The following is a 48,502-nucleotide window of genomic DNA, read 5'->3' as shown; positions in this document are numbered from 1 at the left end:
ACGGCGGCCCGGGAGGTTGAGGAGGAGACCGGGTATCGGCCCAAGGAGATCGAGCCGCTGATCACCTATCAGCCGATGGCGGGCATGGTGGATTCCGAGCACCTGCTGTTTCTCGCGCGCGGGGCCGAGTATGTCGGGGAGCCGACCGGGGAGATCGAGGCGGATCTGATCCGGTGGGTGCCGATGGCCGAGATCCCGGAGATGATCGCCCGGGGGGATATCTGGACGTCGGGGACGTTGATCGGGGTGTACGCCGCTCGGGAGCGGCTCAGTTCAGGGCGCGCTTGACCAGGCGGGCCACCTCGTCGATGCGGCGGCGCTGTCGGCGGGAGCCGGTCATGGTCGCGAGCTGTTGGGCGCGGTGGATGTGGGGCTGGGCGGCTTCGGGTTCGCCTGCGGCCAGGAGTGCGTAGGCCAGATCGCAGCGGGTTCCGGCTTCGGCGCGGTTGTAGGTGCCGTCCATGCCGGCGAGTGCGGAACGCAGCTCGTCGGCGGTGTGCGGGTCGCCGAAGTGGAGCAGGCAGCTGCCGCGCCAGCGGGCCAGGTGGTGCGGGTTGAGTGAGATGTAGGGCATGTCGGGGTCGTGGCCGGTGTCGCCGAGGAGGGTGGCGGCCTGGTCGAGGGCGGTGCGGCAGGTGTGTTCGTCGCCGAGGATGGCGGCGAGTTCGGCTTCCGCGGCTGATAGCCAGGTTCGGGTGAGTGCGGGGATGCGGCTGCGGTAGGTGGCGTGGACGTGCTGGAGGAGTTCGGTGGCTTCGGCGGGGCGGCCGAGGTCGGCCAGGACGAATGCCTGTTCGCCGGACACGTACGCGATGAGGGCGGGGTCGTTGGCCTCGTAGGCGGCGGCTTTGGCGTGTTCGTAGTGCTGCCAGGCATCCGATAGGGCGCACATGTCGATGGCCTGCCATCCGGCCAGGGAGGCGGTTTCGGCGAGTACGTGGGCGAGTTTGGTGCGGATTCCGGGGCGTACGGCGTGGTGGAGCGCGCGCTGCACTTGGTTGCTTTGGGCGCGCATTTTGTCCGCGATTGCGGCGGCTCCGAGTTTCCGGTCCATTAGGCGCAGATTGTTGGTGTCCACGGTGAGGATGGCGACCATGGTGGAGTCGATGGAGGCTGCCGCGTCTAGGCGTGCGGTCAATTCGTCGTGCTGCTGGCGTTGCTGGAGATCGTCGATGGGGTCGGAGGCGTCGGTGTGGCTCACGCCCAGCCCGAACAGGACGCGGGCGTGGTCGGGCATGCCGAGGCCGGTGGCGATGCGTTCGTAGACGTCCAGGTCGGTGGCCTGGAGCAGGCCGCGCATGTAGCGGCTGATGCGGCTTTGGGCGATGCCGGTCGCGGCCCCGATGCGGACTTGGCTGGCGCCCGCGTACTGGGTGGCGAGTTTCAGCAATGCGGGAACGTCTCGGCGTTTGAGAAGTTCGCGTGTTTCCTCCCGCTCCCATATCTGGGCGGGAATCTTGATCGGGTCGAATGCCTGCTCACGCAAGGCGTGCCTCCGGTGGCCTCGACTGTGAGGTGGGTGGCGCTTTGGACGGCAGCTTATATGCGCTGGGGGAATATCTTCGAGGAATAGTGGCGTACGTGTCTGACCACTGATGCTTTTCGGCATGACAGAAGCGGTTAGGTGCGATGCGTGCGGCGGGCGCGGGTGGAAGGTCGTCACCCGGCGGGGCCACGTCGGCGCGTCGATGCTGGGCGCTGCGCACTCCTCCCGGGAGGACTGCCTGCACTGCGAGGGTCCATCGCCGATGCCGGAGATGTTCGAGTGGGAGGTCCTCCTCCCTGCCGAGGGCGGCGGTGAGCGGCTCGGGCCCTGCGGGAGCAACTCCGGTCAGGCGACCGCGATGGATGAGCTGCGCAAGGCGCTGCGCAGGACCGAACCCGGTCAGAACGCGCGGGGGCGCATCGTCCGGCGGCTCTTCGACTTCGGGGTGGCGCTCGATGACTGGCGCCGTGAGGTGATTTTCGAGGCGGTTGTGGATCTGGCTGGCTCGGTGCGTTTCACGCGGGTCGAGTCGTGACCGGCGTGGCGGTGCCCCAGGTTCCGGCGCTTGTCGCTGCGTTGTGGCTGCGCCATCATCTGGAGGCGCACGGGATCGCCGCCGATGTCAACGGCGGGTACGGACTGGCGGTGGTGTCGGTCTGTGCCGATCTTCTGGTGTGGACCGATGGCGATCGGTTCTGGTGGCGTACCAGATGGAACCCCCGCCGTCGGCGCTACAGTCTCGCCTGGCACCCGGCGGCCGACTCCGAGAGGGCCGCCCGGCGTATCGCGTTCCGCCTGGCGCAGTTGCGTCGCTCGCCTTCGGCATGCGCTTCGATGAGCAGGGGCGCGGGGCAGGCCGGTCGCGATGCCGGTTGAGGTGTCTGGCCGGGTGCCGGCCGGTGACCTGGTGCGCATCGTGTCGCTCGATCAGTGCCGGTACAGGGCGCGGCAGTCTCCATGGCTGGTCGGCCATCTTGCCCGGGTGCTGTTCGCCCCGGCTCAGGGCGTGTGGGCCGAGGTCGAGTTGCTCGCCGAGGATCTGCCGTACGGACGGCGCCGGGAGTGGCAATTGCACGTCGGTGGCCTTCGGGTGCTCCACGCTGAGGATGTCGAGCAGTGCCGACCCGCGCGGCCTCCTCGGGCGGGTGACCGCGCGACAATCGTCGGCGTTCTTCACAGTCACGCGCGTGCTCGCGCGTATGAGCACGGGCTTGTGTCGCAGCGTGGGGTGGTCGTGCGGCTGTTGCGTGAGGGTTCGTACGCCCTCGTGGAGCTCGACGACCCGCCGTCGACGCTGCTGGGCGTACGGCGCTGGCATCTCCACGTCGATGACCTGCGCATCGAACTGGTTGAGCCGCGCGGCCAAGCTAGCGGGCCGGTGCCAGGTGTCGGGCTGGCGGCCGGTACGCGGCACGCGATCATTCCGGCTGATCCGACGATCGCCCGGTGCGGGGCTTCGGTGCGGCCGGTGCTGGTCGATGGCTGGTCGCCGCCGTTCAGCCCGGCGCTTGAGCGTGCCTGCCCTGACTGCTCGGAAAGGTACTGCTCACCTGACACCTTCGCCGGTTCCCGCTAGTCTGCTTATGCGGACAAGCACAAGAGCGATTGGGCGGATGATATGGGCATGGATTACACGCCCCCCAAGTACATCCAGGTCATGTCGGCGATTCAGCAGCGTATCGAGGCCGGCGAGTACCGTCCGGGCGACATGCTGCCTTCGGAGACCCAGCTTGTCCGCGAACTGGGCGTGGGGCGTACCACCGTGGTGCGGGCGTTGCAGACACTCGCGATGCAGGGGTGGATCACCCGCGAGCACGGGCGCGGCTCGTTCGTGAAGGGCCGTCCCGACAGCCCGGCCGAACGCGTCCGCCCTGGCCTGGCCGTGACCGAGCAGGCCGAGACCGGCGACGGGGCGATGCGAGCAGAGCGTGTCGCGGCCCCTCGACATGTCGCCCGGCTGATGGGCGTGGCCGAGCGGACGCCGGTTTTGATGCGGCAACGGGTGACACGGCAGGGCGGGCGGCCTGCGGCGGTGGAGACCCTGTGGTTTCCGCTGGAGATCGCCCTTGGGACGGATCTGGAGAAGCCCGATCCGCTGCCGCGCGGGGTGCGCCACCACCTTGAGGCGGTCAAGCATGTGCGGTTCGACCACATCACCGAGCGGCTGACCGCGCGCAAGCCGACCAAGCAGGAAGCCGAGTCGCTCGGCTCCGCCGATCCCGTGCTCGGCGTGCTGGCGACGGTGCACGATCCGGCGGGCGCGGTGCTGATGGTCATGAGCGTGGCCCTGCCCGGGGACCTGCACGAACTTGAGGACGTCTATCCGGTGAGGTAGATCTTTCCCGCGCCACATGCTTAACCACTTGTGCGGACAAGTCGCTCGACGTACTCTCAACTCAATCGGACAAGTGGACGACCGGACGACGGTCGTCTGTTGGAAGGAAACAGCATGGCTCTGCAAGGTCCTATCGCGGTCACGTTCGAGCAGGTGTTCCCGCACGGCTGCTACGTGGTCGGCGAGGTCGAGAAGGTCAAGGACTTCGACGCCTCGACCAACAACCGCTTCGTCCAGGCGCGCGACAAGTCCACCGGGCTGCCGGTGTGGCAGGTCGCCGTCATGGACGCCGACCCCACCCTCAAGCCCGCGCAGAAGACGGTGGCGGTCAAGCTCCTGGCCGAAGACCAGCCCATCGCCCCGCCCATGATGGCCGGGCTGCCGTTCACCCCGGTGGAGTTCGACGACATCACCGTCACCCCCTACGTCAACGCCACCGGACGGCTCGCCTACTCGGTCCGCGCCCGCGTCATGCGCGCCCCCGGCACCGGGGCCGGCAAGGCCAAGCCCGCCGTCCGGGAGCAGGCGTGAGGCGACGGATCGCCTTCCGGCGCAGCAGCGTGATCAGCCTCAGCACCGGGCGCACCGCCCGCGTCGAACGGCACCGCAACGGGAGGTGGACTCCGGCCCTGGCGCTGGACTTCGGCGCCACCTGGGTCGTGATCCGCACCTCGGCCAGCGACCACGTCACCTCGGGCGACGTGGCGTTCGCCCGCCAGCTCGCCCGCGCGGCCGGTGCCTTCGCCGAGGAGATCACCCGGCAGTACTCCGCCACCCACCCCAAGACCGGAACCAGCAGCACCCGCGACGACGGCAAGGAGATCGCGAGATGAGCGGCTACAGCTACACCACCATCAGCATCGACCCTGGGCAGCAGCCGAAGATCGGGGTCTCGATCCACCCCGACGAGCACGCCGAGGTGACCTACTACTCCGCGCGGAACGACGGCTCGCGGGACTTCATCCGGCTCGCTCATGCGGGCGCCAACGTGCACATCTGCATCCCCGACCAGACCCAGGTGACCGGCACCCACGTGGCGTTCGCCCGGGAGTTGTTTCACGCGGCGGCGGCGTTCCTGGCCGACTGCGAGCGCCTCACCACCACCGGCACCGGAACCGCCGGGGCCACCGGCAAGGCCGACCAGGCGGGCGAGCCGCTCGACCAGGGCGCGGCCTGACCTCAAAGACGGGGCCGCTGGAACTGGTCCTTCCAGCGGCCCCTGGATCTCTCCCGACGCTCATCGAAAGAGGAATCAAGCTTATGCTCCGCAAGCTCCCTGGGGACGAGGTCAAGGGCCTGGTCTCCACCACTCCCGACACGGCCGTGGTGTTCCGCCCGGCCGTCGTCTCCACTCCCGTCATCGTCACCATCGTCCTTTTGCTGGCCCGGCTGCTCGTGAGCCTGGTCCGGCTGGTCTGGCGGCACCCGATCGCCCTGGTCGTGGCGGCGGCTCCGGTCGCGGTGTGCTGGCTGTACGGCTGGCGCATCACGGTCGCCGCCGTCTGCATGACCGGCTCGGCACTGGCCGCCTGGGCGTCCCTGGACCGGCCGTCGTTCGCCCGGCTGGTCGGCTGGCGGCTGCTGGCCTGGTGGCGCTGGGTCTGGGTCTACCGGTGGCACTGGCAACCGGTAATGATCGTCTCCGGCCTTGGGCGGCACCTGCGCGGACGCGACTACCTGCCCACACTCATCAAGGTGCGCTGCGACGGCTGGGCCGACCACGTCACGGTCAAGATGCTGCACGGACAAGCGGTCAAAGACTGGGCCGACCGCATCGAACACCTCGCGCACGGCTTCGGCGCGGCAGGCTGCCGGGTATCGGTCACCCGGGCCGGTCGGCTTTGCCTGACCTTCCCGCGACATGATCCGCTGTCGGCTCCGTTCCCTGCCGTACCAATGCCGGGGGCCGCGACGGTGGGGCCGGTGGAGATCGGCACCTGTGAGGACGGCACCCCCTACCGGTTGAAAGTGCACGGGACGCACGTCCTAATCGCGGGCGCGACCGGTTCGGGCAAGGGCTCTTACCTGTGGTCGGTCATCCGTGGCTTGCTCCCCGCCGTACGCGCGGGCCTGGTCCAGATCTGGGCGCTGGATCCCAAGCGCATGGAACTGTCCTACGGGCGGGAGTTGTTCGGCGGCCGGTACGCCGCTGACCCTGCCGACTGCGCCGACCTGCTGGAGGCCGCGGTGGCGGTGATGCAGGAACGCGCCGACCGGTACGCCGGGGTCCAGCGCGCGCACGTGCCGACCGTGGATGACCCGTTCATCCTGGTGATCGTCGATGAGGTCGCGTTCCTGACCGCCTACCAGTCCGACAAGCATCTCCGAGTCCGGATCGTCGCTGCCCTGGCCACGCTCACCACCCAGGGCCGCGCGGTCGGCGTCGGCGTGATGGCGGCGTTGCAGGACCCGCGCAAAGAGGTCATGAGCATCCGCAACCTGTTCCCCGACAAGATCGCCCTCCGGCTGGATGAGTCCGAGCAGGTGGACATGGTCCTCGGCGACGGCGCCCGGGACCGTGGCGCGCTGGCCGACCACATCTCACCCATCCCCGAACGGGGGGCTGGCGTCGGGTACGTGCGGCTGGAAACCTGCCCCGACCCGGTTCGCGTCCGCGCCGCCTACGTCTCCGATTCCGACATCCGGACCATGGTCGCGGCGTTTCCCAGCGGTGGCGGGGGTGAGGGCCGATGAGGCTGGCTCACCTGCTCGACGGGCTGCGCTGCGCCGACTGCCTGACCATCGATGTGCTCTGGTACGACCCGGTCCGCGGACTGGTCGAGTGCCGCGAGTGCGGACACCGCGCCAACGTCGCCTTCGAGAACATCGGGACCGCCGGGAACGCCGAGGACGTCTGGGAGGTCGTGTGAGCAACCCGCACGACCAGACGACGCCGACGACGCGGGCGATGCCCCGGGCGGTACGGCAGGCGATGCCGCTCGCCCGGGACGTCGTCGAACACATCGCCGTCCAGCACGGAGTGTGCATCCGGCCGGTGGCGCTGCGGCGCATCGACACCCGCACGGGAAAGTCCGAGATCGTCGATGTCCCCTGCGGGGCCACCCAGGAGGCCGTGTGCCCGCCGTGTGCCAAGCGCAACCGGCAACTCCGCATGACGCAGTGCAGTGAGGGCTGGTACCTTGAGACCGAACCCGCCATGACCCCAGATGAGCCGAACGAGCATCAGCGGCACCTGGTGGAGTTACGAGCCGACATGCAGACCTGGCGGGACGCGGCCGAAGCGGCGGGCGGGCCCACCGAGGACCTCGACGGCGCGATCGCCGATCTCGACCACGAGATCAATGCTGCGGGCATGCGCGGTAACGTCCTGGGCCGGTCCGCATCGAAGCGCAACCGCTCGACCCGGCGTCGGCAGGACGCCCCAGACCTGCCCAAGCGCAAGATGGCCGCGACCACGCTCGGGCGCACCTTCACCGCGCCGGACGGCAAGGTCTACCGGCCGTCGATGTTCATCACGCTCACGCTCCCGTCGTATGGACGCGTCACCAACGGCGTCCCGGTCGACCCGGACGGCTACGACTATGCGCGGGCCGCTCGGGACGCGCTGCACTTCTCCAAGCTGGTGGACCGGTTCGTGCAGAACCTTCGCCGCGTGGCGGGCTACGACGTGCAGTACTTCGCCACCGTCGAACCACAACGGCGGCTGGCCCCGCACCTGCACATGGCGATCCGGGGCACCCTGCCCCGGGCCGAGATCAAGCAGATCGCGGCGGCCACCTACCACCAGGTCTGGTGGCCCGCGATCGCTCGGGTCGTCTTCGACGGGGACCACCTGCCCATCTGGGATGAGCAGGCCGGCTACCTCGACCCCGACACCGGCGAGGTCCTGCCCACCTGGGACCAGGCACTCGACCAGCTCGACGCCGACGACCAGGCCGAGCCGCTACACGTCATCCGCTTCGGCACCCAGATCGACATACAGGGCGTGCTCGCCGGGTCCAAGGACGCCGACCAGTGCATCCGCTACCTGTCCAAGTACCTCACCAAGTCCATCGGCGACACCCTCGACCCGGCCAACCCGGCCCAGGCCGAGCATGCCGCGCGGCTGGCGGAGGCGCTGCGGTACGAACCATGCTCTCCGGCCTGCCCGAACTGGCTGCGCTACGGCATCCAGCCCAAGAACGCCCACGCCGGGATGCGCCCCGGCGGCTGCAAGGGCAAGGCCCACAAACCCGAACACCTCGGCTACCCGGGACGCCGCGTGCTCGTCTCGCGCAAGTGGTCCAACAAGACCCTGACCGAACACAAGCAGGACCGGCGCACCTGGGTTCTGGAAGCCCTCGGCCTCGACCAGGACCAGGCCACCGACCCACACCGCTACACCTGGCAGCCGGTCAGCAGCGCCGACCCTGGCTTGGCACCTCTGGCGCTGCGGCTGCTGCGCAGCGTGGCCGAACGCCAGCGATGGCGCAACGCCATGGAACGGCTCAAAGCCCAAGCAGAGGGACGCCCCGTCCAAGATCCCTCGGATCCAGGCGGGATCGGAAAGGCGGCCTGACATGGAGAAGTTGCTCCACCGCCCGAAGGAAGCGGCGGCTGTGCTCGGAATGAGCCGTACAGCTGTCTTCCGATTGATCAGGACGGGTGAACTTCGCTCGGTCAAGTACGAGGGGTATCGGCTCATCCCGGCCGCCGCCCTAGAAGCGTTCGCGAGAAGCCTCGAAGAGGTGGCCTGATGGCGTCTAGGAAGCCGAACGGGCGCTCATCGATCTACCTCGGAAGCGACGGCCTTTGGCACGGCTGGGTGACGGTCGGAATCAAACCGGACGGCTCCCCCGACCGACGGCACCGCAAGGGCAAAACCGAAGCAGAGGTGACCCGCAAGGTTCGGGAACTGGAGGGCCAGCGGGAAACGGGCCACGTCAGCAAGCCTGGCCGTGCCCCGACCGTCGCCGAATGGATGACGGAATACCTCGATGTGGTCTGCGAGCGGCTCGTCACCTCGGGAAAGATGGCGCCCCGGACTCTCGACGACTACCGGTCGAAGACGCGTCACTGGATCATTCCGCTGCTCGGCCTTCACCGTCTCGACAAGCTCGCGCCGGAACACCTCGACCAGGCGTACGCCACGATGATGAACAGCGGCCGTTCGACGAGCACGGTGCTGAAGGTGCATCGCATCCTGTCCCGGGCGCTGAAGATCGCTGTACGCCGCGGAAGATAACCCGCAACGTCGCGACGCTCGTTGACGCTCCCGTCGCCGCCGACCCGGACATCGCGCCGCTCTCTCTTGAGGAGGCTCGAAAGATTCTGGAGGCGGCCAAGACCAGACGCAACGGCGCTCGCTGGTCGGTGGCTCTCGCGCTGGGTCTCCGTCAGGGTGAAGCGCTCGGACTTCGCTGGTCCTTCGTGGATCTCGATACCGGAGTGATCAAGGCGTGGTACCAGGTGCAGCGGAAGCCCTGGGAGCACGGCTGTGACGACCCTCATGCATGCGGTGAGGCGTGGCACCGCATGCCCTGTAAGAAGCGCTGCACTATCCACAGGCACTCGGCGGACTGCGCCGCGACATGCAAGAAGCCCAACCACGTCTGCCCAACCCGGACGTGCCCGAAAGGGTGCACGGGTCACGCGGACCGCTGTCCGAAGCGGACAGGTGGCGGGCTGGTCTTTCGGCAACGCAAGGGGAAGAGCCGGCTGACCCTCCAGTGTCCGCCGGAGCTGCTCCCGATCCTTCGCGCTCACCGGGTCGCCCAGCAGGCCGAACGGGAGAAGGCCGGTGATCTGTGGGAAGACCATGACGTCGTCTTCGCCACGAGGCGCGGCAGGCCTATGGAGCGCAGCGAGGACTACAAGGCGTGGAAGGCGCTTCTCAAACGTGCCGGTGTCCGAGGGCTCGGCTTCACGACGCACGGCACACGGCCGGTTCGCTCCTTGTAGAGCAGGGTGTGCACATCCGAGTGGTTCAGGAGATCCTCGGCCATGCCCGCGTGACCACCACCCAGCGGTACACCCACGTCGCCAGCGCTCAGGTACAGGACGCGAGCGAGCGGATGGGCTCCGCTCTCTGGGGCGATGGGTGAGAACTGCAACCCAAACTGCAACCCTGACGCGTACGAAGATCGAAAAACCCCTCTCCGGGATGGCCGGGAGAGGGGTCGTAAGCGGCGGAGGCTCGGGGATTTGAACCCCGGATGGGCGGTGAGCCCAAACCGCATTAGCAGTGCGGCGCCATAGACCTGACTAGGCGAAGCCTCCTTGTAGCCGGGTGGCTCAGGCCAGAGTACCGGGCCGTGGGCTAGGCGGCAAAGTGAATTGGGGGTTCGTGTCGGTGGAGGTGAGGTTGCCCACACCCGTTATACACAGCCTGTGGATAACGGGTGTGGGCAACCTGTGGATGAACTGTGGATGAGGTGTGGACAGGTGTGGATAACGCCCTGTCAGGCCTGGCGGGTGGCCTCGCCCTCGATCTCGATCTTGACCTTCTTGCCGACCATGAAGCCGCCCGTCTCGAGGGCCTGGTTCCAGGTGAGGCCGAAGTCCTCGCGGTCGATCTCGGCGGTGATGGAGAAGCCGAACAGTTCCACGCCCCAGGGGTTGGCGCCGGCGCCGCCGTACTCGACGGTGAGCTCGACTTCCTTGGTGACGTCACGGATGGTGAGGTCGCCGAGGACCTTCAGCTCGTCGCCCTTGTGGCCGGCGACGCGGGTGCTGCGGAAGGTGATGTTCTCGTACTTGTCGACGGCGAAAAAGTCGTCGCTGCGGAGGTGGTTGTCACGGTCGGAGGCGTTGGTGTCGATGCTCGCGGCCTTGATGGTGATCTCAGCGCTGGACTCCAGCGGGTTCTCCGCGATGGTGACGCTGCCGCTGAACTCGCCGAAGTGGCCGCGCACCTTGGCGACCATCATGTGCTTGACCGAGAAGCCGATGCGGGTGTGGGCGGCGTCCAAGACGAAGGTGCCGGGCGTCGGGATGGTGAGGCCTTCCCACTCACGGGTGCTCATGTCGTCTCCTCAATAGGCGGTGGTCGTCCAGATAGTTGCGACAACAGATGTCTACCGGACAAATCTTCCTCGTGTCAAATATCGTCGGATATAGTGTGAATGTGAAAGCGCTAGATGATCCCCGGCTCACCGCCGCAGGCCTGCTCGCCGAGGTCTTCACCGGCATGATGACGCGGCTCACCCCCACCCTGAGCGGCGCCGGACTGTCCGCGATCGACTTCGAGACCCTGCTGCGTCTGGCCCGCTCGCCCTACCAACGGTTGAGGATGAGCGATCTCGCCGCGCAGACCAGCCTGTCGACCAGCGGTGTCACCCGGGTGATCGACCGGCTGGAACGTGAGGGGCTGGTCACCCGCAGGGCGTGCGACGTCGACCGGCGGGCGTCCTATGCGGTGATCACCGATGCCGGCATGGCGCGGCTCGACCAGGTTCTGCCGCAGCATCTTGAGGACATCGAGAAGTGGTTCACCGGGCTGCTCGACCCCGACCAACTCGACGCGATGCTGGACGCCTTACGGATCATCCGCGACACCGTACGGCCCTGCGCCACCGCGGGCGTCGAACCGATCGAGGCGACGGGCGCCAGAGGCGCACGGTCCCGATGACGCCCGCCTCGCCGGGCTTTAGGCGGGAACCTTCAGGTCTGCGGGTGCACCGCGGGAGAAACGGCCGAGGACGCCGAGGACGCCGAGGACACCGCCAGGTCGCCACGGAGTTTGGCCATCGCGCGGGAGACCGTGCTCTTCACCGTGCCGATGCTGACGCCGAGGGTCTTGGCGATCTCCGGCTCGCTCATGTCCTCGTAGTAGCGAAGCACGATCGCCGTGCGCTGGCGGACCGGGAGCCGGTCGAGGGCCTGTTCCAGCAGTTCGTACGCCCTGCCCTGGACGGCCGCGTCCGGCACGGGCACCTCGGGGATCTCCGCCGAGGGATACTCCTCGAGTTTGCGGCGGCGCCACCAGGAGATGTTGATGTTGACCATGGCGCGGCGTACGTAACCGTCGATCGCCCGGCGGTCGTCGATGCGGTCCCAGGCGAGGTAGGTCTTGATCAGGGCCGTCTGCAGCAGGTCCTCCGCGTCGGCGGGATTGCCCGCGAGATGGTGGGCCATGCGCAGAAGGACGGGGCCGCGAGCGGCCACGTAGTCGTGGAACGCCTCGTGAGCCCCGTCGCCACTCCACTGCGGACGGTCATGGTTCGTACCCATATTGTGGCCAGAATGACATCCCTTGCCCCTAGTCCGGCCGAACGGGGATTCAGGGTTCCCTCCGCCGAATGCAAAGATCGCCCAAGGGGGTGATGGAACCGCCGACGCCGTCCCCATTGCGGCTTACAGGTTCACAAGTGCCGCATATCAGAGTGAATCCACTGCAACTGGGAGTACATATTTTGTCCCCCTTCCCGCCCAGTCATACGGGATTCAACGGATCCGCAGAGCCGTACGCGCGGGACATGTGAGGCTGGTTTCCGGGGGGGGAGAGGAGAGATCATGAGCGTCGACCGCCGTCGCGCCCGCGCGGCCGCCGTGCTCGGGCGTGAGCCGGCGCCGCTCGGGCCGGTGCCCGGTGGCGATCCCGCGCCCGGAGTCGTGACCGGCGAGATTCGCGATGTCAGCCCCCACCTGCTCGTGGTGGAGAACGCCGAGGGAGACGAGATCCGCCTTGTCGTCGCGCCGTGGGCGACCGCCTGGTGCGGAAGCGACATGGCCCCGGCCGACGTGCCGCGCGGGGCCCGCGCGATCATCAGGACGGCCGGCGGGCACGGCAGGGTGGCCGATCGCATCTGGGTGGATATCAGCAGGTTCACCGGGAAGATCTTGAAGGTGCGCGGCACGCGGGATCTCACCGTCGATCTCGACTGCGGCCCGCATCGGGGGCGGCGGACGATCAGGATTCCGTACCGGGCCTCGGGGCGTATCCAGGTGCGTCACCCGCGGCTGGAGCCGGGCTACCTGTTCGACGCGATCGGCACGCTCGGCCGGGGGGAGCCGACCGCGCTGCTCCCCGCCGCGTCCCAACCGGCCTACCGCGCCGAGGCGACGCCCGTCCCGCCGCTCACCGACGACGGCCCCGCCTCAACCCACTCCTCCGGCCCCGTTTCGGACCCTGTCTCCGCCCCCATGTACGGCGCCGCCCCCAAGATTTCGGGGTCCGCCGTCTGGTCGGACGTCTTCGACGACGATGAACGCGGCGCGGCGTACCCGATGCTGGAGCGTGCGGACGCCGAGTGCGAGCGGGCCGGCACCACGTGCGCCCCGCTGCCGTACCTGGCGATGGGGTCGGCGCTGGCGGTGGACAATGTGTGCACGAACCGGTCGGCCGTGGTGCCGATCGTGGCGTGCGGGTGCGTGGCGGGGCGGTTCTGCGACCGGTGCGTGGAGTGCGGCACCTCGCCGCGGGGGCGGATCGTGGAGCTGTCCCCGGCGTCGTTCGTCGAGCTCGGCGGGGAGCTGACCAGGGGCTGTTTCAATGCCAGGATCGTGTTGGGGTGAAGTGAGTTGACGACGACGATTGCCCTGGCCGCGCTGCCCATCGTCGTGCTGACGCTGGTGCTCGGCGCGGTGGCGAAGTTCGTGGCGGTGGCCCGCGGGATCGAGCCGGAGGGGCTGGGCCGACTGGGCCCGGCCACGCTGATTCCGGAGCGGTGGCGGGCCTCGGCGCTGGTCTGCTGCGCGCTGATCGAGCTGGCGGGCGCGATCGCCCTGCTCTTCTGGGACCACCCGGTGCCTCGCTGGTGGATGGCGATCTTCTTCGCGCTCGCCACCTACGTGCTGGTCGATCTTCGGCGGCGGCGGCCGGAGGCGGGGTGCGGCTGTTTCGGCGAGGTGAGCAGCACGCCGGTGGGGCTGCGCTCGATCGGGCGCGCGATGGCGCTGGGGGCGATGGCGGTGGCGATCGTCCTCTGGCCGGTGACCGGGGCCGACCTGGTCGCCGGGCTGTCCTGGACGATGCTGGGCTGGACGGCGGCCGGGGTGGCGCTGGTGCTGGCGCTGTCGCCCGAGGTCGGCGAGGCGATCGCCCGCATGCGGTATAAGGCCCCCTGCGAGCGGCGCGAGCTGCCGGTGGAGGACGCGTTGTCGCGGTTGACGACGAGCGCGGCCTGGCGGGCGCGCCGTCCGGTGCTGACGTCCACCACGCCGGAGGACACGTGGCGGGAGCTGTGCTGGCGTTTCTTCGTGTTTCCCGGCCGCACGGCGGACGGGGACGATGTCGACGTGGTCTTCGCCGTCTACTTGAGCGGCGGTCGGCATGCCCCCGTCCGCAGCGTGCTGATCGCCGCCGACGGGACCTCTCTGGAGTCTCTGCCGGAATCTATGGCCGTATCGGCATGAGGCTAGAGAGGTCGATATTCTCCAATCGTCGTCGTGCGGAATTCAGCTCTCTACGGCTCTCTAGCTTCCCCTCTAGAAAGCCGTAGAGAGGTCTATGGGGTTCTACCTGGTCAAACAGGCTGGGAGCGTAAAAACTTCCCGAAGTGCGGCACCGTGAAGCCGATGAGGCCGCGCTCGGCGCTGTAGATCAACCCTTTCTTGATCAGGCTGTCTCTGGCCGGCGAGAGACTGGACGGCTTGCGCCCCAGCACCTCGGCCACCTCGGCCGTGGGCACCGGGTCGTCGCCGGTGGCGGCGCCGATGGTGGCCATCGCGTGCATGTAGTCGCGCTCGGCCGGGGTCGCCCGCTCGTACCGGCTGCCGAAGAAGCCGACGGCGAGCTCCTGCTCGGCCTCGGGGGCGGCCACCTTGACGTCGTCCGCCGTGATCGGGCTGCGGGGCGCGGCGTCCCAGGCGACCTTGCCGTACGCCTGCACGAAATACGGGTAGCCGTCGGCCGCCTGGTAAAGCGCGTCGAGCGCCTCCGGGGTGAACTCCACCTCTTCGCGCTCGGCAGGCGCGATCAGCGCCTGGTCGGCCGCCTCACGGTCGAGCCGGTCGATCCGGGCATAGCGGAACAGCCGCTCGGAGTAGCTCTTGCTCGCCGACAGCACGCTCGGCAGGTGCGGCAGCCCGGCGCCGACGACGATCAGCGGCCCGCCGGACTGCGACAGCTCATGACAGGCCGCGCACAGCGCCGAGACGTCGGCGGGCCGTACGTCCTGCATCTCGTCGATGAACAGGGCGATGCCGACGCCGAGGTCGGTCGCCACGGACGCGGCGTCGACGAACAGCTCGGTGAGGTCGATCTCCAGGTCGCCGGAGTCGGCGCGACCGCGGGCGGCGGGCACGTCGATGCCGGGCGACCAGTGCGAGGTGCCCTTCGCGGCGGCCGGGTCGCGCATCGCGAACGCCTTCAGCACACTGAGGAAGGACTCGATGCGCTCGGGCGCGCGGTGCCGGGGGGCGAGCTCCCGGGTCGCCATGTGCAGCGCGGCCGCGACCGGACGGCGGATCGACTGGTCGGGCCGCGCCTCGATCTTGCCGGTGCCCCACAGCCGCTGGATCGCCATCGACTTGAAGGTGTTGAGCAGCACCGTCTTGCCGACGCCGCGCAGGCCGGTGAGCACCATGCTGCGCTCGGGGCGGCCCCGGGCCACCCGCTCCAGCACGACCTCGAACTGCCGCAGCTCGCGATCGCGACCGGCGAGCTCGGGCGGACGCTGGCCGGCGCCGGGGGCGTAGGGGTTGCGCACGGGATCCACGCTCTCGGACTTTATGACGGGATCTAGCGGACGCCGTAGATTTCCGTAGAAAGTGCTACGGCGTGTCGCCCGTCGCGGGCGGCGCGACGGCTCGGCCGGACGCCCGACCGGCGGCGCCCCGAGCGGCGCCGAAGCCGCCGTCGGCATGGCCGGCACCGCCGCCGATGCCACCAGCACGGCCATCGCGCTCACCCCTTCCACCTGCGACTATGGCTCCCTGCACAAGCGTACGAATCGTCACGCCCGACACCGAACCTGCGTTCGATTCGATGGGAAGACTCTAGCGCCAGATCGAACAGGTGCGCGAGGCCTTCCGCCAAGAAATGTCGGTCGAGCCGCCTAGGATCTCCAGCAGGCCCCCCTTTTGCCCCGATACGCCACACTTGCCCAGGTCCCACGCCCGCATCCCACGCCCGGTTCCCGCATCCAGGTCCTGCGGCCACGGCATCGCCAGGCACGCCCGAGCCGGACCCAGACGGTCCTTCTGGCGACCACCCGGATCCGCCACCCACCTCTGTGGCCGTACAGGGCGAGGCGACAGCACCGCTCCGGCGCAGGCTCGGTCGCACGAAGAGCGGGGCCGATCACCGGAGAAACCGCCGGGCCGTACGCCACCGCGTCAACGGTGGACCCACGCCGACCCCGACTCCAGCCGGTGCTTTCCGAGCCGTCCCCCGATGCGGCATCGAAAGGGCAAGCCACGCCTCGGCCACGCCCGGTTCGACGATTCCCCCTGATAACGCAATCTCTTCACACCGTGGCCGGGAGCCTCGGAAACCGTCTTAGGCTGATGTATGGCTCGCATACGGATGCTCCCCTACCTGGGGTTTCTCGCACTGGCTGGGATCTGTGCCTGCGGCGGCGGCACCTCGGCGGGAGCCCACGACGCGGTAGCCGCACCCGCGACGCCGAGCCAGACCCGCACGGCGACCGACCAAGCCGAACCGTCCGCACCCGCCGAAACGGTCACCCCGCGCCCCACGCCCACCGGCCCGCCACCGTTCTCCGCCAAGATCCAAAAGGTGGACCGCGCCGACCTCAGCAAGTCCTGGCGCCCGGGCTGCCCGGTCTCCCCCGCGCAACTCCGCATGATCGTCATGACCTACTGGGGCTTCGACGGCAAGCAGCACACCGGCCGCCTCGTCGTCCACGAGTCCGTAGCCGAAGAGGTCGCCTCGATCTTCAAGAAGCTGTACGACCAGCGCTACCCCATCCGCCGCATGGAACCGGTCGACAAGTACGACGGCGACGACTACCGCTCCATCGACGCCGACAACACCTCGGCCTTCAACTGCCGCCCCGCCACCGGCTCGACCAGTTGGTCGAAGCACTCGTACGGCAAGGCCATCGACCTCAACCCGCGCGAGAACCCGTACATCTACGCCGACGGCACCAACTCCCACCGCAACGCCGACGCCTTCGTCAAACGCCCGCTCAAAAAGCCCGGCGTGATCAACCCCGGCGACCGCGTGATCAAAACCTTCGCCGCCGAGGGCTGGGAGTGGGGCGGCTACTGGTCGGGAGCCAAGGACTACCAGCACTTCAGCAAGGGCGGCGGCTAGGGTCAGCAAGGGCGGCGGCTGGCATCGAGCGCACCCCGGCCCGCCTGCCGGGGCCCGCCGCGCGAGCGGGGGCGGCCAGGACGTCTCGGTTCGGGTCGGTTTCCGGACTTGACGCACCATCGGCAGTGCGTGTCCCCTGTGGGGCGGCCGAGCCGGGACGTCCTCAGTGGTACGCGTCACATGCGCCTTATGGTCGTGCCATGCCGAATGTTACCTTGCGGCCGTCCGCGCGCATCCTGCTCCTTGACGACCGGGAGCAGATTCTGCTCTACCGCGGCCTGGGACTGGCGAAAGACTCGTCCCACGCCTGGTTCACCCCTGGCGGCGGCGTCCGCGAGAACGAGTCCGTGGTGCGGGCGGCCGCCCGGGAACTGCACGAGGAGACCGGGTACCGGGTCTCCCCCGAGCGTCTCGGCGCGATCGTGGCCACCAGCGAGGGCCACTGGCGGCACACGGACGGCCGGCTGTTCTACTCCATCGACTCCTTCTTTTTCCTCCGGGTCGGCAGGCTGGAGATCGACACCTCCGGCATGGAGGAACTCGAACGGTCGCTGATCGTGAGCCACCGATGGTGGACGCTGCCCGAACTGCGTACCACGGAGGAATGGGTCATTCCCCTCGGCCTGGCCGAGGTGCTGGAACGCCTGATCGCCGGGGATCGCCCTGATAAGCCCTTCGTCTTCCCCTGGCACCATCCCGACATACCCGACTAGGAACGCGAAGCCGCGTGGCGTACAGACTATGCGCGAACGACCGGAAAGGCCGTGATCACGCTTCCGGAGGTCAGGCGCGGGCGGGCCGCTCGCGGGGGTGGCGAGCAGGCAGGATGGAGACATGGCGGTCAGCGATGGCGATGGGTGGGCACTGTGCGGGCGGGGGCATCGGCACTGGGGGGTGCATGGGGCCTCGGGGCTGCTGGCCGTTCATCACGACGAGGCCGGGACGGCGCGTGTGCTGATGCAGAAGCGGGCGGTGTGGAGCCATCACGGGGGCACGTGGGGGTTGCCGGGCGGGGCGACCGACAGTCACGAGGACGCGATCAGCGGGGCCCTGCGGGAGGCGCGTGAGGAGGCGGCGCTGAACGGGGACGGGCTGCGGGTGTCCGGCGTCTACGTGGACGATCACGGTGGGTGGGCGTTTCAGACGGTGATCGCGGAGGCGGCGCGGCTGCTGGAGGCGACGCCGAACGCCGAGAGCGTCGAGATTCGCTGGGTGCCGGTCGAGGAGGTCGCGCAGCGGCCGCTGCATCCGGGGTTCGCCGAGACGTGGCCGGTGGTACGGCAGGCGCTGACGCCGGCGGTCGTGGTGCTTGACGCGGCGAACATCGTGGGCGCGCGGGCCGAGCACGGGTGGTGGCGGGATCGGGCCGGGGCGACGCGGCGGCTGCTGGACGAGGTGGGGCGGCTGGCGCGGGAGGGGCTGCGGCGGCCGGTGGACGGTGGGCCGGAGCTGGCGCGGTGGTTTCCGCGGATGACGATGGTGGTCGAGGGGGCGGCGCGGGGCGTCGAGTCGGTGGGTGAGGTGAGCGTGGTGGCCGCGCCGGGGAGCGGGGACGACGCGATCGTGGCGGCGGTGCGCGAGGCGCGGCCGTACGAGCGGGTCGTGGTGGTCACGGCGGATCGGGGGCTGCGCGAGCGGGTGACCGCGCTGGGGGCGTCGGTCACCGGGCCGAAGTGGTTGTTGTCCCAAATTTGACGCGAACCGATCGGCGTGGCTTCCCGCATACACACAAGAACATGACCGATGGTCTGTAAAGATGTGGGCCATGTCCGACAGGGCCATGCTCGACTGGTCGGCCGATGCCAACAGTCCCGTTCCGCCCTCGTCGTGGGGGCGCAAGGCACCTACGGCTCCGGTGTTGCCGTGGGTTTTCGCCGCCTTGGTGGGGGTGCTCATCGTGGGGCGCTTTCTGCTGGCGCCCTATCTGACCTCGCCCGCGCTGCAGACCTGGGCGACGATCTTCGTGGCGATCTGCGTGCAGGCGCTGCCGTTCCTGGTGTTCGGCGTGCTGCTGTCGGCGGCGATCACCGCGTTCGTGCCGGCGTCGTTCTGGACGCGGGCGCTGCCCCGCCGGCCGTACGCGGCCGTGCCCGTCGCCGGGGCGGCCGGGGCGGTGCTGCCCGGATGCGAGTGCGCGTCGGTGCCGGTGGCGTCGGGGCTGATGGCGCGGGGGGTGACACCCGCGGCGGCGCTGGCGTTCCTGCTCGCCTCTCCGGCGATCAATCCGGTCGTGCTGGTGTCGACGGCGGTGGCCTTTCCCGGGCGGCCGGAGATGGTGCTGGCGCGGTTCGCCGCCTCGCTGGTGGTGGCCGTGCTCGCCGGGTGGCTGTGGCTGCGGTTCGGCCGGGCCGAGTGGCTGCGCGTTCCGCGCCGGGAGACCGGGCGCGGGTGGGCGGCCTTCCAGGAGGCGATGCGGCACGATCTGCTGCACGCCGGCGGGTTCCTCGTCGTGGGCGGACTCGCCGCGGCGACGCTGAACGTGGTGGTGCCGCGTACGTGGCTGACCGCCGTGGCCGGGGTTTCGTGGCTGTCGGTGCTGGCGCTGGCGCTGCTCGCGGTGGTGCTGTCGATCTGCTCGGAGGCGGACGCGTTCGTGGCGGCGTCGCTGACGGCCTTCTCATCGACGGCCAAGCTCGCGTTCCTCGTCGTCGGGCCGATGGTCGATCTGAAGTTGATCGCGTTGCAGGCGGGCACGTTCGGGCGGTCGTTCGCGGCCCGGTTCGTGCCGTTGACCTTCACGCTGGCGGTGCTCGTCAGCGTCGTCACCGGGTGGGTGCTGCTGTGAACCGCATGTCGCAAGGGCTGGTGCTGCTGCTGCTCGGTGGCGCGGTGTTGCGGATCTCGGCCTTCTCGACGGCGTACCTGAACTATGTGAAGCCGGGGTTCCGGCCGTTTCTGATCGCGGCCGGGGCGGTGGTGTTCGTCCTGGGCGTGGTCAGCCTGGTGCAGGAGTGGCGTAAGCCGCATGTCCCGGAGGTGGAGCGGGCGCGTGCGGAGGGGGACGGGCGGGCCGACGGGCACGGGCATGATCACTCGCGGGGGCCTCGGGTGGCGTGGCTGATGTGCCTGCCGGTGTTCGCCATCTTCCTCATCGCGCCGCCCGCGCTGGGCTCCTTCGCCGCGGCGCGCGACGATGTCGCGCCTCCCCCGCCGCCGCCCGAGGTGGTCGATGGGTACGCCCCGCTGAAGGGGGACGCGCCGGTCGCGATGCCGATCGGGGAGTTCGTCGGGCGGGCCTGGGGGGATCGCAAGCACAGTCTCACCGGCAAGCAGGTACGGCTCACCGGGTTCGTGGTGCAGTCGAAGAAAAAGGACGCCTGGTATGTGACGCGGATGCAACTGGCCTGCTGCGCGGCCGACGCGATCGCGCTGAAGGTGTCCGTGAAGGGTGCGCCCGCGCCGCCGGAGAACACCTGGGTGGAGGTCACCGGCACCTGGATACCGCCCAAGTCCGGCAAACTTCCGAACGGGACGGTTCCGCCGGAGATCGCCTCGATCAACGTGACCAAGGTTCCGCAGCCGACCGAGCCGTACGAGTAGGTGCGTCCGTGTACGCGACACCCGCCCGTACGGCGGGCCGTACGAGCGGGCGGTGGTCCAGATATCCGGATATGACCGACTCCGGATGACCAACTCCGGATGACGAACGTCGTGACGGGCCGGTCGGGCGACGCGGGGGAGTGCGCCTGACCGGCCCGCGTCCGTGGGGGAAGGATGGGGGAAGGCCGCGCCGGGCTCAGTCCGAGTCGTCGCGGCGGATCGGGGCGAGCGACGGGATCCACTTGGTCAGCCGCTCCCGCACCGCGGGCTTCTTGGCCAGCGCGGCGATGAGGACCGCGGGCAGCAGCACGCCGCTCAGCGCCAGCGGCGCGAAGATGTCGCTCGATCCGTGCTCGATGGCGGTGCCGGTCGAGGCGCCCGTCGAGGTCGTGGTCTCGGTGGACGCGGCGGTGCCGGCCTCGGCCGCCTTTGTGGCCGCCTTCTCGGTCGTCGCGCCGTTCTTCTTGTTCGCGAGGACGACCTTCCGCTGGTTCATCTTGCGCACGGCGTCGGGGTAGCCGTAGCCGACGATCTTGTCCGAGGTGCGGGTCTTGGAGACGACCGCGTTGGAGATGTTGCCCTCGATCGTCTTGATCGTGTGGTCGTTGACAACGCTCTTCACCAGACCGACGTGGTCGATGGCGTCGATGTCCTTGGAGCCGCCCCAGTCGAAGAACACGACCGCGCCGGGCATGGGCTTGTCACCCCACGCGTTATGGCGCTGGAACCATTTGGCGTGGTCAACGGTCCACGCGTTCTGGCCGACGTCCTCCTGCTGGCCGGCCTGCATCGCGGCCCAGGAGACGAACATGTCACACCAGGCGGCGTTGCTGTAGCCGGGCTCCTTGGCGTGGGTGGCCTCGTACCACTGGCCGAACTTCGTCAGCCCGCCGGGGCCCTCGGAGTAACCGAGCTGGGACTCGGCGACCTTGAGCAGTGCGTCGCTGTAGTTGTACGTGTCAGTGTTAGCCATAAGTAAAAGAAGTGCGCTACTCGTGGCCGTGCGAGAGATGTCGTGCCGCCATACGACAAGGCCGAGCCGAGCCGCTTCAGTAGGTGACGGGGCTTGCCCACGCGCAATGTCCGGCGAGTGTCGCCTGGCGCGGACGGGGCGGCGTTGATGTGCGGTTTAACCGCTGCACGTACAGATAACAACATGGCCCAAGCCCAGGTCAAGCGGGGTGGGACGCGCTTGAGGCCGGACACGGAGGGGCGACGGGTAGATCCAGGAAAGCGAAACTGTAGATTAGTTTTCGCTAACTCCTACACCGTCGGAGGAACGCGCCGGAAAATAGATCTACCGATTACCGGGATTAAGATCAATGGGGCCGAAAAAGTGAGCCGCGCCACGTTGACGGTTTTTGGGTTTGCCCGGACGCGGGCGATGGTCACGTCAAGTCCGGGGTAGCGGCGCCTCTCACCACTCCTCAAAGGCGACCTCGACGCCGGCCGCCAGGTCGAACAGCACCGCGTTGTCGGCCAGCCGTACCACCTGGACGCCGAGGGCGAGCCCCTCCCGCTGGAGCCGTACCGCCGCCTCCCGCGCGTGTTCCGCGAAGTGGTAGCAGCAGACGGTGACGAAGTCGGGTGCGGGAAGCTCGCATCGCACCTTGTAGCGGTCGACCGGCCACGCCGGGGGAAGCGGGGCGGAACTCATCCAGTGAGGCAGGGCCAATACGCCTCTCCTGTCCCTTGTGGGCAACATCCGTGTCGGTTCGACGCACCAGCAGCGCGACCGGATTCATGAGCACAGCTCCGTGAGCCGGTCGCCCTCCAGAGGTATACACCACTTCCAGCTCTCACCGATAGATCATCCGTTAGTAAACCTCTCCGGTTCTGTCCGCAGGCGCCCCGGCGTGCCGTACCAGGCGAGTCCTCCGTGAAGCATGCGATCGCAGCGGATCCGGCGCGGAGGACCGCCGTTGCGGCACCGGGGAAACCCGTGGCATGCCCACCGTCTGCTGATTCACCCGAAACGATCGGGGCATCACCAACAGGGAAGTTCGATGCCGTTCGCCCCCGGTTACCGGGATCGGATGGCTTGTCGTTCGCTGCCCCGTTCACCCCCGAGGGGTTCATCGCGTCGCGGTGGCCGCCAGAGCGAAAGGGCTCCTACCATGACGACCATGACGACGTCGCGCTTCGACGACATTTCGATCGACGCACTCCGCGAGGCCGGCAGCGTCAAATGGTCGAACTTCCCCGGCAAGATCGGCGCGTTCATCGCGGAGATGGACTTCGGCACCGCCGCGCCCATCACCGAGGCGCTGCACGCCGCCGTGGACGTGGGCGCCTTCGGATACCTGCCGCCGGCATTGATCGACCGCATGGCGCGGTCCTGCGCGCAATGGTCCCGCTCCCGCTACGGGTGGGACGTTCCCCCCGCCGCCATCCGCCCGGTGCCGGACGTGGTCGCCGCGTTCAGCGCCGCCATCCAGTACTTCACCCGCCCGGGTTCGCCCGTCATCCTGCCGACCCCGGCGTACATGCCGTTCCTGACGGTCCCCGGAGAGCTGGGCAGGGACATCATCCAGGTGCCGATGCTCAAAACGGACGGCCGTTGGCGCTACGACCTGGACGCGCTGGACGCCGCCTTCGCCGCCGGCGGCCATCTGCTCGTCGTGTGCAACCCGCACAACCCCATCGGCCGCGTGCTCACCCCCGACGAGATGACCGCGATCTCCGAGATCGTGCACCGTCACGACGGCCGCGTCTTCGCCGACGAGATCCACGGCCCGTTGACCTACCCGGGTCACCGGCACGTCCCGTACGCGTCGATCTCGGAGACCGCCGCCGCCCACACGATCACCGCCACCTCGGCCTCGAAGGCCTGGAACCTCCCCGGCATGAAGAGCGCCCAGGTGATCTTCACCAACGAGGCGGACCTGGAGAAATGGTCACAGGTCGGCGGGTACGTCGAGTACGCCGCGGCCAACCTGGGCCTGGCCGCGACCATCGCCGCGTACTCGTGCGGCGAACCCTGGCTCGACGAGGTGCTCGCGTACCTCGACGGCAATCGCGCGTACTTGTCCCGGCTCCTGGCCGAACACCTTCCCCAGGTGCGATACGACCCACCGGAGGGCACCTACCTGGCCTGGCTCGACTGCCGCGACCTCGCCCTGGACGAGCCCCCCGCGCAGTTCTTCGCCGACAAGGCCGACGTGGTCATGACCGAGGGCCTGCTCTGCGGCGACGCGGGCACCGGCTTCGCCCGTTTCAACTTCGCCACCCCGCGCCCGATCATGCGCCTGGCCGTCGAGCAGATGGCCAAGGCCCTCGCCGAGCGGTAGCGGACACGGGACATCGCGCAACCCTCCGCCGAAGCCCGGGTCCGATACACCGATCTCGGACTCGCGGCCCGCCGCCCCAACGGCCCTGCCGGGGCCGACGCACACCACCTAAAAACGGCAAACCCATCTGCCATTCCAGCACGACCGGCGAGACGATCGGACTATGGACGACGATCTGGTCAAGGCCTTGGCGGTGGTGGCCCCCCGTCTCCGCGCCCTACGCCGACAACGCGACATCACCCTGACCGACCTGTCCGCCACCACCGGCATCTCCATCAGCACCCTGTCCCGCCTGGAGTCCGGCGAGCGCCGCCCCACCCTCGAACTGCTCCTCCCCCTCGCCAAGGTCTACGCCGTGACCCTGGACGAACTCGTCGGCGCCCCCCTCACCGGCGACCCACGCGTCCACATGCGCCCGGTCAGCAGAAACGGCATGACCTTGATCCCCCTGACCCGGCGAGCCGGCGGCATCCAGGCCGTCAAGATGATCATCCCGCCGAACGTCAGATGCGAACCCGACCTGCGTACCCACGAGGGCTACGACTGGATGTACGTCCTCAGCGGCCGCCTCCGCCTCATCCTCGGCGAACACGACCTCATCCTCACCCCCGGCGAAGCCGCCGAGTTCGACACCCGCGTCCCCCACTGGTTCGACAGCGTCTCCCCCGACTCCACCGAGGTCCTCGCCCTCTTCGGCCCCCAGGGCGAACGCGCCCATTTGCGCGCCCGCCCCGCCCCCAGGTGATAGGCGAGCCACCGCCACCTCGGAGCACGCGCGTGACGCGCCGCCGATCAGCCCATGGTCTTGGCGCCGTCCAAGGACTCCCGGATGATGTCGGCGTGACCGGCGTGCTGAGCGGTCTCGGCGATGATGTGCAGCACCACCCGACGGGCCGACCACGACGTGTCCTCGTACCACGGGCCCTTCGGCAGCGGCTGGGCGGCGTCCAGGTCCGGCAGGCCGGCGACCACCTCGTCCGTACGGCGAGCCACCTGCTCGTATCCGGCCAGCACCCCGGCGAGCGTCTCACCGGGCAGCATGCGGAACTCGTCGGCCCGCCGCTCAAAGTCCGCCTCGGTCATGGAGCCGAAGTCGCCCATCGCCGACGGCCCTTCCAAAATGAAGTCCACCCAGGTCCGCTCGGTCGCGGCCACATGCTTGATCAGCCCACCCAGGCACAGCTCGCTGACGGTCGTCCGCTGCCCGGCCTGCTCGTCGGTCAGGTCACGTGTGGTGTAGCGCAGGAAGTTCCGGTGCTTGGCCAGTGTCTCCAGCAAGTCGGCGCGCTCGCCCCTGACGGCCTCGGTGTTGACGCTCATGCTCTTCCGCCTCCGGTTGTCTCGGTTCTTCGGTCGGTGATGAAGCTAGGCGGCATAGCGGTCATGTTCTGACCTGTACTCCGAAAGATCGGCGAACGCCGCACGCGAACCTCAAGGAGGGCGTCGGCATGCCCTGTCGCCAGCCGGAAATCCCCACGCGGATGTGCGAACATCACCCCATGACGATGATCAGAAAGGGCCATGCCGCGTAGGCGCCCCTCGATGATTCGCGCAAGCGGATCGATATGCCGGACTCACAGACCTTCGATCCATCAGGTTGCCGGCCTCGCACGCCGCCCCATGACGGCGGTGATCGCGCTGGAGCATACCCGGATGAGACCGGGCACGGTGGCCGAGGCACTGTTGGCCTGGACCCAGGCGGTCCTTCCCGGCACCGTCGACCGGATCGGCCCCGCATGCATATGTCCAGAGTGCAGCGGAGACGCGCCACGCCAACGACTCGAACACGCGCTCATCACCTTGCCGCCCTGGGCTCGGCCGTACCTTCTCAGCCTGGTCTCCCCCATCGACCGGGCTTTTCTCGCCCGGACCGCGCACGACCCCCATGCATCGCCCGACCTGCCGTGGTGGCGGCAACGGCGTCGTCCGCCCCTCGAAGACGGCGAGAGCTGACCGCACTCCGCATGTGGCCGGTCGGCTGGGATGCCGGCGAGTTGCGTGACGAGGAGGTCGAGGCGCTCATCCTGCCCGTTCGCAGGGATACGACCGCCGTCCGACAGAGTGACCATGCCGTGCAACGCGCTCCAGAGGACTTCGGCGACCAGTTCGCGTCGCATGTTGTCCGGACGAAGCCCAAGGTGGCCGCCTACAACATCCACGGCGGCACGCAGCGGTAATGCTGACGGACCAGTGTGCTCCTCCTCATCGCGTAACCGCACCACACGCCGTTCCATCGGGCCGTCACCCCCCACAACGGATGGGCAATGAAGCGCGCGCAAACCGGCGATGTGTGGTGCTGGACGCGGCGGCGGGTCCTCCCCCACTGATCCCCCTCCCCGGGAGCCTCACGCCGCCGCGTCCAGGGCTATTGGCCGCTCGACTCGTCGTCCAACTCGCCGAGCATCTCGCCGGACGCCCCCTGGTCGTACTCGACGGCGGCCGGATCGTTCTCCGCGAGGCGTTTGGGCGAGGCGATGTAGGCCATGTGCGACAGGAACTGCGGTCCGCCGATCACACCCACCTCCCGCTGATGGACGGACCTAGAAAGGACGGATACCGCGCTTCCAGCCACGACAGCAGCGCCTCGAGCGCAGCCTGCCCCTCATCGGCTTCCTGGCCGTCTACCGGCCTGCCCTGCTCGCTCATGTCCACCTCCCGTCCAGGTCACCGGCCGTCTCGGCCGCCCACGTCTTTGCCCCCAACGCCGCCGGCCTGGCGGCACCGCCCCCTGAGGCGCGCGGCATCGGCCGCGCGCAAGTGACCGGCCAGGCGATGGACCACGCCACCGCGGCCATGTCGAGCATCAACGGCCGCTCGAGGCGGTCGGCGACGGCATCGCCCTCGATGACCGCAGTGAACACGCGCGGATGCACCGAAACCGCACAGACCAGGGCGGCGAGCCCGACGGTCAGTCCGCCGATATAGGCCGCCAGAGCGGCAGGCTCACCCGCCACCCGAATGAGAGATTTACTCGTAAGGGAAGCCATGGGATGAGAGTGACGGCCACACCATCCCCCAAAGTTTCACAAGTTCGTGAACACCTCGCCCCGCAGCACGCCGACCCGCCCCGCGACCGACTCAGCCCTCCCGCCGCGCCACCACTCCAGGTCCATCGACATCCGGGTCGCCCCGTGCCATCGCATGGTCGCGCGTCGTCCGGAGAGTCACCCGCCACACCGAATATGGCATCGTCCCAAGAAGCCGTACGGCCTCCCGGGCCCAATTCTCGTGCGTGAGCGTCTTCTGCCGATTAATGGGCAACGCGGCATACGCAGGCAAGCCGTGCCGTGGACACTTCTTAAATCGGTGGCCACGCCCATAGCGCCACCGCGCCGGACGACCGGCAGACTCAATCGAACCACTGAGGTCAAAGCGAACATCGGCCCTCACAGCATCACCCACCAGTGGAGGCCAACCCGCTTCACAGTACGATCGCCGATGATAATCCGGGGCCAACTCTCGCAGGCTACGAAACCGTCATGGAAATGAGCTTGTCGTCCTTTAGAAACCATATCCAACTGCGCCAGTGCGACTTGGTCGAGCACACTACACACATCTCCAATCCGTCAGGCTCAGCGGTTGACTTCCCAAGTTGGCTGATACCTCCTGCCAAAGGGGCGTAGCTGACCATGACGAGCACGGGATGCTTCAGCCGCTTAAGCACCGCGGTCATCTGACGGGCGTTGCAGCTATGGGAGCCCAGGCCATCCTTGTCCGCAGTGCCCGGTGCGCCGGAGAGCCAGTCAGCGTTACATGCGGCAGAAAGCCGGGTGAACCCGGCCAGCGCGTCGTAGCGAGTTTCATTGGGCGACCGTTTTCTGGGTGAAGGCCGCAAGTCGTTTGGTGAGACCGACTATGCCGCCTTGCCGGACGCCGCCCATCAGCGACTCGGCGGCGCGATCGTGGTCTGCCGGGACAACCTGAACACCCACATCAGCGCCAGGATGCGCGCGTTGATCGACGCCCGCCCGTGGCTGACGATCATCCGGCTGCCCGCCTACGCCCCCGAACTCAACCCGGTCGAGGCGGTCAAGGCTCATCTGAAGTGCCCACTGACCAACCTGGCCAAAAAAGACGCTCGACGAGCTCGCCCGGCTGGTCAAGATACGGCTGAAAAAGGTGGTGTACCGCCCCCAGCTCATCAGCGGCTTCCTCGCCAAGCCCTGCGTCGACTTCAGCCGCCGTGACCACAGCCTTCGAAGACCTCTAGTAGGACTGTGCTGCTCTGCGTTGGTGCTGCACAGCAGTGGCGTGAACCGTAATACTCGGTGGCGAAGGAGATAGCTACCAATTGCATCAACAATGCTGTGCTGGATCGATCCAGAGTGTATGTAGGGTCTCATGATCTGGTTACGACGACACTCCCACACCGCCGTCGCGCTTGCACTGGTCGGTTTCCTCACTGCCTGCGGCGGGACCACGACCGACAAGGACGCCGCCGCCATCATCGGCGACCTCGCCGCGAACGGCGTACCCGCCAAACTCGGCACCGTCTACGACGAGAACACCGACCCGAACAAGTTGCTTGGCCGCCCCAACGGTTACCTCAGCAAGGCTGAGTTCACCGATAGTAGGGTCAAGGCCGATAAGGCAGGCAGTGTTGAGGTGTTCGAGGACGCCAGTGGTGCCGAGGCCCGCGCCGAGTACATTCAGGCGCTCGGTAAGAATCCGATGCTCGCTGAGTACACGTACGTCAAGGGAAACGTTGTAGTGCGCGTGGACAAGGACATGGCCCCCTCCGACGCCAAGACGTACGAGGACGCACTTAACAAAATCGTCGAATAGCTTTCGACCTCGGCCGTAGCCCGGAGGCGTCGGCGGAAGGGGCCTGGCTCAAGGATGCATGCCCGGCCGCCGAGCGGGCGCAGGGCCGCGAGGCGGCGCGGAGCGCCACCCTTGATCTTATAGGCGTAATTCGGCAACGGCCGCAGGTCTCGGCCGGAAGCCGTATACGGCGGGGGTGTGGGGCGGTAGCTTCGCGGTGTGGTGAGGGACGGCGAGCGGACGCGTTGGGTCGTGCGTGGTGAGCGGCTGATCTATGACAACGAGTGGGTCCGGTTGGGGCTGGTCGATGTCGAGATCCCGGGTGGTGAGCGGTTCGAGCATCACGCGGTGCGTCTGGGGCGGGCGGCTATGACGGTCGTGGTCGACGATCAGGACCGCGTGTTGATGATGTGGCGGCATCGGTTCCTCTTCGACCGGTGGGGTTGGGAGCTGCCTGGCGGCTTGGTCGAAGTTGGGGAGGACCCCAGGGACACGGCCATCCGTGAGGTGGAAGAGGAGACCGGTCATCGGGTTCGGGAAATCGAGCATCTGATCACGTTTCAGCCGATGGTCGGCATGGTCGACTCCGAGCACATTGTGTTCCTGGCTCGCGGGGCTGAGCTGGTCGGGGAGCCTACGGGGGAGGTCGAGGCGGACCTGATCGAGTGGATCCCGGCCAGAGAGATCCCGGAGATGATCGCCCGCGGTGATCTGTGGAACTCAGGGGTGTTGGTCGGGCTGCTGTACGCGCGGGAACGGCTCAGGGGCAGGCCATGCACGACGCCTACCAGACCGATCCGGTGATCGGCTGGGATCGCGATGACAAGGGGTGGCTGCTTCGCGAACGGCGCACCGGCATCGTCTATCGTTCCGGCAGCCAGTTGCAACCGGAACAGCCGACCGACTCGGCCTATCTGGGGCGGCTGATGCGGCCGGACGGCAAGGGGACGTTCCTGGCGATCGCGGGTATCTGCCCCAACGGGTCGCTGGGAGTGGTTCAGCTGCTGGCCAACTCGATCGCGGCGCTGTGGGGCAAGTGGGCGATCAGCCGTTCTCGACAGTGGTTGCGGTCGAATATGACCCCGCAGACCGGGGAACCGGTCAAGGTTGAGCTCGCCAGTCCGCTGTACCGGCACGAGGAGTAGTGCATGCGCGTTACCTTCGCCAGCGAACCCGCCCACCCCGGCCGGGCCAATGAGGACTTCATCGCGGCCACCCCGCAGGCGGTGGTTCTCCTGGATGGTGCGGGTACCCCGGCGGGAGTCGACTCCGGCTGTTCGCACGGCGTGGCCTGGTACTCCCACACCCTCGGCTCCACCCTGCTGGCGTCGGTGACGCAAAGCGCCGGCGCCTTGCCCGAACTCCTCGCCGAGGGCATCAAGACCGTGGCGTCTCTCCATGATTCCACCTGCGATCTGGCTCATCCCGGCTCCCCCTCGGCAACGGTCGTCGTGCTGCGTCAGACCGCCGGGGAGCTGGAGTGGCTGGTTCTGGCCGACTCGGTCCTGGTCCTGGATGCCAGAGAGACAGAGCCGCTCGTGGTCTGCGATGAACGCGAGGGCCAGATCGGGGCACGCTACCGGGCGGCGATGAACGCCCTGCCTGGCGGCACTCCCGAGCACACTCAGGCGCTCCGCGAGTACATCCAGGCCATGCGCGAGCACCGCAACCGCGACGGTGGCTTCTGGGTCGCCTCGATCGACCCCCTCGCCGCCGAGCAGGCCCTGACTGGGACCGTCCCGGCCGATCGGGTGGCTGCCGCGGCCGTGCTGAGTGACGGGGCCTCCCGGCTCGTCGACCGGTTCGAACTGGCCACCTGGCGGCAGGCGCTCGATGTCCTGGCTCAGGACGGCCCGGAGGAGCTGATCAGCCGGGTTCGCGCAGCGGAACGATCGGACCCGGTCGGGTCTCGCTGGCCGCGCGGCAAGATTTTCGATGACGCCACCGCCGCCTTCTGCCGCATTTGAAACCCCGGCGTCCGAACGATCAACGGCACCCGATCGCAGCGTTCTCGCCGGTCAGGTGCCGTTTCAGGGGGATTGGCGGAGAGCGTGGGATTCGAACCCACGAGACCGGTCACCCGGCCTAGCGGTTTTCAAGACCGCCGCCATCGTCCACTAGGCGAGCTCTCCTTGTGGCCACCCGTACGGGTGTCACGATGCACTTTAGTGTCTCACTGGGGTGCGTGGGGACGCGAGTGAGTTTGGGTGCGTCGTGCGTCAGTACTGGGGGCCGGCGAAGCCGTCGCCTACGGCGGCGGCTAGGCGGAGGTAGGCGTCGAGGGTGGCGGGTTGGAGGCGGTCTAGGTCGATTTCGGCGCCTTCTTCGAGGTGGGGGTCGTAGGGGACGCGGACGACCGAGCGGCAGCGGGCGGCGAAGTGGGCCTCGAGGCGGTCGAGGTCGACCGTGGACTTGGAGCGGGGGCGGACGCTGCACAGGACCACGGAGGCGGCCTTGACCAGGTCGCCGTAGTGGTGGGCTTCGAGCCAGTCGAGGGTGGCGGAGGCGGCGCGGGCGCCGTCCACCGAGGGGGAGCTGACCAGGACGATCTGGTCGGCCATACCGAGGACGCCGGACATGGCGGAGTGCAGGAGGCCGGTGCCGCAGTCGGTGATGCAGATGGAGTAGAAGTTTTCCAGGATTTGGGCGATGGTCTGGTAGTCGGTCGCGCTGAAGGCCTCCGAGACCGAGGGGTCGCGGTCGGAGGCGAGGATCTCCAGGCGGGAGGGGGCCTGGGAGGTGAAGGCGCGGATGTCGACGTAGCGCTGGATCTGGTCGCGCTCGTTGAGCAGGTCGCGGACGGTGGCCGAGGTCTCCAGGACGACCTTGTCGGAGAGGGTGCCGCGGTCGGGGTTGGCGTCGACGGCGATGACGCGGTCGCCGCGGACCTGGGCGAGGGTGGCGCCGAGGCCGACGGTGGTCGTGGTCTTGCCGACGCCGCCCTTCAGGCTCAGTACGGCGACGCGGTGGTGGCCGCTGGCGACGGGGGTGCGGGCGCGGGAGACCAGTTCGCGGCGGCGCCGTACCTCGGCGGACTCGCCCGGCTTGATCCAGCCGGCGGACGCCTTGTAGACCAGGCGGCGCCAGCCGCTCGCCGGGGCGTTGCGGCGGCCCTTCAGCAGGTTCTGCGGGTCGAGGCTGTCGGCGGTCGGCTTCGACGTGGCGGCGGGCAGCCGGGTGGGCGAGGTGAACGCCTGCTGTGGGATCGGGCGGCGGCGGGCATGCTGGGCACGGTGTTCCGCGGTGGGACGGTCCCCGGCAGAACGGTCCATAACGGGCTCGGGGCGGGGTGACGCGGCGGGGTCGACACGGGGTGCGGCGGGCGATGCGCTGTCGGAGAGGGCCGATGCGAGCGGGTCAAGGTCCGTACGCGACGACGCCTGGGTGTCCCGGCGCGAGGACGTCTGCGCGTCCGTGTCCGCGTGCGGGAATGCCTGGGGGCCGGTGTCGGTACGCGGGAACGGCGCAGGCCCTGTGTCCGCCTGGGGGCCGGTGTCCGTGCGGGGGAAGGCCGCAGAGCCCGCGTCCGCCTGCGGGAACGGCTGAGGGCCGGTGTCGGTGCGCGGGAACGGCTGAGGGCCGGTGTCCGTACGCGGAAACGCCTGGGGGCCGGTGTCCGTGCGGGGGAAGGCCGCAGAGCCCGCGTCCGCCTGCGGGAACGCCTGCGATCCGGTGTCGGTACGCGGGAACGCCTGCGGCCCCGTGTCCGTACGCGGGAAGGTCTGTGCGGCCAGGTCGGGCCGTGAGAACGTCTGAGTGCCTGCATCCGCCTGCGCAAGGTCCTCTGCGCCCTTGTCCTCGCGCGGGAACGCCTTCGGGCCGGTGTCCGTACGTGAGGGCGTCTGCGGCCCCCTGCCCATGCTCAGCGGCGGCTGCGGACCGCTGTCCATGCCGGAGGTTCCGGAAATGCCGGAAGGACCCAGCGGCGACTGCGGCCCGGCGTCGAGGCCCGACGCGCCTGGCCGCAGACGAGATTCGCCCGGCGCGCGCAGGTGCGAATCGGTCTCGGTGGACGACGTGGCGGAGGACGGCAGGGGGTCCGTCAGCGGGTCCGTGAGCGGGTTCGGGGTGGGGGTGCGGGGCTCCGGGCGCGATGACGGGTCGGAGGTGCCGCTCGACGGGCCGGTCTGGCGCGCGCCGTACGAGGGCTCGGGCGGGGTCTCGCGCTTGCGGGTCTTGCGGTCCACGCGCGGCGCCGTGTCCCGGTCGCGTGCGTCGCCGCCCGACATGAACGCCTCGAAGCGCTTCTGCTCCAGATCGTCGTCATCGTCCGTGACGGCCGACGAAGGCGGCGGTACGGCCGGCTCCAGCCAGCCCCGTACCGGCTGCTCCTTGGACGTCTCGGAGTCCGGCGCGGAGGCGGCGGAGGGGACGGACGGGAACGATGCACGCGACTCGACGTCGAAAGCCCCCAGGGAGCCGGTCGAGCGGCCGCCGGTGTCGCGCGCCCGGTCGCCGAACGCTCCGAGGCCGAGTGGATCGGCCTTCGCGGGCTTGGGCAGGGGCTCCAGGAACGTGTCGTCGGTACGGCCGAGCCCGGAAGGCGACATGCCAGGCCCCGCCGTGCCAGTGCTCTCAGCCCGCGAGGATCCGGCGGACGCGTCGTCGGAACGCCCGCTCCCCCTGGAAGCCCCCCAACCGGTCGCATCCACAGAGGACGACCCGGACGTCGAGCCGATGCCGGAGGAACCCGTACCAGAATCCGAAGAAGAAGATGAAGCAGCAGCAGCACCGGTTGAAGTGCCGCCAGCCGAACCGGACCGCTGCGGCTTGACGGGCCGGGTGGCGAGAGGATCGTCGATCCTGGTCGTGTCCGCCGAGCCGGGCTCGTCGGCCACCGCCACCGAGGTGGGGTTGTAGACCGCGTCGATCGCCGCCCGGAACATCGGCGGCGGAGTCGGCGACGGATCCGTCGGCACGGCCAGCCACGGATCCTTGGGATACGGCGACCCGGTCTCCTCACCCACCGTGTCCAGGCTGGTGGGGACGTCCTCGTTCTCCTTGATGGCGTCGAGCCACGCAAGCTGCTCTTCGAGCGAACCAGGATCGTCGCGGTTCTGCCGTGCCACCGGGTCTCCCCCTCGGATTGGCTAAAGGGGTTGCAAACACAAAGAAGATTAGCGTCTCCCATTACCCGCAATCCGGCCAACTCTACACTTCGCCCGCCGGTTACCGTTGTCGTCATGCATGCCATCGTTATTTCGGAGCCGGGCGGCCCAGAGGTGCTGACCTGGCAGGAGGTCCCCGATCCGGTGCCCGGACCTGACGAGGTTCTGATCGACGTCGCGGCGTCGGCGGTGAACCGGGCCGATGTGTTGCAGCGTCAAGGGTTCTACAATCCGCCCCCGGGCGCGACGAAGGTGCCGGGGCTGGAGTGCTCGGGCGTGATCGCGCAGGTCGGGGAGAACGTCGAGGGCTTCAAGGTCGGCGACGAGGTGTGCGCCCTGCTGGCCGGCGGCGGGTACGCCGAGAAGGTCGCGGTGCCGTGGCAGCAGGTGATGCCGGTGCCGAAGGGGGTGCCGCTGGTCGAGACCGCGGCGCTGCCCGAGGTCACGTGTACGGTGTGGTCGATGGTGTTCATGGCGGCCCGGCTGCGGCGCGGCGAGACGCTGCTGGTGCACGGCGGCGCGAGCGGCATCGGCACGATGGCGATTCAGCTCGCCAAGGCGTTCGGGGCGCGGACGGTGGTGACGGTCGGGTCGTACGAGAAGGCGGAGCGCTGCCTCGCCCTCGGCGCGGACGAGGCGATCAACTATCGCGAGGAGGACTTCGCCGAGAAGGTGAAGGCCGACGTCATCCTCGACATCGTCGGCGCCAAATACCTCAGCAAAAACGTCGAAACACTCAACACCGGCGGACGCCTCATCATCATCGGCATGCAGGGCGGCACGAAGGGCGAACTGCACATCGGCATGCTGCTGAGCAAGCGGGCCTCGATCCACGCCGCCGGCCTGCGCGCCCGCCCGGTGGACGAAAAGGGCGTCATCGTACGCAGTGTGGTGGAAAACGTCTGGCCACTGGTCGAGACAGGCGCGGTACGGCCGGTAATCTACCAACGGGTACCCATTGACGAGGCCGCGTGGGCGCACCGGATGCTGGATTCCGGTGGTCACGTCGGCAAAATCCTGCTGGCCAGGTGAGCTAGGTTGAATGCCATGAGCCCTGAGGAGAGCACCCCTCAGATCGTGGTCGTCGGTCCCGATGGCCTGACGGTCGAGGGGGACAAGAATCAAGAGCGCGAGGAACGGTCGGTCACCGACCTGGTCGAGCAGCCCGCGAAGGTGATGCGGATCGGGTCCATGATCCGGCAGCTCCTGGAGGAGGTTCGCGCGGCGCCTCTCGACGAGGCGAGCCGCAAGCGGCTGAAGGAGATCCACCAGAGCTCCATCAAGGAGCTCGAGGACGGCCTGGCGCCCGAGCTGGTCGACGAGCTGGAACGGCTGTCGCTGCCCTTCACCGACGACAACGGCGAGCCGCCCAGCGACGCGGAGCTGCGGGTCGCCCACGCCCAGTTGGTCGGCTGGCTGGAGGGCTTGTTCCACGGCATCCAGACGACGCTGTTCGCGCAGCAGATGGCCGCCCGTGCCCAGCTTGAGCAGATGCGCCGTGCCCTCCCGCAAGGCCTCTCCGTTCCCGGAGGCCGCGCGGGCGAGGAGGGCCAGCAGCACCCGCGCGCATCCGGCCCGTACCTCTAGGTCCTCCAGGTCCTCCAGGTACGGCCCAGCCCACCCCAGGCGAGTGCCGGTACGGCCTGCCCCGCCGCCAAGCGGGCATCGCCCTGCCCACTCGCCGGTGGGCGCACGCCCGCACACCCCCGCGACCGCGCGGCCCGCGACCATCGGGCGCACCCCCCCGACAGCGCCATCCCGACCATCCGGGCCATCCCGGCATCCCGCCACCGCGCCACGCCCCCACGCCCCTTCGGCCCGCCAACAAACGGCCGTAGTGGGAGAGGTAGGAAAGCCGCGCCTCCTCAGCCGTAGTACCGCTCCAGCACCTGGGCGACGCCGTCCTCGTCGTTGGCTGCCGTGACGTGGTCCACGACGGCGAGTACGTCGGGGTGTGCGTTGGCGACCGCGTACGAGGTGCCTGCCCAGATCAGCATGGGCAGGTCGTTGGGCATGTCGCCGAACGCGACGACCTCGTCCGGCTTGATCCGGTGCTCCGCGGCGAGGGTGGCGAGGGCGGACGCCTTGGTCACCCCGTAGGCGCTCATCTCGATGAGGGCGCGTCCGCTGGAGTGGGTGGCGGTGACCAGGTCGCCGACGAGCCGGTGCACGCGCGTGTGCAGATGGTCGGGGTCCATGGTCTCGTGCAGGGCGAGGAGTTTGGCGGCCGGGCGGGAGATGAGCGTGGAGGTGCCCACGCGCAGCCCCAGCCGCTTCGCGCCGTCCATGTCCCTGGCCCACTCCGCGTCCCAGTTGCCGACCCGGAACGACGACTCGTGGGCGAAGCCGCCCTCGTACTCTGCGGAGAAGGCCAGCCCGGGGATCTCGTCGCGGAGCCGGTGCACGACCTCCTCAAGGACCGCCGTCTCGATCAGGTGGGATTCGACGATGCGCTGGGTGTGCAGGTCGTAGACGAGCGCGCCGTTGGCGCAGATGGCCAGGCCGCGGTGGTTGACGGCGGCGGCGACGCCGTTCATCCAGCGGGGCGGCCGGCCGGTGACGAAGACGAGGATCGCACCGGCGTTCTCCACTCGTGCGAACGCCTTCGTGGTTCGGGACGACACCGTGCCATCCGATCGGATCGCGGTGCCGTCCAGGTCGGTGGCGACGAGGCGAGGAACTCCCATAACACGCTCCAGTCTGCACTGTTCGCCGGGAAGGTCCACATACCGAGCGCCATCGGGCGGTCGCATGGAGGCCCGCGTCCGCCGTCCCGCCGATGGGGAGGAAGTCGCGGCACCGAAGGAGATAACCCGCGAATTTGGGGCAGAAGGTGTACGAGAGGAGTACGAGCGTGGCGGGGGCGGACGTGCGAACGTGAGCGGGGCTACGGAAGTGGGCGGTCGGCGGGCACCGACAGGTAGCGGACATGCACGGAAAGCGCGCGTCCCTCAACGGAACGCTCCACTACGACGAAATCTGTTGGGTACGGGAACACAAGGTCCGCCCGATGGTGTTAGATGTGATGGAGTTGTATTAGCTGTTCCCGATGTGTCAAACCAGCTTGACTGTCTGAGCCACCCGGGTAGCTGTGCGACAACATGTGGGGTTCACGAGGTGTGAATCCCAGGGTTATTTGCTGTTAGGGAGAGCTTTAATGGCTCAGGGTACCGTCAAGTGGTTCAACTCGGAGAAGGGCTACGGCTTCATCGCTCCGGACGGCGGAGCTCCGGACGTCTTCGTCCACTTCTCTGAGATCGTCGGCAACGGCTACCGCAGCCTTGAGGACGGCCAGCGGGTCGAGTTCGAGGTGACCCAGGGCCAGAAGGGCCCGCAGGCGTCGCAGGTTCGCGGCATCTGACCACTGACATTCTGACGGCGGGGTTCGCTCATGCGGGCCCCGCCTTCGCTGTTTCCCCGGCTGTTCCCGCCCCTGTGCCCGGCGCGTACGGCACGGGCCTGCCGTCGGGAGTCCAGCTCGTCATGCGCGTAGATGGTCGGCCAGGGCGCGGGCACGCGGATGTTCCCCGCACCCCGTCCGGACAGCAGGAAGGCGGAGTTCGCGCAAGAACTCCGCCTTCGTTCGTTCTTCACTTATAGCGAGGCGAAGCTCACGGCTTGTCGCGCCCTACCTGATTTCGCCCGCTTGAGGGGAAGGTCCGCGCCCGGCCGCTCCTGCCGCTTTCCCGCCCCCGGCTTCCTCGTTCGTACGCGGTTCCCACCGGAACGCCTTGACGGCTTTTTTGTCTATTTTGCCCGGTCATCGGATTGGCTTGAGGACATCCAGACCGACGTACGGACGCAGCGCCTTCGGCACCACCACCGACCCGTCCGCCTGCTGGTGATTTTCAAGTATCGCGATGATCCAACGAGTGGTGGCAAGCGTGCCGTTCAGCGTTGCGACAAATTGCGGCTTACCGTTTTCATCCCGGTAACGAACCTTCAAGCGCCGAGCCTGAAACTCCGTGCAGTTCGACGTCGAGGTTACCTCCCGGTAACGCCCCTGGGTCGGAATCCACGCCTCGGTGTCGTACTTGCGCGCCGCCGACGAGCCGAGGTCCCCGGCCGCCACGTCGATGACGCGGTACGGCAGCTCGACCTTGGCGAGCATCTCCTTCTCCCAGTTGAGCAGCCGCAGGTGCTCCTCATGCGCCTGCTCCGGCAGGCAGTACGAGAACATCTCGACCTTGTCGAACTGGTGGACGCGCAGGATCCCCCGGGTGTCCTTGCCGTACGACCCGGCCTCGCGCCGGTAGCACGACGACCACCCGGCGTACCGCGCGGGCAGCGAGCGGGCGTCGAGGATCTCGTCGGAGTGGTACGCGGCGAGCGGCACCTCCGACGTCCCCACCAGATACAGGTCGTCGGCCTCGACGCGGTAGACCTCCGAGGCGTGCGCGCCGAGGAAGCCGGTGCCGGCCATCGCCTCGGGCTTCACCAGCGACGGCGTGATCATCGGCGTGAAGCCGTTCTCGATCGCCTGCTGTATGGCCAGGTTGAGCAGGCCGAGCTGCAGCCGCGCCCCGACGCCGGTCAGGAAGTAGAACCGCGCGCCGGACACCTTCGCGCCGCGCTCGATGTCGATCGCGCCGAGCAGCTCGCCCAGCTCGATGTGGTCGCGGGGCTCGAAGTCGAACTCCGGCCTCTCCCCGACCTCCTCCAGGACGACGTAGTCCTCCTCGCCGCCGGCCGGCGCGCCCTCCTCGACGATGTTCGGCACCGTCATGAAGGTCTCGTCGAAGCGCGCCGCCAGCTCCGACGCCTCGGCCTCGGCGGCCTTCACCTGGGCGGCGAGCTCCTTGGCCCGCGCGAGCAGCGCCTCGCGCTCCTCCCCCTTGGCCGACGACACCGACCTGCCGACGCTCTTCTGCTCGGCGCGCAGCGACTCGAACGAGCTCAACGCACTGCGACGACGCTCGTCGAGGTCAAGCAGCACGTCGACGACCGAGTCGTCCTCGCCGCGGGCACGCTGCGATGCCCGTAGCCGGTCCGGGTCCTCACGAAGGGTACGCAGGTCAATCACACTTCAAAAGGCTACCGGTGTACGGCGGCGCCCCGCGCCGCAATTAGCACCGACACGCCCATAGACAACCCGGCTTTTCGGTAAGCGCCGACCCGACCACAGAGCGTCGGCACCCGCGCCCACGCCCCACGCCCGCACTCGCGCTCGCGCTCAGGGTGTCGGCGCACGGGGAGCGTCCGCCCCGGTGTCAGATCCTTCCGGACCTCATCCCTTCGAGCCAGCGCGCCGCCTCGGCGAAGTCCTCGTTCGTGGTGCCGGGCTTTATCTGCGGCGCGACCGCGTCGGCCCGGGGGTAGCTGCCGAGGAAGCGCAGTTCGCCGCAGATGCGGTGCAGGCCGGCGAGCGCGTCGCCCACCCGGGCGTCGGCGATGTGCCCCTCGCAGTCGAAGTGGAAGAAGTACCGCCCGATGCCGTCGCCGGTCGGCCGCGACTCGATTCGGGTCAGGTTGATGCCGCGCACCATGAACTCGCTCAGCATCTCCAGCAGCGCGCCCGGGTGGTCATCCTTCAGGAAGGCGACCATCGAGGTACGGTCGGCCCCGGTCGGCTCCGGCAGCGGACCGGGCTTGCCGACCCGGACGAACCGGGTGACCGTGTCGGAGCGGTCGCCGATGTTCGACGCCACCTCGATCAGTCCGTAGTGCTCGGCCGCGATCGGATCGGCGATCGCCGCGTCGTACGGCGAGCCGGGCTCGCCCACCTCCCGAGCCGCGCCGGCCGTCGAGGCGGCGGCGATCACCACGGCGTCGGGCAGCTCGCGGGCGAGGAAGTTGCGGCACTGGGTGATGGCGGCCGGGTGGGAGATGACGCGCTTGATGTGCGGCAGCTCGGTGCCCTCGCGGGCCAGCAGGGAGAACTGCACCGGCATCAACAGCTCGCCGGTGATGAGCAGGTGCTCGCCCCAGGCGAACTCGTCGAGGGTGACGGTGATCGCGCCCTCCAGCGAGTTCTCCAGCGGGACGACGGCGCCGTCGGCCTCGCCGCTGCGGGCCGCCTCCATCGCCGCCGGAATGTTCACGCAGGGAAGTCCCCGCGCGTCGGGTGCCATGATCCGGAGCGCGGCCTCGGCAAAGGTGCCCTCGGGGCCCAGATATGCGAGTGTGGGCGTGTGAGCAGTCTGCTCATCGGGCGCTTGTGAGGACTGGGAGCCCTCCTGGGACGGCACGTTCGACATGTGCACTAGGGTATCCGCCCTGGCGAGCGCGTACCGTGCAGTCTTACGTGTTGCGGGTCGTGTTCCCCTTCACACCGAAGCAGGGCTATTCGGCCGAATCGCCCTGCACGCCGCGTACCTTGCCCTCGCCGCCCTCGCTGGAATCACCTGACGCGCCGACTCCGCTTTCCGCATCCGATGCGGGAGCGCCGACCGCGACACCCTCCCCGCCGGGTACCGCATCGCCGACGCCGTCGCCCTCCAGGTCGCCGCGTGGCACGGGTTCCCGTCGCAGCCGGTGGCCGAGCAGCCACACCAGCGCCAGCGCCCCGAGGCCGAAGGCGTCCTGCACGACGCGCCCCGCCACGGGACTGAGCACGGGGATCTCCGCGGCCCGCAGCGACACGCCCCACCAGGGGATGGTGAGCACGTAGTAGAGCCAGATCCCGGCGGCCGTCCACAGGCGTACCCGGTCGCGCCCGGCCGCCACGACCGCGCCGAGGATCACGACCACCCAGGCCAGGTGGTGGATCCAGGCGACGGGGGACAGCAGCACGGCCATCAGTCCGGTGAGCGCGACGGCCGTCATGGTGTCGCCGTCGAGGAACGCCCGGCGCGCGGCGCGGAAGCCGTACCAGCCGACGACCGCGACCAGGGCGAGCCAGATGACGCTGGCGAGCGCGTCGGGCAGGTAGAGGCGGAGCAGCATGCCGCGCATCGACTGGTTGGTGGTGGCGGCGTTGGCGCCGAGGCGCTCGGAGTCGAGCAGCGCGGAGAACCAGAAGTCGGCGGCGTCCTGCGGGATGACGGCGAAGGGGGCGAGGGTGAGCAGGGCGGCGGTGAACACGGCCATGAAGAACGCGCTGCGCTGCTCACGATCGCCGCGGGGGCCGAAGCCGGTGATAAGGAGATAAATCAGGAAAACGCCGGGGGTGAGCTTGACCGCCGTGGCGAGCCCGATCAGCGCGCCGCGCGGCCACCACGGGCGGCGGGCCACGCAATCGGCCAGGCAGAGCATCACCAGCAGGATGTCTATCTGCCCGAACCGTACCTGATCCCTGATCGGCATCAGGTACGTGCAGGCGGCCACGAGCAGCCCGAACGCCACCGGCGCCCAAGGCCCGGAGAATCGTCCGCCCGGCCTCTCCAGGGCCTCGCGGAAGGCGTATCGGACGGTCACGGCGAGCGCGACGAAGATCCCCACGGTCCACACCCACTGCGCGACCGGCCAGGACATCCAGGCCAGGGGGATGGCGAGCAACACCGAGATCGGCGGGTAGGTGAAGGGCAGCAACTGCGGCGCGGGAGTGACGACGTCGTAGACGGGCAGTCCGTCAAGGACGCTCTGCCCGCCGGTGCGGTAAACCTCCAGATCGACCAGCCGCTGATCGTCGGGATTGCTCAGCCAGTACGCCACCAGCGGCGCCGCCGCCACGACAATGATCAGAAGCGACAGCAGCCAGGTCCAAGAGGGCCGCTTGATCGCGGAGATCTCGCCAGTCGTCACGACCCGGCAGGCTACCGCGACATACGGCAGACTGGTGGGCCCGCACACCAACGGCACCACGAGCAGAAAAGGCGAAACGGGACACCAGATGGGGGCATCACACCCGAACGCGACCGGCGCAATGCCCACCCTGGCTCCCCGCCGCCGCCACACGCCGCCGCCAGCCATGGCAGGCGCCGTTCATCGGCGGCGCGCGTCCTGCCGAGCCCTCGGCGCGGGCGCGTGGCGGCTCGTGGTCACGGTCGCCTTGACGGCGATCCTCGTGCTCCTTGGGTACGGCGGGTACGGCTCGGCGAGCGCTTCGGCCGGGCGGGGCGTCACGGGATCGGCCGCCTCGACGCAAAGTCCGACCGGACGGGTGGTCATCATCGGGATACCCGGGCTGGAATGGTCGGATCTCGACCAGGACCGGACGCCGAACCTGTGGGGCATGGTCGGCCGGGGCGGCGTGGCGTCCCTTTCCACGCGGACGGTGCCACCGCCGGAGCGAGCGATCACCTGCCAGGTGGGCGGGTGGCTGACCGTGTCGGCGGGGCAACGGTCCGGCTCGAAGGACCCGGCGTGCACGGCACCGCCGGTGCCGGTGCGAAACCCTGACGGATCGGCCCGGGTGCCCGGATGGGCGGAGTTCGACGCGTTCAACGCCGCGAGTTCCTATCGGGCGCGGGTGGGCCTGCTCGGGCAGGCCGTACGCGACGCAGGTGGGCGCGTGGCGGCGGTCGGCGCGGGAGCCGCCCTCGGAGCTGCGGACAGGTCAGGAAATATCCCGGCATACGCTGATTCACTCGCCGAGCTGGGCGACCTCTCGCCGTACCACCTCATCCTCATCGAAATCGACGATCTCGTCCGCGTGGCACCGAACGGCGCCCCCGAACCATCGCCGGAGGCGCGGCGGCGAGCATCACAGACCGCCGACGCACGACTCGGCGAAGCTCTCCGACTGATCCCACAGGGCACGACCGTGCTGCTGGCCGGAATCTCCGACCTGACCGACAGCCCCCACCTGCACGTCGCGATCGCCATCGGCCCGTCGCCTCTCACGGGCGCGAGCGGCACGGGCACGAGCGGCGCGGGCGCGAGAGCGGCAAGCATCGGCACGAACGACACAACCGCTACAGGATCGGGCGAAACTGCGGAAACAAGCACGAGAAACCCGACGCGCACGAACCCGCGCAACACAACCAGTACCGACACCAGAGCGGCAACCACAGGCGCGCACACCACAACCAGCACAGACTCGGGCGGCACCGCGACAGACACGAACCCAGGCGAAACGACCAGCACCGACACCAGAGCCGCAACCACCGGCACGCAGACCACAACCAGCACAAACTCCGGCGTAACCCCGACACGCACGAACCCGCGCAACACAACCAGCACCGACACCAGAGCGGCAGCCGGCGCGCACACCACAACCAGCACAGACTCGAGCGGAACCGCACCACGCACGAACCCGGACGAAACAACCAGCACCGACACGAGAGTCGCGAGCGCAGGCGCGTCCGGCGCGGACCTAAGCGAAACCGCGGAAACGGGCACAGACGGTGGCGCCACGGCGAGCGGCGTGCCGTACCCGCGCGGATATCTCACCGCCGCCTCGACGCGTCAGAACGCCCTGGTCACGATCACCGACCTGACCGTCACCGCTCTGGGGACGCTGGGCGTTCCCACCCCGGCGGGCATGGTCGGACGGGCCTGGACGCCGGGCGGTGACGCCCCCGCGTCCACCGCCGCGACCGTCGCCGAACTCGCCGACGCCGACCTGGCGAGCCAGGTGCTGCGGGAGGTTCGGGCGCCGTTCTTCGGCGTGTTTGTGGCGGTGCAGTTGGTCTTCTATGGGATCGCCGCGATCGCCGTACGCAGGCGGCCGGGCCGGGGACGGGCGCTGACGGCCACGCAACTGGTGGCGGTGGTGAGCGGCGGGGTGGCGGTGTCCACGTTTCTCGCGCAGCTCGTGCCGTGGTGGAGTCTGCCGAACCCGATGCTGTGGCTGATCGTCACGATCCTCGGGTTCGCGGGGGTGATCGCCGCGGTCGCGTTCGCCGGGCCGTGGCGGCGGCACGTGCTCGGGCCGCTCACGGTCGTGGCCGGGGTGACGTCGGTGGCGTTGCTCGCCGACGTCATGACGGGCTCGCGGCTGCAGGTGAACGCGGTGACCGGGTACGAACCGGTCACCGGCGGGCGTTTCTACGGCTTCAGCAACATCGCCTTCGCCGTGTACTCGACCGGAACGATCCTCGCCCTCGCGGGCGTGGCCTGCTTCCTCGTCGAACGTGGCCGCCGGGTGCTCGCCGCGGTGGTCTGCCTGGCGTACGGGGCGTTCGCGATCGGCGCCGACGGCTGGCCCGGCTGGGGAGCCGACTTCGGGGGTGTGCCCGCGTTCGTGCTCGGCTTCGCGATCTTCATGCTGCTGGTCACCGGCCGCCGCGTCTCCCCCGTACGGCTCGCGCTGATCGCCGCCGCCGGAGGCACGCTGATCGCCGCGATCGCCGTGGCCGACTGGCTGCGCCCGGCCGATCGGCGTACCCACCTCGGCGCGTTCGTCCAGCAGGTGATCGACGGCGAGGCCTTCGCGGTCATCGGCCGCAAGCTCGGCGCCATGATCGGAACGCTCGGCAACCTGCCGCTCACCGCCCTCTCCCTGGCCGCGCTCGCGTTCCTGTACCTGGTGCTGGCCCGCCCGTCCGAGTGGGGCGCCTCGGCGCTCAGCCGCGCCTACGAGCGCGCCCCCGCGCTGCGCCCAGGCCTGTTCGGCGCGCTCACCTGCGCGCTCGTGGGCTTCCTGATCAACGACTCCGGCGTGGCGATCCCGGCCATGGCGCTCACGGTCGCGGTGCCGCTGACGCTCGCGGCGTCCGTACGCGCCCTCCAGCTCGCCACGCCCACCCCAGCAGAACGACCGTCAGCCCCAGCAGAACCCACGGCACAAAACTCGCCCTGACCCCGGTGACCAGCCACTCCAGATCCTCGGGCCGACCCGCCTGACGCGCCGGCAGATACCCCAGCGACAGCAGCCCCAGCCGCGCCACCGCGAACCCGTCCAGCGCCGTCGCGGGCACCAGCGCGAGCAACGCGAACAGCAACCCGTCGTACCAGGGCAGCGCATACGGCGTCGCCACCAGCCACGCCGCCACGACCACCACAGCCGCCCCGGGGGCCGCCGCGCTCCGCTCCCCGAGCCGGTACGGCTCCCGCAACGCCCGCGACAGCGCCCAGGCCAGCACCACGAGCAGCGCCAGCGACCCGGCCTGAATCCACGACCGGTAGGCCCCCGGCCCGAACAGCGCCTGCAGCCACCCCTTCACCAGCGACCACGGCGTCCCGAGCGAGACCATCTTGCTCGCCTCCAGCACCCGGTTCAGCGAGTACGGCCCGGCGAGCGCGTAGGCGACTCCGGCGACGGCGAGCGCGCTGCCCGCCACGACCACAAGCCGGCCCAGGCCATACCGGCCATACCAGCCAATCCAGCCGTACCGGCCATAACGGCCTCCGGCAGGCCGGAACCACCCCCCGTCGTCGGCCGAGCGACGCCCCGCCCACGCCCGACGTCCGCCGGACCCGCTCAGCTCGGCCTCCTGCGCCCCCGCAACCGGACCCTCCGCACCCCGCCGCTCCGCACCCCACGGACGCAGCGCCCAGGCCGCGCCGAGAGCGGCCAGACCGGCGTTCACCTTGACGGCGACGGCGAGGCCGAGGAAGGCTCCCGCCCCCGCGAGCCGACGGCCCGTGGCGGTCGTCCAGCCCGGCGAACCCCCGGTGACCAGGGCCGCGACCACACCGGCGACGGCGAGCGTGTCCACATGCGTCCCTGCGGCCAAGTGATAGATCATCAACGGGTTCGCCGCCCACAGCAGGGCCGCACGCGGCCGATCGGCCGGCGCGGTGAACCGGTGCAGCAGCAGCGCCACGGCGATGAAGGCCGCCGCGTTCACCGCCTGCATGGCGAAGACGGTGAGCCGTACCGACTCGCCCCCGACCAGGCTCGCCAGGGCCTGCACCGCCGTCACGACCGGTCCGTAGACGCTCGGCGTGTCCCGCCACTCCTCCACCGCGTCGGCGATCGGGTCGCCGGGCAGGGCGTCGGGGGTGGTGACGTACGGGTCGAGGCCGAGCGTCGCGATCCGGCCGTAGGCCGCGTAGTTCAGATGGTCCGCCGAGCCCGACGGAGGCAGAACCGCCAGCGCGGCGGCGGCCAGGCATCCGGCGAGCACCAGTCGCCGCGCGTCGGGCGCCCAGCCGCGCCGCAGCGCCGCCAGCCCCGCCGCGAGCCCCACCGTGCCCGCGACGAGGGCCGCCGCGGCGAGGGCGATGACCGTGTGCGGGCCGGGGGCGAGGCCCAGCGAGTACGGCGGGTGCCAGGGCGGCCCGGCCAGTCCCGGAACCATCGCCGACGGTCCCAGCAGGCCGATCAGGATCGTGAGCGCGACGCCCGCCGACAGGCCGCCGACGGCGAGGGCGGGCAGCGCGCGGACGCCGCGGGTCGTCAGCGCCGGCCGCCGCGCAGCTTGGCGAGGTTGGCGGCGATCACCGGCTCCCGTACGGCCAGCGCCCGCGCGACGTCGCGGAACTGCTTCGCCCGGTGCAGTTGCGCGCGCCAGTCGGTGCCGGTGGCCCGGTGCGCCATGTCCACCTCGATCTCGACGACCCGGAACCCCTTGCGGATCAGGTCGATGGTGAGGCCGGTCTCGACCCCGAACCCGTGGGCGAGCGGCCTGGCCGCCTCGAAGGCGGCGCGGGTGAGGCAGCGCTGGCCGTTGAGCGGCTGGGTGGCATCCCAGCCGACGGCCCGTTTGATGCCGTCGTGGGCGAGTCGTACGACGAAGCCGTGGCCGCCGCGTTTGACGCGGTTGGTGAAGACGGCGATGGTCATGTCCGCGGTGCCCGCGCGAACGGGTTCGATCAGCGGGGCCGCCCGGCCCGCGGTCGCGCCCAGGTCGGCGTCGAGGAAGAGCAGGTGACGGGGTGCGCCGTCGTCGAGCAGCGCCACGGCCTCGGCGCCGCTCTCCATCGCGGTGGCCTTGCCCCGGTTGCGGCTGTGCCGTACGACCCGAGCCCCGGCCGCCTTGGCCACGCGCCCGGTCTGGTCGGTCGACCCGTCGTCGACCACCACGACGAGGTCCACCCCGGGCAGTTCGAGGGCCGCGGTCACGGTCGCCGCGATGCGATCGGCCTCATCCTTCGCGGGAATGATCACCGCAGTGTCGCTCATGGCCCTTAAGGCTAGTGCTCCTCGGCGTAAATAAGCCTGCTGATCACCGGGCTCGGCTCGGTGGCGCCGTGGATACCGCCCGGCCGAGCGGGTCGGTCCCGACGATGCTCGCGGATGTCGCTCACGCGCCGACGCAGACGGCTCGGACCATCAGCTCGCATAACCGGATACGACCGGCAGGGACCACCCACGTTGTCGGGGGCGTTGTCGGGGGCGTTGTGAGGGGTTGTGAGTGCGGCTGCGACGCTGACGTGATCGCCCTGCGGATGCCCAAGAGACGCAACCGGTGCGGAAGACCGGCGGGAGGGCGTCGGCGGCGACGTGATCGGCGGGGCTCGGCCGACTGGACGCCACCGCGATGGCCGGACGCGATCGGTCCGACCGCCAACGCGATGGAGATGGCCGGGCATGGCCAACCAGGGATCGGCGACGCGGGTGCGCGCGTCGCCGGCGGTCGGTCGGGTGTGACCGTCGGAGGGCGTGCGTCTACCCGGCCCGGCACGGGGCGAGCATGCCGGGCGCGGGGCCGGCCGCGCCTAGCCGGACTGGTCGGTGAGCAGCTCGGCGGGTACGGCGTCGTGCACGGTGAACACCGAGTCCAGGCCGGTCACCTGAAGGATCTTGCGCACCGCAGGGCGCGGGGCGGCCACCTCCAACTGCCCGCCACGCTCACGCATGCGCTTGAGCGCGGACAGCAGGACGTTCATGCCGGTGGAGTCGCAGAACTCCACGCCGGACATGTCGATGACGATCCTCGCCGGGCCGTTCTCCAGCAGGCGAGCGAACTCGGCCTGCAGGCGCGGCGCGGTATAAAGATCGATTTCACCGGCGATGGCCATCACGGCGTAACCAGTTGTTGATCGAGTCGAGACGTTCAGCTCCACAGCGGGCACACTAGCGCCGTACCGGCTCTCGGTCACGCTCTCTGTCGATTCCTGACCTAACAGAAGAGTCGTCGGCCTCAGGTTCCCCGATTCCCTCACATGGAAACGGAGAGTCCGCGAGTATTGACTCTCCGAGATGCCGAGGTACGGGGGTCGAAGGGGCTCATGAGAACCGAACCACCCGAGGATCCGCATCGCGTCCTGCTGCGCGAGCGCCTGACGTCCATGCTGCACCGCGCGGAGCGCGCCTCGTCGTGGGCCGGTCGCCTGGCCCCGCTGCGCGCCCTGGTCAACCGGGACGGTCACGTCCCCGTCCGCGCCAAGCTCGCCGTGGAGGACCTGGACCTCCTCGCGACCGCCCGCGAGGAGCTGCTGTGCCTCGGCTCGCTCCTGCTGCGCCTGCTCGACCTGCACCAGCCGCGTGACGCGGGCGGCATCACCAGCGACGCCGCCCGCCCGATCCTGCGCTGCCGGAGCTGCATGTGGCGCTGGCCGTGCCCGACGTTCCGCGCGCTGGCCGAGTCCCTCCTCGGCTCCCGCCCCGCCGCACCGCGTACGGAGCCGCCCTCCGCCCCCGGCGCGGCCGGTGAAGGCCCCGCTGAAGCACCCTCCGGGGAGCGCGGCCTCCGGCTCGGCCGCCAAGGCCCCTCCACCGACCGCCTGTCCGCCGTCAGGTGAGCCGGGGGTGATCTGTTGACGAAGGAGACCGCACCGACAGGCGAATCCCTGCGCCTGCGGGCCATGTGCAGGACGAACAGGGGCACGACCTGGCCATAGGGTTTCCGCGGTGGTTTAGGCCACCAGAAGGCCCAAGGACGAGCCGCCGACCTGCACCAGACCTGAGCAAACAGCCGACCCGATGACCACCACCGGCCAGGCAAGGACGGATCCCAAAGAGGCACGACCCTGTCACAACGTTCCCCGAGCGGTGCAGGCCACCGGAGTACCCACGGACAAGCCGCCGAACGGCGCCAAGCCCGCCCGATCAGCCGACCCGATGACCACCATCGGCCAAGGAAGGACGGATCACAAAGAGGCACG

53 protein-coding genes, 2 tRNA genes and 1 pseudogene are annotated in these 48,502 nt (G+C 69.3%); 36 read left to right on the top strand and 20 right to left on the bottom strand.

All coding sequences use genetic code 11. The annotated features are described in order from the left end of the window. A partial coding sequence (locus tag AB0K60_RS32910; RefSeq protein ID WP_364064126.1) for an NUDIX hydrolase occupies positions 1–288 on the top strand: 288 nt, incomplete at its 5' end. Here AB0K60_RS32910 and AB0K60_RS32905 read toward each other — a convergent pair. Beyond that, positions 269–1,486 carry a helix-turn-helix domain-containing protein gene (locus AB0K60_RS32905; protein ID WP_364064123.1) on the bottom strand — a complete coding sequence of 406 codons (1,218 nt, stop codon included), beginning with the start codon at positions 1,484–1,486 and terminating at the stop codon, positions 269–271. The genes AB0K60_RS32910 and AB0K60_RS32905 overlap by 20 nt on opposite strands. Positions 1,487–1,607: 121 nt before the next feature. On the opposite strand from AB0K60_RS32905, the gene AB0K60_RS32900 reads away from it, so the two are divergent. The 13 genes from AB0K60_RS32900 (at position 1,608) to AB0K60_RS32840 (ending at position 9,865) form a co-directional block, all read left to right on the top strand. Next, a complete protein-coding gene (locus tag AB0K60_RS32900) occupies positions 1,608–2,021 on the top strand; it encodes a hypothetical protein (protein ID WP_364064121.1) in 414 nt (137 codons plus the stop codon). Next, a complete protein-coding gene (locus tag AB0K60_RS32895; RefSeq protein ID WP_364064119.1) occupies positions 2,018–2,362 on the top strand; it encodes a hypothetical protein in 345 nt (114 codons plus the stop codon). Before AB0K60_RS32900 ends, AB0K60_RS32895 begins: the two co-directional genes overlap by 4 nt. Beyond that, positions 2,352–3,062 (top strand): hypothetical protein, encoded by a 711-nt coding sequence (locus tag AB0K60_RS32890; RefSeq protein WP_364064117.1) that lies wholly within the window; start codon positions 2,352–2,354, stop codon positions 3,060–3,062. The genes AB0K60_RS32895 and AB0K60_RS32890 overlap by 11 nt, the downstream gene beginning before the upstream one ends. Positions 3,063–3,104: 42 nt before the next feature. Continuing rightward, the gene (locus AB0K60_RS32885) at positions 3,105–3,821 is read left to right on the top strand and encodes a GntR family transcriptional regulator (RefSeq protein WP_364064114.1); all 717 of its coding nucleotides are present in this window, start codon (positions 3,105–3,107) and stop codon (positions 3,819–3,821) included. A 114-nt stretch (positions 3,822–3,935) separates the two neighbouring features. Continuing rightward, complete coding sequence (locus tag AB0K60_RS32880) at positions 3,936–4,352, top strand: plasmid replication, integration and excision activator (protein ID WP_364064112.1); 417 nt, start codon at positions 3,936–3,938, stop codon at positions 4,350–4,352. Then, positions 4,349–4,654: a hypothetical protein gene (locus AB0K60_RS32875; RefSeq protein WP_364064110.1), complete on the top strand. Its 306-nt coding sequence runs from the start codon at positions 4,349–4,351 to the stop codon at positions 4,652–4,654. Before AB0K60_RS32880 ends, AB0K60_RS32875 begins: the two co-directional genes overlap by 4 nt. Next, entirely contained in the window at positions 4,651–4,998 is a 348-nt protein-coding gene (locus AB0K60_RS32870; RefSeq protein WP_364064107.1) for a hypothetical protein, read from the top strand. The genes AB0K60_RS32875 and AB0K60_RS32870 overlap by 4 nt, the downstream gene beginning before the upstream one ends. 83 nt (positions 4,999–5,081) lie before the next feature. Further along, positions 5,082–6,515, top strand: a complete 1,434-nt coding sequence (locus AB0K60_RS32865; protein ID WP_364064104.1) for an FtsK/SpoIIIE domain-containing protein — start codon at positions 5,082–5,084, stop codon at positions 6,513–6,515. Continuing rightward, positions 6,512–6,691 (top strand): hypothetical protein, encoded by a 180-nt coding sequence (locus AB0K60_RS32860; protein WP_364064101.1) that lies wholly within the window; start codon positions 6,512–6,514, stop codon positions 6,689–6,691. Before AB0K60_RS32865 ends, AB0K60_RS32860 begins: the two co-directional genes overlap by 4 nt. 38 nt (positions 6,692–6,729) lie before the next feature. Then, positions 6,730–8,340 carry a replication initiator gene (locus tag AB0K60_RS32855; RefSeq protein ID WP_364064135.1) on the top strand — a complete coding sequence of 537 codons (1,611 nt, stop codon included), beginning with the start codon at positions 6,730–6,732 and terminating at the stop codon, positions 8,338–8,340. Position 8,341: 1 nt separating this feature from the next. After that, on the top strand, positions 8,342–8,518 hold the full coding sequence (locus tag AB0K60_RS32850) for a helix-turn-helix domain-containing protein (protein ID WP_364064098.1): 177 nt from the start codon (positions 8,342–8,344) through the stop codon (positions 8,516–8,518). A gap of 68 nt (positions 8,519–8,586) precedes the next feature. After that, the gene (locus tag AB0K60_RS32845) at positions 8,587–9,006 is read left to right on the top strand and encodes a hypothetical protein (RefSeq protein ID WP_364064095.1); all 420 of its coding nucleotides are present in this window, start codon (positions 8,587–8,589) and stop codon (positions 9,004–9,006) included. 634 nt (positions 9,007–9,640) lie between these two features. Then, complete coding sequence (locus AB0K60_RS32840) at positions 9,641–9,865, top strand: tyrosine-type recombinase/integrase (protein WP_364064092.1); 225 nt, start codon at positions 9,641–9,643, stop codon at positions 9,863–9,865. Between the two features lie 85 nt (positions 9,866–9,950). Here AB0K60_RS32840 and AB0K60_RS32835 read toward each other — a convergent pair. Together AB0K60_RS32835 and AB0K60_RS32830 are read right to left on the bottom strand one after the other, a co-directional pair. Continuing rightward, positions 9,951–10,040: transfer RNA gene (locus AB0K60_RS32835), tRNA-Ser, on the bottom strand. Between the two features lie 182 nt (positions 10,041–10,222). Further along, the gene (locus AB0K60_RS32830; RefSeq protein ID WP_364064089.1) at positions 10,223–10,786 is read right to left on the bottom strand and encodes a YceI family protein; all 564 of its coding nucleotides are present in this window, start codon (positions 10,784–10,786) and stop codon (positions 10,223–10,225) included. A 101-nt stretch (positions 10,787–10,887) separates the two neighbouring features. Here AB0K60_RS32830 and AB0K60_RS32825 point away from each other — a divergent pair, with 101 nt between their 5' ends. Beyond that, entirely contained in the window at positions 10,888–11,391 is a 504-nt protein-coding gene (locus tag AB0K60_RS32825; RefSeq protein ID WP_364064087.1) for a MarR family transcriptional regulator, read from the top strand. A 32-nt stretch (positions 11,392–11,423) separates the two neighbouring features. Here the strand turns inward: AB0K60_RS32825 and AB0K60_RS32820 are convergent, their stop codons facing one another. Then, positions 11,424–11,993 (bottom strand): SigE family RNA polymerase sigma factor, encoded by a 570-nt coding sequence (locus AB0K60_RS32820; protein WP_364064085.1) that lies wholly within the window; start codon positions 11,991–11,993, stop codon positions 11,424–11,426. Between the two features lie 282 nt (positions 11,994–12,275). Between AB0K60_RS32820 and AB0K60_RS32815 the strand changes: the two genes are divergently transcribed. Together AB0K60_RS32815 and AB0K60_RS32810 are read left to right on the top strand one after the other, a co-directional pair. Then, positions 12,276–13,277, top strand: coding sequence for a hypothetical protein (locus AB0K60_RS32815; RefSeq protein WP_364064082.1), 1,002 nt, complete (start codon positions 12,276–12,278; stop codon positions 13,275–13,277). Between the two features lie 6 nt (positions 13,278–13,283). Continuing rightward, complete coding sequence (locus tag AB0K60_RS32810; protein ID WP_364064080.1) at positions 13,284–14,117, top strand: MauE/DoxX family redox-associated membrane protein; 834 nt, start codon at positions 13,284–13,286, stop codon at positions 14,115–14,117. Positions 14,118–14,227: 110 nt separating this feature from the next. Here the strand turns inward: AB0K60_RS32810 and AB0K60_RS32805 are convergent, their stop codons facing one another. Beyond that, the gene (locus tag AB0K60_RS32805; RefSeq protein ID WP_364064078.1) at positions 14,228–15,421 is read right to left on the bottom strand and encodes an ATP-binding protein; all 1,194 of its coding nucleotides are present in this window, start codon (positions 15,419–15,421) and stop codon (positions 14,228–14,230) included. A 794-nt stretch (positions 15,422–16,215) separates the two neighbouring features. On the opposite strand from AB0K60_RS32805, the gene AB0K60_RS32800 reads away from it, so the two are divergent. The 5 genes from AB0K60_RS32800 (at position 16,216) to AB0K60_RS32780 (ending at position 20,523) form a co-directional block, all read left to right on the top strand. Beyond that, complete coding sequence (locus AB0K60_RS32800) at positions 16,216–16,983, top strand: M15 family metallopeptidase (protein ID WP_364064075.1); 768 nt, start codon at positions 16,216–16,218, stop codon at positions 16,981–16,983. A gap of 200 nt (positions 16,984–17,183) precedes the next feature. After that, entirely contained in the window at positions 17,184–17,696 is a 513-nt protein-coding gene (locus AB0K60_RS32795; RefSeq protein ID WP_364064072.1) for an NUDIX domain-containing protein, read from the top strand. Positions 17,697–17,817: 121 nt separating this feature from the next. After that, complete coding sequence (locus tag AB0K60_RS32790; protein ID WP_364064069.1) at positions 17,818–18,678, top strand: NUDIX hydrolase; 861 nt, start codon at positions 17,818–17,820, stop codon at positions 18,676–18,678. A 61-nt stretch (positions 18,679–18,739) separates the two neighbouring features. Next, positions 18,740–19,768: a permease gene (locus AB0K60_RS32785; RefSeq protein ID WP_364064066.1), complete on the top strand. Its 1,029-nt coding sequence runs from the start codon at positions 18,740–18,742 to the stop codon at positions 19,766–19,768. A 5-nt stretch (positions 19,769–19,773) separates the two neighbouring features. Further along, positions 19,774–20,523 (top strand): TIGR03943 family protein, encoded by a 750-nt coding sequence (locus tag AB0K60_RS32780; RefSeq protein ID WP_364064063.1) that lies wholly within the window; start codon positions 19,774–19,776, stop codon positions 20,521–20,523. Between the two features lie 196 nt (positions 20,524–20,719). Here AB0K60_RS32780 and AB0K60_RS32775 read toward each other — a convergent pair whose 3' ends face one another. Next, positions 20,720–21,496, bottom strand: coding sequence for a CHAP domain-containing protein (locus AB0K60_RS32775; RefSeq protein ID WP_364064060.1), 777 nt, complete (start codon positions 21,494–21,496; stop codon positions 20,720–20,722). Between the two features lie 444 nt (positions 21,497–21,940). Next, entirely contained in the window at positions 21,941–22,180 is a 240-nt protein-coding gene (locus AB0K60_RS32770; RefSeq protein ID WP_364064057.1) for a hypothetical protein, read from the bottom strand. A gap of 469 nt (positions 22,181–22,649) precedes the next feature. On the opposite strand from AB0K60_RS32770, the gene AB0K60_RS32765 reads away from it, so the two are divergent. Both AB0K60_RS32765 and AB0K60_RS32760 read left to right on the top strand, forming a co-directional pair. Beyond that, entirely contained in the window at positions 22,650–23,813 is a 1,164-nt protein-coding gene (locus tag AB0K60_RS32765; protein WP_364064054.1) for an aminotransferase class I/II-fold pyridoxal phosphate-dependent enzyme, read from the top strand. A gap of 163 nt (positions 23,814–23,976) precedes the next feature. After that, the gene (locus AB0K60_RS32760; RefSeq protein WP_364064052.1) at positions 23,977–24,558 is read left to right on the top strand and encodes an XRE family transcriptional regulator; all 582 of its coding nucleotides are present in this window, start codon (positions 23,977–23,979) and stop codon (positions 24,556–24,558) included. A 47-nt stretch (positions 24,559–24,605) separates the two neighbouring features. Here AB0K60_RS32760 and AB0K60_RS32755 read toward each other — a convergent pair whose 3' ends face one another. Then, positions 24,606–25,133 carry a DinB family protein gene (locus AB0K60_RS32755; protein ID WP_364064049.1) on the bottom strand — a complete coding sequence of 176 codons (528 nt, stop codon included), beginning with the start codon at positions 25,131–25,133 and terminating at the stop codon, positions 24,606–24,608. A 644-nt stretch (positions 25,134–25,777) separates the two neighbouring features. Between AB0K60_RS32755 and AB0K60_RS32750 the strand changes: the two genes are divergently transcribed. Next, positions 25,778–25,990, top strand: coding sequence for a hypothetical protein (locus tag AB0K60_RS32750; protein WP_364064047.1), 213 nt, complete (start codon positions 25,778–25,780; stop codon positions 25,988–25,990). Between the two features lie 188 nt (positions 25,991–26,178). On the opposite strand, the gene AB0K60_RS32745 is transcribed toward AB0K60_RS32750, so the two are convergent. Genes AB0K60_RS32745 through AB0K60_RS32735 form a run of 3 tightly spaced genes read right to left on the bottom strand, consistent with a single transcriptional unit; the run spans position 26,179 to position 26,800 of the window. Next, positions 26,179–26,328, bottom strand: a complete 150-nt coding sequence (locus AB0K60_RS32745; protein ID WP_364064045.1) for a hypothetical protein — start codon at positions 26,326–26,328, stop codon at positions 26,179–26,181. Further along, positions 26,325–26,459, bottom strand: coding sequence for a hypothetical protein (locus AB0K60_RS32740; protein WP_364064042.1), 135 nt, complete (start codon positions 26,457–26,459; stop codon positions 26,325–26,327). The genes AB0K60_RS32745 and AB0K60_RS32740 overlap by 4 nt, the downstream gene beginning before the upstream one ends. After that, positions 26,456–26,800 (bottom strand): hypothetical protein, encoded by a 345-nt coding sequence (locus AB0K60_RS32735; RefSeq protein WP_364064040.1) that lies wholly within the window; start codon positions 26,798–26,800, stop codon positions 26,456–26,458. Before AB0K60_RS32735 ends, AB0K60_RS32740 begins: the two co-directional genes overlap by 4 nt. A gap of 816 nt (positions 26,801–27,616) precedes the next feature. On the opposite strand from AB0K60_RS32735, the gene AB0K60_RS32730 reads away from it, so the two are divergent. The 5 genes from AB0K60_RS32730 (at position 27,617) to AB0K60_RS32710 (ending at position 30,544) form a co-directional block, all read left to right on the top strand. Next, positions 27,617–28,000, top strand: a complete 384-nt coding sequence (locus AB0K60_RS32730) for a transposase (protein ID WP_364064038.1) — start codon at positions 27,617–27,619, stop codon at positions 27,998–28,000. Positions 28,001–28,154: 154 nt separating this feature from the next. Further along, positions 28,155–28,598: a hypothetical protein gene (locus tag AB0K60_RS32725; protein ID WP_364064035.1), complete on the top strand. Its 444-nt coding sequence runs from the start codon at positions 28,155–28,157 to the stop codon at positions 28,596–28,598. Between the two features lie 198 nt (positions 28,599–28,796). After that, positions 28,797–29,381, top strand: a complete 585-nt coding sequence (locus tag AB0K60_RS32720) for an NUDIX hydrolase (RefSeq protein ID WP_364064032.1) — start codon at positions 28,797–28,799, stop codon at positions 29,379–29,381. After that, positions 29,351–29,722 carry a hypothetical protein gene (locus AB0K60_RS32715; RefSeq protein WP_364064029.1) on the top strand — a complete coding sequence of 124 codons (372 nt, stop codon included), beginning with the start codon at positions 29,351–29,353 and terminating at the stop codon, positions 29,720–29,722. The genes AB0K60_RS32720 and AB0K60_RS32715 overlap by 31 nt, the downstream gene beginning before the upstream one ends. 3 nt (positions 29,723–29,725) lie before the next feature. Then, a complete protein-coding gene (locus tag AB0K60_RS32710; protein ID WP_364064027.1) occupies positions 29,726–30,544 on the top strand; it encodes a protein phosphatase 2C domain-containing protein in 819 nt (272 codons plus the stop codon). Positions 30,545–30,617: 73 nt separating this feature from the next. On the opposite strand, the gene AB0K60_RS32705 is transcribed toward AB0K60_RS32710, so the two are convergent. Together AB0K60_RS32705 and AB0K60_RS32700 are read right to left on the bottom strand one after the other, a co-directional pair. After that, positions 30,618–30,709: transfer RNA gene (locus AB0K60_RS32705), tRNA-Ser, on the bottom strand. An 87-nt stretch (positions 30,710–30,796) separates the two neighbouring features. Beyond that, positions 30,797–31,726, bottom strand: a pseudogene (locus AB0K60_RS32700) (MinD/ParA family protein); the annotation flags it as partial. A 2,034-nt stretch (positions 31,727–33,760) separates the two neighbouring features. Between AB0K60_RS32700 and AB0K60_RS32695 the strand changes: the two are divergent. Both AB0K60_RS32695 and AB0K60_RS32690 read left to right on the top strand, forming a co-directional pair. Then, on the top strand, positions 33,761–34,717 hold the full coding sequence (locus AB0K60_RS32695; protein ID WP_364064024.1) for an NAD(P)H-quinone oxidoreductase: 957 nt from the start codon (positions 33,761–33,763) through the stop codon (positions 34,715–34,717). A 15-nt stretch (positions 34,718–34,732) separates the two neighbouring features. Beyond that, positions 34,733–35,272: a bacterial proteasome activator family protein gene (locus AB0K60_RS32690; protein WP_364064021.1), complete on the top strand. Its 540-nt coding sequence runs from the start codon at positions 34,733–34,735 to the stop codon at positions 35,270–35,272. Positions 35,273–35,550: 278 nt separating this feature from the next. Here the strand turns inward: AB0K60_RS32690 and AB0K60_RS32685 are convergent, their stop codons facing one another. Further along, entirely contained in the window at positions 35,551–36,372 is an 822-nt protein-coding gene (locus AB0K60_RS32685) for a Cof-type HAD-IIB family hydrolase (RefSeq protein WP_364064018.1), read from the bottom strand. Positions 36,373–36,842: 470 nt separating this feature from the next. Here AB0K60_RS32685 and AB0K60_RS32680 point away from each other — a divergent pair, with 470 nt between their 5' ends. Next, positions 36,843–37,046 carry a cold-shock protein gene (locus tag AB0K60_RS32680; protein ID WP_364064015.1) on the top strand — a complete coding sequence of 68 codons (204 nt, stop codon included), beginning with the start codon at positions 36,843–36,845 and terminating at the stop codon, positions 37,044–37,046. A 399-nt stretch (positions 37,047–37,445) separates the two neighbouring features. On the opposite strand, the gene serS is transcribed toward AB0K60_RS32680, so the two are convergent. The 3 genes from serS to AB0K60_RS32665 all read right to left on the bottom strand — a co-directional run bounded on the left by serS (position 37,446) and on the right by AB0K60_RS32665 (position 41,368). After that, the gene (gene serS / locus AB0K60_RS32675) at positions 37,446–38,708 is read right to left on the bottom strand and encodes a serine--tRNA ligase (protein ID WP_364064013.1); all 1,263 of its coding nucleotides are present in this window, start codon (positions 38,706–38,708) and stop codon (positions 37,446–37,448) included. Between the two features lie 187 nt (positions 38,709–38,895). Continuing rightward, the gene (gene pheA, locus AB0K60_RS32670) at positions 38,896–39,882 is read right to left on the bottom strand and encodes a prephenate dehydratase (RefSeq protein WP_364064010.1); all 987 of its coding nucleotides are present in this window, start codon (positions 39,880–39,882) and stop codon (positions 38,896–38,898) included. An 85-nt stretch (positions 39,883–39,967) separates the two neighbouring features. After that, positions 39,968–41,368 (bottom strand): glycosyltransferase 87 family protein, encoded by a 1,401-nt coding sequence (locus AB0K60_RS32665; protein ID WP_364064008.1) that lies wholly within the window; start codon positions 41,366–41,368, stop codon positions 39,968–39,970. Between the two features lie 1,564 nt (positions 41,369–42,932). On the opposite strand from AB0K60_RS32665, the gene AB0K60_RS32660 reads away from it, so the two are divergent. Next, positions 42,933–44,309 (top strand): hypothetical protein, encoded by a 1,377-nt coding sequence (locus AB0K60_RS32660; RefSeq protein WP_364064005.1) that lies wholly within the window; start codon positions 42,933–42,935, stop codon positions 44,307–44,309. On the opposite strand, the gene mptB is transcribed toward AB0K60_RS32660, so the two are convergent. The 3 genes from mptB to AB0K60_RS32645 all read right to left on the bottom strand — a co-directional run bounded on the left by mptB (position 44,191) and on the right by AB0K60_RS32645 (position 47,461). Next, entirely contained in the window at positions 44,191–45,753 is a 1,563-nt protein-coding gene (mptB, locus tag AB0K60_RS32655) for a polyprenol phosphomannose-dependent alpha 1,6 mannosyltransferase MptB (protein ID WP_364064003.1), read from the bottom strand. The two genes, AB0K60_RS32660 and mptB, sit on opposite strands and share 119 nt — an antisense overlap. Before the next feature lie 98 nt (positions 45,754–45,851). After that, positions 45,852–46,577 carry a glycosyltransferase gene (locus tag AB0K60_RS32650; RefSeq protein ID WP_364064000.1) on the bottom strand — a complete coding sequence of 242 codons (726 nt, stop codon included), beginning with the start codon at positions 46,575–46,577 and terminating at the stop codon, positions 45,852–45,854. Positions 46,578–47,113: 536 nt separating this feature from the next. Continuing rightward, positions 47,114–47,461, bottom strand: coding sequence for an STAS domain-containing protein (locus tag AB0K60_RS32645; RefSeq protein ID WP_364064133.1), 348 nt, complete (start codon positions 47,459–47,461; stop codon positions 47,114–47,116). A 165-nt stretch (positions 47,462–47,626) separates the two neighbouring features. On the opposite strand from AB0K60_RS32645, the gene AB0K60_RS32640 reads away from it, so the two are divergent. After that, positions 47,627–48,139 (top strand): hypothetical protein, encoded by a 513-nt coding sequence (locus AB0K60_RS32640; RefSeq protein ID WP_364063998.1) that lies wholly within the window; start codon positions 47,627–47,629, stop codon positions 48,137–48,139. Between the two features lie 181 nt (positions 48,140–48,320). Continuing rightward, the coding region (locus AB0K60_RS32635) for a hypothetical protein (protein WP_364063996.1) at positions 48,321–48,502 on the top strand (182 nt) is incomplete at its 3' end.

The sequence above is a fragment of the Thermopolyspora sp. NPDC052614 genome (assembly GCF_040678635.1).
GTDB lineage: Bacteria > Actinomycetota > Actinomycetes > Streptosporangiales > Streptosporangiaceae > Thermopolyspora.
Note: the sequence above shows the minus strand (reverse complement) of the source record. Positions and strands in the feature narration are given on the sequence as shown.

Coding starts and splice junctions, on each gene's coding strand:
- AB0K60_RS32640 (WP_364063998.1), top strand. CDS start 47,627: ATGAGAACCGAACCACCCGAGGATCCGCATCGCGTCCTGCTGCGCGAG.
- AB0K60_RS32795 (WP_364064072.1), top strand. CDS start 17,184: ATGCCGAATGTTACCTTGCGGCCGTCCGCGCGCATCCTGCTCCTTGAC.
- AB0K60_RS32685 (WP_364064018.1), bottom strand. CDS start 36,372: ATGGGAGTTCCTCGCCTCGTCGCCACCGACCTGGACGGCACCGCGATC.
- AB0K60_RS32820 (WP_364064085.1), bottom strand. CDS start 11,993: ATGGGTACGAACCATGACCGTCCGCAGTGGAGTGGCGACGGGGCTCAC.
- AB0K60_RS32790 (WP_364064069.1), top strand. CDS start 17,818: ATGGCGGTCAGCGATGGCGATGGGTGGGCACTGTGCGGGCGGGGGCAT.
- AB0K60_RS32765 (WP_364064054.1), top strand. CDS start 22,650: ATGACGACGTCGCGCTTCGACGACATTTCGATCGACGCACTCCGCGAG.
- AB0K60_RS32735 (WP_364064040.1), bottom strand. CDS start 26,800: ATGGCTTCCCTTACGAGTAAATCTCTCATTCGGGTGGCGGGTGAGCCT.
- AB0K60_RS32860 (WP_364064101.1), top strand. CDS start 6,512: ATGAGGCTGGCTCACCTGCTCGACGGGCTGCGCTGCGCCGACTGCCTG.
- AB0K60_RS32725 (WP_364064035.1), top strand. CDS start 28,155: ATGATCTGGTTACGACGACACTCCCACACCGCCGTCGCGCTTGCACTG.
- AB0K60_RS32800 (WP_364064075.1), top strand. CDS start 16,216: ATGGCTCGCATACGGATGCTCCCCTACCTGGGGTTTCTCGCACTGGCT.
- AB0K60_RS32680 (WP_364064015.1), top strand. CDS start 36,843: ATGGCTCAGGGTACCGTCAAGTGGTTCAACTCGGAGAAGGGCTACGGC.
- AB0K60_RS32750 (WP_364064047.1), top strand. CDS start 25,778: ATGTGGCCGGTCGGCTGGGATGCCGGCGAGTTGCGTGACGAGGAGGTC.
- pheA (WP_364064010.1), bottom strand. CDS start 39,882: ATGTCGAACGTGCCGTCCCAGGAGGGCTCCCAGTCCTCACAAGCGCCC.
- AB0K60_RS32690 (WP_364064021.1), top strand. CDS start 34,733: ATGAGCCCTGAGGAGAGCACCCCTCAGATCGTGGTCGTCGGTCCCGAT.
- AB0K60_RS32855 (WP_364064135.1), top strand. CDS start 6,730: ATGCCCCGGGCGGTACGGCAGGCGATGCCGCTCGCCCGGGACGTCGTC.
- AB0K60_RS32650 (WP_364064000.1), bottom strand. CDS start 46,577: ATGAGCGACACTGCGGTGATCATTCCCGCGAAGGATGAGGCCGATCGC.
- AB0K60_RS32900 (WP_364064121.1), top strand. CDS start 1,608: ATGACAGAAGCGGTTAGGTGCGATGCGTGCGGCGGGCGCGGGTGGAAG.
- AB0K60_RS32710 (WP_364064027.1), top strand. CDS start 29,726: ATGCGCGTTACCTTCGCCAGCGAACCCGCCCACCCCGGCCGGGCCAAT.
- AB0K60_RS32885 (WP_364064114.1), top strand. CDS start 3,105: ATGGGCATGGATTACACGCCCCCCAAGTACATCCAGGTCATGTCGGCG.
- AB0K60_RS32870 (WP_364064107.1), top strand. CDS start 4,651: ATGAGCGGCTACAGCTACACCACCATCAGCATCGACCCTGGGCAGCAG.
- AB0K60_RS32755 (WP_364064049.1), bottom strand. CDS start 25,133: ATGAGCGTCAACACCGAGGCCGTCAGGGGCGAGCGCGCCGACTTGCTG.
- AB0K60_RS32775 (WP_364064060.1), bottom strand. CDS start 21,496: ATGGCTAACACTGACACGTACAACTACAGCGACGCACTGCTCAAGGTC.
- AB0K60_RS32830 (WP_364064089.1), bottom strand. CDS start 10,786: ATGAGCACCCGTGAGTGGGAAGGCCTCACCATCCCGACGCCCGGCACC.
- AB0K60_RS32740 (WP_364064042.1), bottom strand. CDS start 26,459: ATGAGCGAGCAGGGCAGGCCGGTAGACGGCCAGGAAGCCGATGAGGGG.
- AB0K60_RS32890 (WP_364064117.1), top strand. CDS start 2,352: ATGCCGGTTGAGGTGTCTGGCCGGGTGCCGGCCGGTGACCTGGTGCGC.
- AB0K60_RS32850 (WP_364064098.1), top strand. CDS start 8,342: ATGGAGAAGTTGCTCCACCGCCCGAAGGAAGCGGCGGCTGTGCTCGGA.
- AB0K60_RS32760 (WP_364064052.1), top strand. CDS start 23,977: ATGGACGACGATCTGGTCAAGGCCTTGGCGGTGGTGGCCCCCCGTCTC.
- AB0K60_RS32770 (WP_364064057.1), bottom strand. CDS start 22,180: ATGAGTTCCGCCCCGCTTCCCCCGGCGTGGCCGGTCGACCGCTACAAG.
- mptB (WP_364064003.1), bottom strand. CDS start 45,753: ATGGTTCCGGGACTGGCCGGGCCGCCCTGGCACCCGCCGTACTCGCTG.
- AB0K60_RS32815 (WP_364064082.1), top strand. CDS start 12,276: ATGAGCGTCGACCGCCGTCGCGCCCGCGCGGCCGCCGTGCTCGGGCGT.
- AB0K60_RS32715 (WP_364064029.1), top strand. CDS start 29,351: ATGCACGACGCCTACCAGACCGATCCGGTGATCGGCTGGGATCGCGAT.
- AB0K60_RS32880 (WP_364064112.1), top strand. CDS start 3,936: ATGGCTCTGCAAGGTCCTATCGCGGTCACGTTCGAGCAGGTGTTCCCG.
- AB0K60_RS32865 (WP_364064104.1), top strand. CDS start 5,082: ATGCTCCGCAAGCTCCCTGGGGACGAGGTCAAGGGCCTGGTCTCCACC.
- AB0K60_RS32785 (WP_364064066.1), top strand. CDS start 18,740: ATGTGGGCCATGTCCGACAGGGCCATGCTCGACTGGTCGGCCGATGCC.
- AB0K60_RS32695 (WP_364064024.1), top strand. CDS start 33,761: ATGCATGCCATCGTTATTTCGGAGCCGGGCGGCCCAGAGGTGCTGACC.
- AB0K60_RS32780 (WP_364064063.1), top strand. CDS start 19,774: ATGTCGCAAGGGCTGGTGCTGCTGCTGCTCGGTGGCGCGGTGTTGCGG.